At 70.1% G+C, this 57,095-nt stretch carries 47 protein-coding genes (2 of these 47 cut by a window edge); 24 read left to right on the forward strand and 23 right to left on the reverse strand.

Annotation, left to right across the window (positions count from 1 at the left end; translation table 11 throughout):
• The 4 genes from AC1PLR_RS00525 to AC1PLR_RS00540 all read right to left on the reverse strand — a co-directional run.
• Nucleotides 1-522, reverse strand: partial view of a response regulator transcription factor gene (locus tag AC1PLR_RS00525; RefSeq protein ID WP_481102310.1) — the 5' portion only. The gene continues 99 nt to the left of window position 1, outside the view; only the first 522 of its 621 coding nucleotides appear in the window; the start codon lies at nucleotides 520-522; the stop codon falls past the left edge of the window.
• The gene (locus tag AC1PLR_RS00530) at nucleotides 519-1,589 is read right to left on the reverse strand and encodes a sensor histidine kinase (protein ID WP_481102311.1); all 1,071 of its coding nucleotides are present in this window, start codon (nucleotides 1,587-1,589) and stop codon (nucleotides 519-521) included. The genes AC1PLR_RS00525 and AC1PLR_RS00530 overlap by 4 nt, the downstream gene beginning before the upstream one ends.
• Before the next feature lie 42 nt (nucleotides 1,590-1,631).
• On the reverse strand, nucleotides 1,632-2,360 hold the full coding sequence (locus tag AC1PLR_RS00535; RefSeq protein ID WP_481102312.1) for an MgtC/SapB family protein: 729 nt from the start codon (nucleotides 2,358-2,360) through the stop codon (nucleotides 1,632-1,634).
• Nucleotides 2,361-2,487: 127 nt separating this feature from the next.
• Entirely contained in the window at nucleotides 2,488-2,814 is a 327-nt protein-coding gene (locus AC1PLR_RS00540) for a hypothetical protein (protein ID WP_481102313.1), read from the reverse strand.
• 386 nt (nucleotides 2,815-3,200) lie between these two features.
• Between AC1PLR_RS00540 and AC1PLR_RS00545 the strand changes: the two genes are divergently transcribed.
• A complete protein-coding gene (locus AC1PLR_RS00545; RefSeq protein ID WP_481102314.1) occupies nucleotides 3,201-4,790 on the forward strand; it encodes a DNA recombination protein RmuC in 1,590 nt (529 codons plus the stop codon).
• 180 nt (nucleotides 4,791-4,970) lie between these two features.
• Complete coding sequence (locus AC1PLR_RS00550) at nucleotides 4,971-5,513, forward strand: glutathione peroxidase (RefSeq protein ID WP_481102315.1); 543 nt, start codon at nucleotides 4,971-4,973, stop codon at nucleotides 5,511-5,513.
• A 604-nt stretch (nucleotides 5,514-6,117) separates the two neighbouring features.
• Here AC1PLR_RS00550 and AC1PLR_RS00555 read toward each other — a convergent pair.
• From AC1PLR_RS00555 to AC1PLR_RS00585, 7 genes are all read right to left on the reverse strand, one after another.
• On the reverse strand, nucleotides 6,118-6,456 hold the full coding sequence (locus tag AC1PLR_RS00555; RefSeq protein ID WP_481102316.1) for a hypothetical protein: 339 nt from the start codon (nucleotides 6,454-6,456) through the stop codon (nucleotides 6,118-6,120).
• Nucleotides 6,457-6,617: 161 nt separating this feature from the next.
• Nucleotides 6,618-7,700 (reverse strand): MlaA family lipoprotein, encoded by a 1,083-nt coding sequence (locus AC1PLR_RS00560; protein WP_481102317.1) that lies wholly within the window; start codon nucleotides 7,698-7,700, stop codon nucleotides 6,618-6,620.
• A gap of 3 nt (nucleotides 7,701-7,703) precedes the next feature.
• Entirely contained in the window at nucleotides 7,704-8,021 is a 318-nt protein-coding gene (locus AC1PLR_RS00565) for an STAS domain-containing protein (protein WP_010341093.1), read from the reverse strand.
• On the reverse strand, nucleotides 8,011-8,679 hold the full coding sequence (locus AC1PLR_RS00570) for an MlaC/ttg2D family ABC transporter substrate-binding protein (protein WP_371180771.1): 669 nt from the start codon (nucleotides 8,677-8,679) through the stop codon (nucleotides 8,011-8,013). The genes AC1PLR_RS00565 and AC1PLR_RS00570 overlap by 11 nt, the downstream gene beginning before the upstream one ends.
• On the reverse strand, nucleotides 8,676-9,215 hold the full coding sequence (mlaD, locus tag AC1PLR_RS00575) for an outer membrane lipid asymmetry maintenance protein MlaD (protein WP_017909944.1): 540 nt from the start codon (nucleotides 9,213-9,215) through the stop codon (nucleotides 8,676-8,678). The genes AC1PLR_RS00570 and mlaD overlap by 4 nt, the downstream gene beginning before the upstream one ends.
• A 103-nt stretch (nucleotides 9,216-9,318) precedes the next feature.
• Complete coding sequence (locus AC1PLR_RS00580) at nucleotides 9,319-10,068, reverse strand: MlaE family lipid ABC transporter permease subunit (protein ID WP_010341089.1); 750 nt, start codon at nucleotides 10,066-10,068, stop codon at nucleotides 9,319-9,321.
• The gene (locus AC1PLR_RS00585; protein ID WP_481102318.1) at nucleotides 10,068-10,859 is read right to left on the reverse strand and encodes an ABC transporter ATP-binding protein; all 792 of its coding nucleotides are present in this window, start codon (nucleotides 10,857-10,859) and stop codon (nucleotides 10,068-10,070) included. The genes AC1PLR_RS00580 and AC1PLR_RS00585 overlap by 1 nt, the downstream gene beginning before the upstream one ends.
• 290 nt (nucleotides 10,860-11,149) lie before the next feature.
• On the opposite strand from AC1PLR_RS00585, the gene AC1PLR_RS00590 reads away from it, so the two are divergent.
• The gene (locus tag AC1PLR_RS00590; RefSeq protein ID WP_010341087.1) at nucleotides 11,150-11,437 is read left to right on the forward strand and encodes a DUF6916 family protein; all 288 of its coding nucleotides are present in this window, start codon (nucleotides 11,150-11,152) and stop codon (nucleotides 11,435-11,437) included.
• Here AC1PLR_RS00590 and AC1PLR_RS00595 read toward each other — a convergent pair.
• The 4 genes from AC1PLR_RS00595 to AC1PLR_RS00610 form a co-directional block, all read right to left on the reverse strand.
• Nucleotides 11,430-11,999, reverse strand: coding sequence for a GNAT family N-acetyltransferase (locus AC1PLR_RS00595; protein WP_010341086.1), 570 nt, complete (start codon nucleotides 11,997-11,999; stop codon nucleotides 11,430-11,432). The two genes, AC1PLR_RS00590 and AC1PLR_RS00595, sit on opposite strands and share 8 nt — an antisense overlap.
• A gap of 10 nt (nucleotides 12,000-12,009) precedes the next feature.
• Entirely contained in the window at nucleotides 12,010-12,546 is a 537-nt protein-coding gene (locus AC1PLR_RS00600; RefSeq protein ID WP_148829783.1) for a phage tail protein, read from the reverse strand.
• Nucleotides 12,547-12,604: 58 nt separating this feature from the next.
• Nucleotides 12,605-13,132, reverse strand: a complete 528-nt coding sequence (locus AC1PLR_RS00605) for a phage tail protein (protein ID WP_420008479.1) — start codon at nucleotides 13,130-13,132, stop codon at nucleotides 12,605-12,607.
• Nucleotides 13,133-13,198: 66 nt separating this feature from the next.
• Nucleotides 13,199-13,744, reverse strand: coding sequence for a phage tail protein (locus tag AC1PLR_RS00610; RefSeq protein WP_481102319.1), 546 nt, complete (start codon nucleotides 13,742-13,744; stop codon nucleotides 13,199-13,201).
• Between the two features lie 303 nt (nucleotides 13,745-14,047).
• On the opposite strand from AC1PLR_RS00610, the gene AC1PLR_RS00615 reads away from it, so the two are divergent.
• From AC1PLR_RS00615 to AC1PLR_RS00635, 5 genes are all read left to right on the forward strand, one after another.
• Nucleotides 14,048-18,814 (forward strand): putative Ig domain-containing protein, encoded by a 4,767-nt coding sequence (locus AC1PLR_RS00615; RefSeq protein ID WP_481103656.1) that lies wholly within the window; start codon nucleotides 14,048-14,050, stop codon nucleotides 18,812-18,814.
• 130 nt (nucleotides 18,815-18,944) lie between these two features.
• Nucleotides 18,945-22,352, forward strand: a complete 3,408-nt coding sequence (gene recC, locus AC1PLR_RS00620; RefSeq protein WP_481102320.1) for an exodeoxyribonuclease V subunit gamma — start codon at nucleotides 18,945-18,947, stop codon at nucleotides 22,350-22,352.
• Complete coding sequence (gene recB / locus AC1PLR_RS00625; protein ID WP_481102321.1) at nucleotides 22,349-26,170, forward strand: exodeoxyribonuclease V subunit beta; 3,822 nt, start codon at nucleotides 22,349-22,351, stop codon at nucleotides 26,168-26,170. Before recC ends, recB begins: the two co-directional genes overlap by 4 nt.
• A 288-nt stretch (nucleotides 26,171-26,458) precedes the next feature.
• Nucleotides 26,459-28,444 carry an exodeoxyribonuclease V subunit alpha gene (gene recD, locus AC1PLR_RS00630; RefSeq protein WP_481102322.1) on the forward strand — a complete coding sequence of 662 codons (1,986 nt, stop codon included), beginning with the start codon at nucleotides 26,459-26,461 and terminating at the stop codon, nucleotides 28,442-28,444.
• A 21-nt stretch (nucleotides 28,445-28,465) separates the two neighbouring features.
• Entirely contained in the window at nucleotides 28,466-29,524 is a 1,059-nt protein-coding gene (locus tag AC1PLR_RS00635) for a virulence RhuM family protein (protein WP_481102323.1), read from the forward strand.
• A gap of 100 nt (nucleotides 29,525-29,624) precedes the next feature.
• Here the strand turns inward: AC1PLR_RS00635 and AC1PLR_RS00640 are convergent, their stop codons facing one another.
• Nucleotides 29,625-29,957, reverse strand: coding sequence for a hypothetical protein (locus AC1PLR_RS00640; protein WP_295841951.1), 333 nt, complete (start codon nucleotides 29,955-29,957; stop codon nucleotides 29,625-29,627).
• A gap of 277 nt (nucleotides 29,958-30,234) precedes the next feature.
• On the opposite strand from AC1PLR_RS00640, the gene AC1PLR_RS00645 reads away from it, so the two are divergent.
• From AC1PLR_RS00645 to AC1PLR_RS00660, 4 genes are all read left to right on the forward strand, one after another.
• Nucleotides 30,235-30,579 (forward strand): type II toxin-antitoxin system Phd/YefM family antitoxin, encoded by a 345-nt coding sequence (locus AC1PLR_RS00645; RefSeq protein ID WP_481102324.1) that lies wholly within the window; start codon nucleotides 30,235-30,237, stop codon nucleotides 30,577-30,579.
• A gap of 3 nt (nucleotides 30,580-30,582) precedes the next feature.
• Nucleotides 30,583-30,954 carry a type II toxin-antitoxin system RelE/ParE family toxin gene (locus tag AC1PLR_RS00650; protein ID WP_481102325.1) on the forward strand — a complete coding sequence of 124 codons (372 nt, stop codon included), beginning with the start codon at nucleotides 30,583-30,585 and terminating at the stop codon, nucleotides 30,952-30,954.
• A gap of 66 nt (nucleotides 30,955-31,020) precedes the next feature.
• Complete coding sequence (locus AC1PLR_RS00655; protein ID WP_481102326.1) at nucleotides 31,021-31,536, forward strand: hypothetical protein; 516 nt, start codon at nucleotides 31,021-31,023, stop codon at nucleotides 31,534-31,536.
• 154 nt (nucleotides 31,537-31,690) lie between these two features.
• Nucleotides 31,691-31,915: a hypothetical protein gene (locus AC1PLR_RS00660; RefSeq protein WP_481102327.1), complete on the forward strand. Its 225-nt coding sequence runs from the start codon at nucleotides 31,691-31,693 to the stop codon at nucleotides 31,913-31,915.
• 28 nt (nucleotides 31,916-31,943) lie between these two features.
• Here the strand turns inward: AC1PLR_RS00660 and AC1PLR_RS00665 are convergent, their stop codons facing one another.
• Complete coding sequence (locus tag AC1PLR_RS00665) at nucleotides 31,944-32,429, reverse strand: hypothetical protein (RefSeq protein ID WP_481102328.1); 486 nt, start codon at nucleotides 32,427-32,429, stop codon at nucleotides 31,944-31,946.
• A gap of 45 nt (nucleotides 32,430-32,474) precedes the next feature.
• Between AC1PLR_RS00665 and AC1PLR_RS00670 the strand changes: the two genes are divergently transcribed.
• Nucleotides 32,475-33,176, forward strand: coding sequence for a DUF2306 domain-containing protein (locus AC1PLR_RS00670; RefSeq protein ID WP_481102329.1), 702 nt, complete (start codon nucleotides 32,475-32,477; stop codon nucleotides 33,174-33,176).
• A gap of 301 nt (nucleotides 33,177-33,477) precedes the next feature.
• Here AC1PLR_RS00670 and AC1PLR_RS00675 read toward each other — a convergent pair whose 3' ends face one another.
• The 5 genes from AC1PLR_RS00675 to AC1PLR_RS00695 form a co-directional block, all read right to left on the reverse strand.
• Nucleotides 33,478-34,740, reverse strand: a complete 1,263-nt coding sequence (locus AC1PLR_RS00675) for an alpha/beta hydrolase family protein (RefSeq protein ID WP_481102330.1) — start codon at nucleotides 34,738-34,740, stop codon at nucleotides 33,478-33,480.
• 75 nt (nucleotides 34,741-34,815) lie between these two features.
• Nucleotides 34,816-35,028: a hypothetical protein gene (locus AC1PLR_RS00680; RefSeq protein ID WP_481102331.1), complete on the reverse strand. Its 213-nt coding sequence runs from the start codon at nucleotides 35,026-35,028 to the stop codon at nucleotides 34,816-34,818.
• 311 nt (nucleotides 35,029-35,339) lie between these two features.
• Nucleotides 35,340-35,795: a hypothetical protein gene (locus tag AC1PLR_RS00685; protein ID WP_019799272.1), complete on the reverse strand. Its 456-nt coding sequence runs from the start codon at nucleotides 35,793-35,795 to the stop codon at nucleotides 35,340-35,342.
• A 648-nt stretch (nucleotides 35,796-36,443) separates the two neighbouring features.
• Entirely contained in the window at nucleotides 36,444-37,349 is a 906-nt protein-coding gene (locus AC1PLR_RS00690) for a type II toxin-antitoxin system RelE/ParE family toxin (protein WP_481102332.1), read from the reverse strand.
• Nucleotides 37,350-37,557: 208 nt separating this feature from the next.
• Entirely contained in the window at nucleotides 37,558-39,666 is a 2,109-nt protein-coding gene (locus AC1PLR_RS00695; RefSeq protein ID WP_481102333.1) for a methyl-accepting chemotaxis protein, read from the reverse strand.
• Between the two features lie 335 nt (nucleotides 39,667-40,001).
• On the opposite strand from AC1PLR_RS00695, the gene AC1PLR_RS00700 reads away from it, so the two are divergent.
• The 6 genes from AC1PLR_RS00700 (at nucleotide 40,002) to AC1PLR_RS00725 (ending at nucleotide 48,862) form a co-directional block, all read left to right on the forward strand.
• Entirely contained in the window at nucleotides 40,002-40,547 is a 546-nt protein-coding gene (locus AC1PLR_RS00700) for a YdeI/OmpD-associated family protein (protein WP_481099525.1), read from the forward strand.
• A 96-nt stretch (nucleotides 40,548-40,643) separates the two neighbouring features.
• Nucleotides 40,644-41,993 carry an MFS transporter gene (locus AC1PLR_RS00705; RefSeq protein ID WP_010340853.1) on the forward strand — a complete coding sequence of 450 codons (1,350 nt, stop codon included), beginning with the start codon at nucleotides 40,644-40,646 and terminating at the stop codon, nucleotides 41,991-41,993.
• A gap of 168 nt (nucleotides 41,994-42,161) precedes the next feature.
• Nucleotides 42,162-42,761: a GTP cyclohydrolase I FolE gene (folE, locus tag AC1PLR_RS00710; protein WP_481102334.1), complete on the forward strand. Its 600-nt coding sequence runs from the start codon at nucleotides 42,162-42,164 to the stop codon at nucleotides 42,759-42,761.
• Between the two features lie 32 nt (nucleotides 42,762-42,793).
• Nucleotides 42,794-44,263, forward strand: coding sequence for a DUF3375 domain-containing protein (locus AC1PLR_RS00715; protein ID WP_019801640.1), 1,470 nt, complete (start codon nucleotides 42,794-42,796; stop codon nucleotides 44,261-44,263).
• On the forward strand, nucleotides 44,250-44,939 hold the full coding sequence (locus tag AC1PLR_RS00720; protein WP_209248009.1) for a DUF4194 domain-containing protein: 690 nt from the start codon (nucleotides 44,250-44,252) through the stop codon (nucleotides 44,937-44,939). The genes AC1PLR_RS00715 and AC1PLR_RS00720 overlap by 14 nt, the downstream gene beginning before the upstream one ends.
• 95 nt (nucleotides 44,940-45,034) lie before the next feature.
• Complete coding sequence (locus AC1PLR_RS00725; RefSeq protein WP_481102335.1) at nucleotides 45,035-48,862, forward strand: ATP-binding protein; 3,828 nt, start codon at nucleotides 45,035-45,037, stop codon at nucleotides 48,860-48,862.
• Between the two features lie 82 nt (nucleotides 48,863-48,944).
• Here the strand turns inward: AC1PLR_RS00725 and AC1PLR_RS00730 are convergent, their stop codons facing one another.
• A complete protein-coding gene (locus AC1PLR_RS00730) occupies nucleotides 48,945-49,718 on the reverse strand; it encodes a sulfite exporter TauE/SafE family protein (RefSeq protein WP_481102336.1) in 774 nt (257 codons plus the stop codon).
• Between the two features lie 96 nt (nucleotides 49,719-49,814).
• On the opposite strand from AC1PLR_RS00730, the gene AC1PLR_RS00735 reads away from it, so the two are divergent.
• From AC1PLR_RS00735 to bphP, 5 genes are all read left to right on the forward strand, one after another.
• A complete protein-coding gene (locus AC1PLR_RS00735; RefSeq protein WP_481102337.1) occupies nucleotides 49,815-50,207 on the forward strand; it encodes a YchJ family metal-binding protein in 393 nt (130 codons plus the stop codon).
• Nucleotides 50,208-50,476: 269 nt separating this feature from the next.
• On the forward strand, nucleotides 50,477-52,747 hold the full coding sequence (locus AC1PLR_RS00740) for a lytic murein transglycosylase (RefSeq protein WP_481103657.1): 2,271 nt from the start codon (nucleotides 50,477-50,479) through the stop codon (nucleotides 52,745-52,747).
• Between the two features lie 538 nt (nucleotides 52,748-53,285).
• Nucleotides 53,286-54,536 carry a TCR/Tet family MFS transporter gene (locus AC1PLR_RS00745; protein ID WP_481102338.1) on the forward strand — a complete coding sequence of 417 codons (1,251 nt, stop codon included), beginning with the start codon at nucleotides 53,286-53,288 and terminating at the stop codon, nucleotides 54,534-54,536.
• Nucleotides 54,537-54,693: 157 nt separating this feature from the next.
• Nucleotides 54,694-55,293 carry a biliverdin-producing heme oxygenase gene (locus tag AC1PLR_RS00750; RefSeq protein WP_481102339.1) on the forward strand — a complete coding sequence of 200 codons (600 nt, stop codon included), beginning with the start codon at nucleotides 54,694-54,696 and terminating at the stop codon, nucleotides 55,291-55,293.
• Nucleotides 55,290-57,095, forward strand: partial view of a bacteriophytochrome BphP gene (gene bphP / locus AC1PLR_RS00755; RefSeq protein ID WP_481102340.1) — the 5' portion only. Its footprint extends 99 nt past the window's final position; 1,806 of the gene's 1,905 nt are visible here — the first part of the coding sequence; its start codon is at nucleotides 55,290-55,292; its stop codon lies off the right edge, out of view. The genes AC1PLR_RS00750 and bphP overlap by 4 nt, the downstream gene beginning before the upstream one ends.

A 57,095-nucleotide genomic window follows, 5' to 3' on the forward strand; every position in this document is an offset into this window, starting at 1 on the left:
GCTGAGCTGCAGTCGCGCCGCCACCTGCTTGTTCAACAGGCCCTGCACCACCAGTTCCACCACCTCGCGTTCGCCGGCGCTGAGCCTGGCCCAGCGTGCCTGCAGCTCGGCCTGCGCGGCTTCGGCCGCGCGGCGCGCGCGGTCGCGGGCGATGCCCTGGCCGATCGCATCGAGCAGGTCCTGGTCGCGGAATGGCTTGGTCAGGAACTCGATCGCGCCGTTCTTCATCGCCTCCACGCTCATCGGGATGTCGCCGTGGCCGGTGATGAAGATGGTCGGCAGCGCCAGCCCGGCCTCGTGCATGGTGCGGTGGAAGTCCATGCCGCTCTGGCCGGGCATGCGGATGTCCAGCACCAGGCAGCTCGGCGCGTCGACGCGCGGATGTGCCAGGAAGTCGCGGGTCGAGGCGAAGGCGTGCACCTGCAGGTCCACCGAGGCGAACAGGTCTTCCAGCGCGGCGCGGATCGAGGCGTCGTCGTCGATCAGGTACACCACCGGGCGTGCGCTCGCGTCGGCGGTCATGGCCGCACTCCGTTGGCGGTGGGCAGGCACACGTGGAACACCGCGCCGCACGGTCGCCCCGGTTCGGCCCAGATGCGGCCGCCGCCGGCCTCGACGATGCTGCGGCTGATGCTCAGGCCGATGCCGATGCCGCCCTGCTTGGTGGTCCAGAACGCATCGAACAGGTGCGCCTGCGCTTGCGCCGTCAGGCCTTCGCCGCTGTCGGCCACGCTCAGCCGCACCGAACGTGCGTCCTCGCGTTCGGTGACGATGCGCAGCGTGCGCTGTGCCGGCGGCGTGGCGGCCATCGCCTCGATCGCGTTGAGCAGCAGGTTGCCGATCACCTGTTGGATCTGTACCGGGTCGGCCGATACCGGCGGCAGCAGCGCCGACAGTTCGGTGTGCACGCTGACCGCGCTGCGCTCCAGTTCGCCCTGCGACAGCGCCAGTACCTCGGCTACTGCGGCGTTGAGATCGAAGGCGCGCTGCTGCGGCGCCTCGCCGCGGGTCAGGCTGCGCACCCGCGCGATCACCTCGCCGGCGCGCTCGGCATCGGCGAGGATGCGCGCCAGCGCCGCGCGCGCCTTGTCCAGGTTCGGCGGCTGCTGGTCGAGCCAGCGCTGGCAGGCGTTGCCGCTGGTGACGATGGCCGCCAGCGGCTGGTTGACCTCGTGCGCGATCGAGGCGGTCAGGCTGCCCAGGCTGCGCACCCGCGCCAGCCGCAGCAACTGCGCTTGCGCCGCGTGCGCGGCGGCCTTGGCGCGCTCCATGCGCACCGCGATGGAGGCGGTGACCGCCACCACCACGATGCTGATCGCCGAGTTGATCACGCCGACCCGGTAGGCGCCGGCGTGGGTGAGATGGAAGCTGAGCACGACCAGCACCACGCAGATGCCGGCAAGGACGCCCAGCCCGGCCGGTGCCAGCAGCCGCACCGCGCCGAGGATCGCCACCGTATAGAACAGCGCCGCCGCCACCGCATAGTCGGTGACCGTGTCGGCGACGAAGATCGCGCCCAGCGCCAGGGCGAGCGCGACCAGGCCGAGCAGGCGGCGGTGCGGCGGCAGCGGCTTGAACCAGGCGATCATCGGCGGCGTGGCATCGGAGTGGCGAGGTTGGGCATGGCTGGCTCAGGCTTCGGTGCCGGCGTTCCAGAACGCCTGTTGTACACCCGGTTCGCCCTCCAGGCGCTGCACAACTTCATCCAGCTCCTCGGCGCGCACCGCGGTGGCGTATAGCGTCGCGGCGATCTCCACGTCCCGCTGCCCGAACGGATGCTGCTCGACCTCGCGCGCCGGGTAGTGCGCCTCCTCCAGCAGTTCGATCAGTCGCTCGCGCACCTCGCCATGCACCTCGCGCGCGCAGATCGCATAGAACATGTAGGTGGCTTCCAGCGAGGATTCCTTCAGCGGATGCCGGTTGATGCGGTTCACCATCGGCCGCAGCAGGGTGTTGCTGAGCAGCACGAACATGGCCGCCAGCACCGCTTCGGCGACCAGCCCGGCGCCGGCGCAGGCGCCGACCGCGCCCGATCCCCACAGCGTGGCCGCGGTGTTGAGCCCGGTGACATTGGCGCCCTCCTTCATGATCGCGCCAGCGCCGAGGAAACCGATACCGGAGACCACGTAAGCCACCACCTGCACCGCGCCTTGGGTGCCGCCGTGGATCTCGAACAGGCGGTCGCCGAGCGAGACGAAGATCGCCGCGCCGACCGCGACCAGGGTGTTGGTGCGCAGCCCGGCGGTGCGCTGACGCACCTGGCGCTCGAAGCCGATGATCGCGCCGAGCACGAAAGCGGCGGTGAGGCTCACCAGAGTGTCGAGCAGCGAGCCGAGATTGAACAGACGCAGGGCTTCCATCAGGGCGCGTTCCGGTAGGCGAGGGGAGCGAGCATGGCTGCTCCGGGGAAGGGAGTGGGCAGGGACAGGGTGCCGATGATGCCGCGGCGAGATGGCAACTCGTGCCGTGGTGGCGGACAGATGCGACTCAGCGCACCCCGGGCCACCACGCCAGCGCGGCATGCAGCCAGTGCGCGGCCGGAGCGTTCGCCCCGGCCTCGTGCAGGCGCCGTTGTGCCGCATGCGGCAAGCGCGCACGGACGCGGATGCGGTCGGCGACGGACAGCAGCGACAGCGCATCGGCCATCACCCGCGGCGACTGCGCGGACAGCGCCAGCGCGAAGGCGCGGGCGCCATGGGCGGCGAGCAGATGGCGCAGCGCCTCGGTGCGGCGCATGGCGACCGCGGCGCGCAGCGCGCGCTGCAGGCAGCGCTGCAGGCGGAAACGACGAGAAAACAGCGAGAACACGAACATGACGACCTCCTTGCGGCGCGTGGCCGGAAAGGACGTCGCAGCGTGCGGGCAGCGGGCGTCTTCCGGCTCAGCGCCGGGCAGCGACCAGGCGAGGGGAGCGGTGGGGGAATGCGGCGCTGACGCCGCGTCGATGCGGATCGGGGTCCATGCTCGCCTCCGGTGTCAGGGGGAACGGATCGCGCGGAGCGCGACGGTCTGGCGCGGTGTCGGATGCCGCGGTACCGCCCACTGGCTGGGCCAGGAGCGGGTGGCGCAAAGCTTGGCATGCGGCTCATGCCCGTACCAGCCTGCATGAGGCCATGGCGGCGATACCAAGGTATATCCGCTCTCCTCCGCGTGCCGGCGCGTGGCGCAGCGATTGAGACGCGGCCAGCTACACTGGCCGCATGCAGAACGATGCCCATTTCCTGATCCTCGCCGGCCTGTTGTGCGCCGTCATCGCCCTGTTGCTGGCCGTGTTGCTGCGGCGGGGCAACCACACCGCGCTGGAGGCGGCCCTGCGCGAGGAGCAGCGCAGCGGCCGCGGCGAACTGCGCGAGCAGCTCGACAGCCTGGCCCGCCAGCAGGACGCGCGCAGCGAAGGTTTCGCCCGCCATCTGGCCGATCTTTCCACCCGCACCGACCAACGCCTGGACCTGCTGCGCGAAGCCCTGACCGAGGACGCGCGGCGCGGCCGGGTCGAGGCCGGCGCCGCGCAGCAGCGCATGGCCGAACTGCTGAGCCAGCGCCTGGTCGAGATCCGCGGCCAGCTCGATGCGTTCGGCCAGCAGCAGGACGCGCGCATGGCCCAGTTCGGCCAGCAGCAGGCCGAGTTGATCGCACGCATCGACGCGCAGCTGGGCGCGCTGCGCGAGGCCTTGCTCGAGGACGCGCGCAAGGGCCGCCAGGAAGGCGCGGACGCGCAGCAGCGCTTCGCCGACACGCTCGGCCAGCGCCTGGGCGACCTGGTCCAGCGCAACGAGCAGCGGATGGGCGAGATGCGTGCCACCCTGGAGGAGCGGCTGAAGGAACTGCAGGCCGACAACGCGGCCAAGCTCGAACAGATGCGCGGCACTGTCGACGAGAAGCTGCAGACCACCCTCAACACGCGCCTGGACGCCTCCTTCAAGCTGGTCTCCGAACGGCTCGAGCAGGTCCAGCGCGGCCTGGGCGAGATGCAGCAGCTGGCCACCGGCGTCGGCGACCTCAAGCGCGTGCTGAGCAACGTCAAGAACCGCGGCGGCTGGGGCGAGGTGCAGCTGGAGAACATCCTCGAGCAGACCCTGACCCAGGAGCAGTACGCGCGCGGCGTGCGGGTGCGCCCGGAGCGCAACGAGATGGTCGACTTCGCCGTGCGCCTGCCCGGCCGTGGCCACGAGGACACACCGGTGTGGCTGCCGATCGACGCCAAGTTCCCGCGCGAGGACTACGAGCGCCTGCTCGACGCGCAGGAGCAGGGCGATCCGGAACTGGTGCAGGCGACGGGCGCGCAACTGGAGCGCGCGATCCGGGTGCAGGCCAAGTCGATCGGCGACAAGTACATCGCCCCGCCGCACACCACCGACTTCGCGGTGATGTTCCTGCCCACCGAGGGCCTGTACGCCGAGACCCTGCGCCGCCCCGGCCTGGCCGACCTGCTGCAGCGCGAGCACCGCATCGTCGTCGCGGGACCGACCACCATCACCGCCCTGCTCAACAGCCTGCAGATGGGCTTCCGCACGCTCGCCATCGAGAAGCGCTCCAGCGAGGTGTGGGGCGTGCTGGCGGCGGTGAAGAGCGAGTTCGGCAAGTTCGCCGGCATCCTGGAAAAGGCCGAGAAGCAGATCAGCACCGTCGGCAAGAGCCTGGGCGAGGCCAGCCGCAAGACCCGCACCATCGAACGCCGCCTGCGCGGCGTCGAGACCCTGGCCGATGCGCAGGCCGCGTCGCTGCTGGAACTGTCGTTGCCGCTGGACGATGCCGAGGCGGACGAGGCGGCAGGCGACGAATCCCGCTGAGGGCACGCGGTTGAGAGACGTCGTCACGTGAACGTGGATGGAGTGTGTGGTGCGCCAATGTGGGACATCCGGTTAGCGGACAGTCGCCTGTCGCGGCGCTGAGTGACGGATCCCCGGCGTCCGCTGTGCCGTAGCCGCAACGACTATGCTGACGCTCCTTTTCGACCGAGGTAGTGCCCCATGTCCGAGTCGCTGACCGCCATTCCGCTGATCCGCATCGATGGCCAGCCGGCCACCCTGGCCGAGTTCGCCGGCAAGGTGCTGCTGATCGTCAACGTCGCCTCCAAGTGCGGCCTCACCGCGCAGTACGCGGGCCTGGAAGCGCTGTATCGCGAGAAGCAGGCTGCGGGGCTGGAAGTGCTGGGCTTCCCGGCCAACGACTTCAAGGGCCAGGAGCCGGGCAGCGAGGCGGAGATCCAGCAGTTCTGCCAGCTCACCTACGACGTGACCTTCCCGATGTTCTCCAAGATCGCGGTCACCGGCGAAGACACCCATCCGCTGTACCGCGCGCTGATCGCCGCGCAGCCGCAGACCGAGGGCGAGGGTCCGATGCGCGAGAAGCTGGCCGGCTACGGCATCGAGCCGAATCCGGCGCCGGGCGTGCTGTGGAACTTCGAGAAGTTCCTGGTCGGCCGCGACGGCCAGGTCCGCGCGCGCTTCGCTCCGGACGTCACCGCCGAGGACCCGCGCCTGCGCGCGGCGATCGACGCGGCGCTGGGGTAACAGTTCGCTGCGCTTGAGACCATCAGGCGGTGCCAGGCAGAGTTGAAGGTACTGTTGTGGCGTCTAGCTAGTTGGTGACCGAGCCGGAGAGGTTGCCGACGTGGTTGTTTTCCAGCGTCGCTTGTCGCGGCTGAAGCCGCTCCTACGCAAGGCGTGCAGCATCGAATTGGTTGCAGTTGTTGCAGTTGTTGCAGTTGCAGCTGCAGCTGCAGTTGCCTTTGCTATTGCTGTTGCTGTTGCTGTTGCTGTCTTGGCTATTGCTTCGTTTTGGCTGTTGCTCTGGCTTTTGATCTACCGGGTTCCCTTCCGAAGCGGCGGCCAGCGCGGGGAAACACCCGAAGGGCGGCGCACATGGATGTGCGCCGTCCGCGGCAGGGGCAGGATGCCCCTTCCGCGGATCCCCGTGATGGACGCGGACCCGGAGCGCGCAGCGCGGAGGGCGCGAAGGCAGGGCGCGCTTTCTTTTGGTTACTTTTTCTTTGCGCGAGCAAAGAAAAGTAACTCGCCCGTCAGGGCGAAAGTCTTTGCTGTTGCTTTAAGCATGAGTGTCAGACAAGACGAACCGTAGGAGCGGCTTCAGCCGCGACCGACGTAATCGGTATGCCTACGCGGCGTAGCCGCCCCACAATCCAGCCGCCGTAACAGCAAGTGCAAGAGCAGAGCTTTCGCCTGACGGCGAGTCACTTTTCTTTGCTTGTGCAAAGAAAAGTAACCAAAAGAAAGCACACCCCGCAGCGCGCCTTCCGCGCTTCGCGCTCCAGGTTCGCAGCCACGATGGGGATTCGCGGAAGGGGCATCCTGCCCCTGCCGCGAACGGCGCACGTCCCTGTGCGCCGCCCTTCGGGTTTTTCCCCGCCGCGGCTGCCGCGCCGAGGGGACCCCGGTAAATCAACAGCAAGAGCAGGAGCAACAGCAACAGCAACAGCAACAGCAACAGCAACATCGGCTGCTCGCCTACGTACGCCGCGACACTTGATCACCCACTGCAAACCGAGCGCTCATTCCCGCACATCGCGCTGCGCCCACAGGCGATACCAGCAAAAGCCTCAGACACAAAAAAACCCGGCCGAAGCCGGGCTTTTCGTCGGTGCGTCGTGCGCTGGACTAGCGACCGCCGCGCCACTCAGGGACCGGCATCGCATCCACCGGCACGGTTGGATTGGTCTCTTCCTCGCGCAGATAGGCCGGCAGATCGTCGTCCTGCCGCTTGTGCCCGCGCATGTCGCTCTCGATCTGATAGTTGCGGCGCTGCAGCCACGCATCACGGGTCAGCTGGTACTCGTCCGGCGCCTGGTCGCGCATGCTGTCCAGCGACAGCAACTGCGCCCGCGTGTCGACCAACTGCAGGCCCTGCAGGCCGATGCGCACCCGGTCCTCCTCGATCTGCTGCAGCGGCGATAGCGGCGCGTCGCCGACCAGGCCGAACGCATCGCGCACCGTGCGCGGGCCGAACAACGGCAGTTCCAGGTAGCGCGAGCGGCGCCAGCCCCACACGCCCAGGGTCTGGCCGAAGTCCTCGCTGCGGCGCGGCAAGTTGGCGTCGGTGGCCGGGTCGAAGATGCCGCCGATACCCAGCGTGCTGTTGATCAGGAACCGGCTCAGCGTCTGTCCCGCCTGTAGCGGCCGACCCTGCAGTAACTGGTTGACCATGGTCAGCGGCGAACTGAGGTTGTCGAAGAAGTTGGTCACGCCCAGCCGCACCGGCCGCGGCACCACGTTGACGTAGGCCCGCGCCAACGGCCGCGCCACACCACGGTCGACCACGTTGTTGAAGGCATGCACCTTGCGGTTGAACTTCTCCCACGGGTCGTAGCTCTGCGGTGCGGGCACGCCCGCCGGCAGGGTCGGATCGGCGACCGGGTTGTACGGGTCGCTGCCGTACAGTGCGGCGTAGTCGTCCTCGGCCGAGGTCGGCGCGCCGTTGGCCGACGCGGTGCCCGTGGCGTTCGCCGGGGGCGCCGCCGCCGGCGCGCTCGATGCTGCCGGGGCGCCGACATCCATGCCGGTCGTGCCGTCGGCGGTGGCCGCCATGGCATTCGCATCGGTGGGCGCGACGCTGTCGCTGGCGGCCGGGGCCGACTGCGCCGCGGGCGGCGGAGGCGGGGGCGGCATGCGCTTGGGCGCGCTGGCGCAGGCGCCCAGGGCGGCGGCCAGGGTGAGGGAAGTGAGGATACGCAGCACGTTCATGTGTCAGCTCGCCGCAGGGGGAGAGTGGAAATCCAGGGTCGAGGCCAGCCGGTAGGCGGCGCTCAGGTCGGTCAGGCCGGCCGGGGCGCCATGGATGGCGACCTCGGCCTGGCCCTGGGCGCGCAGGCGCGCGGCAAGTTCGGCGAGCAGCGCCAGGCCGGCGCTGTCCACCCGCGACACCGCCCGCAGGTCCAGCGCGCGTGCGCCCGGCAGCGCGCGCAACGCCGCCGGCCACAACGCGGTGGCCGCGGCACGGTCGAGCACGCCGCTCAGGGCGAGCGTGTCGCCGTCGCGGCGCAGCTGCGGCGCATCACTTGCCACTGTTGCCCGCCGGCGCCGCCTGCAGCGTGCCGTTGCGCAGCTCGGCCGCGACCTCGGCGATCGACTTGTTGCGCAGCGGGGTGTCGAACTGGTTGCGGAAGGTCTGCACGTAGGACACGCCCTCGACCATCACGTCGAAGATCTTCCAGCCCGCGCCGGTGTTGCGCAGCAGGTAGTCCACCGGCACCGGGTCGCCGCCGCTGCGCAGCAGCTCGGTGGAGACCTTGACGCCGCGGCCGCCCGGCAGCGGGGTTTCCGACTTCACCCGCACCTGCGGCTTGCCTTCGAAGGTCAGCAGCGAGGTGCCGTAGCGCTGCATCAGGTTGTCGGCCATCGCGTCGCCGAACAGCTTGACGTCGCCGTCGGAGGCGCCGCGGCCGTGCACGCCCAGCACCAGGCGGGCGGCGTAGTCGCGGTCGAAGGACTTGTTCATCTCGCTGTCGATGAACTGGCGCAGCGCGGTCGGGTTGCTCTTGAACTCGCTACGGCGCTGTTCCAGCGTGGTCAGGATGCGCGTGCTGTTCTCCAGCACCACCTTGCTGGCCGAACCGGCCTGGGTGGCGGAGGCGGCCGGCGCGGCGGCCTGGGCCAGGGCGGCGGAAGGCGCGGCCACGGCCAGCGCGGCGGCGAGAGCGGCGGAAAGCAGTTTGATCGTCATGGCTTGGGTTCCGTTGCGGGCGTGGTGGGGTCGGCAGAGGGTGCGGCAGCGGGTGTTGCGTTCTTGTCGCCGCCGGCGCTGCCGCCGCCGAACATGTACTTGCCGACCAGTTGGATCAGGTCCACCGCCGGCTGGGTGAAGGCGATTTCCTGGCCGGGCTTGAGCGTGTCGGGGTCGCCGCCGGGCTGCAGGCCGACATAGCTCTCGCCGAGCAGGCCGCTGGTCAGGATCGCCGCCGAGGTGTCGGCCGGCAGATCCTTGTACTTGTCGTCGATGGACAGGGTCACCACCGAGTCGAACTTGGTCGGGTCCAGGTCGATCTTGGCGACCTGACCGATGATGACGCCGCCGATCTTCACCGGTGCCTGCGCGCGCAGCTGGCCGATCTGCGAGAAGCGCGCGACCAGGTCGTAGCGGTGGCCGCCGAAGCCCCACTGGCGGTTGGTGGAAGCCAGCGCCAGCACCAGCAGCGAGGCCAGGCCCAGCAGCAGGAAGGCGCCGACGGCGAACTCGAGACGGGGACCACGGAGAGCCATAACGTGTCTACCTTGTTGATTCAGCGTGGCCGCGGCGCCAGTGCCGCGACCGGGATGTTGCCGCGGAGCCTGCCGTCGCCGGCCGGCCCTGCGTTGGCGCCGCTCATCGGAACAGCAGCGCCGACATGACGAAATTGAACATCAGCACCAGCAGCGAGGCGTTGACCACGGCGCGGGTGGTGGCCACCGAGGTGCCCTCGATGGTCGGCTCGGCATGGAAGCCGACATAGGCCGCCACCAGCGCCGCCGTGCCGCCGAACACCGCCGACTTCAGCATCGCCACGCCGAAGTCGTCCCAGAAATCCACGCTGCTCGACAGCGCCGACCAGAACGTGCCGCGGTCCAGGCCGAGTGCGCCGACGGCCTCGAAGTAGCTGGCACTGATCGCCAGCGAGCAGAAGATGCCGGTCAGCAGCGGCACGGTCAGCACCGCCGCCCAGAAGCGCGGCGCCACGGCCTTGGCCACCGGATCGATCGCCATCAGTTCCAGCGCCTTGATCTGGTCGGTGGCGCGCATCAGCCCGAGCTCGGCGGCGATGGAGCTGCCGGCGCGGCCGATGAACAGCAGCGCGGTCAGCACCGGCGCCAGCTCGCGGTACAGCGACAGCCCGAGCAGGGTCGACAGCGCATCGGAGGCGCCGTAGGTCTGCAGCGTGCGATAGCCCTGCAGGGTCAGCACCAGGCCGACGAAGGCGCCGCCCACGGCGATGATCGGCAGCGAGCGCGCGCCGACCTTGTAGATCTCGCGGATCAGTTCGGCCAGCAGGTCGCGGGTCGGCAGCGAGCCGCGCAGCACGGTCAGGAAGAACAGCCCGGCGCGGCCCAGGGAACGGATCGGGGCAACGATGGCCATCAGGCGGCGCTCCGCGCGCGCTGCGGCGCATCGAACGGGATCGGGCCGTCAGGGCGGCCGTGCAGGAACTGCTGCAGCAGCGGATCGCTGCTGGCCTGCAGGTCCTGCGGGGTGCCGGCGAAGACCACGCCGCCGTTGGCGATGGCCACGGCCTGGTCGCAGATCGGCAGGGTCTCGTGGACGTGGTGGCTGACGATGATGCTGGTCAGGCCCAGGGTGTGGTTGAGGCGCTGGATCAGGCTCATGATCACGCCGGAGGCGATCGGGTCCAGGCCGGTCAGCGGTTCGTCGTAGATCATCAGCGGCGGATCCAAGGCCAGCGCCCGCGCCAGCGCCACGCGCCGCGCCATGCCGCCGGACAGCTCGCGCGGCCAGGCATCGGCGGCGGCCAGCAGGCCCACCGCGTGCAGCTTCAGCGCCACCAGCCGCTGCAGCACCGGCTCGGGCAGGCGAGTGTGGGCGCGCAACGGCAGCGCCACGTTCTCGGCCACGCTCAGGTCGGTGAGCAGGCCGTTGCCCTGCAGCAGCACGCCGATGCTCTTGCGGGTCTCGCGCAGCGCGCGGCTGCCGCGCGGCAGCGGCTTGCCGAACACTTCCAGTGTGCCTGCGGCGGGCACCAGTTCGCCGGTCAGGGCCGCCAGCAGCGTGGACTTGCCGCTGCCGGAGGGCCCGAGCACGGCGGTGATGCTGCCGCGCGGCACGCTCAGCGACACGTCGCGCAGGATCGCGCGGCCGCCGCGCTCGATGCGTACGCCCGACAACTGCACCAGATTGGATTCGGAAGACGCCATTGCGGCCTTTAACGAAAATACAACATAGGATCGATCCGTTCGGCTGAACTTAACCGAACTGGCCCGTGCAGTATTGTGGCACCGCGCGGGCCGGTGTGCGCGCCCGCTTCGCCCTGTTCATGCAACAGCGTGTCATGCCGCCGCGTCGGCGTCCGGCCCGGTGGCGCGCCCGGTGCGCCGCCGCCGCACGCCCGGTTGTGGACAAATGTCGGAACAGCGCTTGTGCGGTTCGTCACGGCACGCGACGATGCCGGCAGGGCGACCGTGCCGAACCACACCTGGAGTCAAGGATGGAGTTGTTGAGCTTGGAACACTTCGCCGGAAGCGTGAACGAGACGTTCTCGGCGCAGTTGAACGAAGGTGAGGTCGCGTTCGTGCTGGTCGAGGCGCGGCCGCTGCCGACGCCGCCTGCGGCACGGCGTGCGCCGTTCTCGCTGCTGTTCCGCAACGGCTCGTCGTTCCTGTTTCCGCAGCAGACCTACCAGATGCGCCATCCGCGTCTGGGCGAGATCGGGATCTTCCTGGTGCCGGTGGCGCGCGAACGCGACGGCTTCCTGTATCAGGCGGTGTTCAACTGACGCGCGCGTTCGGTCGTGCGCCGGGGCCATCCCAGCGCATGGCCAGATGGGTCTGGCCGGCCTCGCCGGCGACGAAGCCCAGCCGGGCGTAAAGCCGCTGCGCTGCGGGATTGGCATGCAGCACGTGCAATGTCAGTGCGCGCCCATCCGCATGCGCGAGCGCCTGTGCCTGTGCGATCAGCGCGCCGCCGATGCCTTGGCCGCGACAGTCCGGCAGCAGGCTGATATCGACCAGGACGTGCGGATCCGCGCTGCGGTCCAGATACAGCCGCCCAAGGCGTGCGTGCGCGTCTTCCACGATCAGGAAGTCCGCGCCGGGAAAGTGCTGCAGATAGTGCGCATGCTGCAAGGCGAACTGCTGGTCGAGAAAGGCGCGCTTGGTTTGTTCCGGCCACGGCACCGCGGCCAGTTCGGCGCGGCGCGTGCTGGCGTACAGATCGCGCAGCCAGTCCAGGTCTGCCGACCGCGCCGGCCGCAGGCCGATGCCGCGTGCCTGCAGCGCAGCGGGCGCCGCCCACCCGGCGTCCCGTTGCGGAAAGCCGGGCGAGGCGACGATCGACATCACGCCTGCCTCAGTTGAAGACCGGGTAGTTGCCCTGCAACGCGATGCAGAAGTTCACCGCCAGATACGGCTGCCGGTTCTCGTGCGCCTGGCCGATGCCGGTGGGCATCAACATGGTCGGGGAGAACTGCGTGTTCGGCGCGACCGCGTTGTATGGACGCGCGTTGCTGCTACCGGGGGAAGACAGCGCGGCGCCACTGACGGGCGTGCCACTCTTCTTTGTTTGGTCCGACAACGAAAATGAGTTGACGCCATGCTGGTGCATGGGAATCTGCGTGCTCTGCAGGCTGACCGATGCCGAGCCGAAGTTGCTGCCCAGCGTGTGCGGCGTCAGGCCCGGCCCCGCGCCCTGCTGGCAACCGGCGCGCGTGACGAAATTCGGCAGTTGGAACGTGGTGGTGCCATTGCCGCCGTAGGCCACGCCGAGCAGGGAATACAGCACGGTGTTCTGCGTGATCGGCAGGGTGGCGCCGTTGCACAACGCCCAGCCGTACGGGTTGTAGTCGAAGCCGAACAGCTGGATTTCGCCGATATAGGGTTCGGTCATGAGCGGATTCCTCCGATGAGCGGATGCGTGCCGCAGCCTTGTCGGCGCGGCGCAGAGGTCAGGCCTGTTGCGGGAAGATGCCGGTGGTGGCGATGCAGTACTGCACCGTCAGCGTCGGCATGACGTTGTCGTGCGGTTGGTTGCCGCCGGCGAACGAAGTGCTTTGCCCGGACATCGCTTGCGCAGTTGCGCCAGTGGTACTTGTGAGATAGAAAACGTCGCCGGTCACCGCGCCTGGCAACAGGCCTGAGGGCGCCGTCGCCGTCGCCGCTGCGGTGGTGGCCTGGGCGACGTGCGTATGTGCAGGCATTTGCAGGTCTGTCAACGTCACCGTCTCGGTGCCGGCCTGCTGAGCGAGCACGTAGTTGCTCAGGCCCGGCCCCTGGCCCTGGTGGATCGGCAGCCGACCGCGCAGATCCGGCACCGCGAAGGTGCTGCTGCCGTTGCCACCGTAGGCAGTGCCGAGCAGGACGTACAACGGTTCGTATTCGGAGATTTGCAACAACGAGCCGTCGCACGCCTGCCAGCCCTGGGGCGTGCGGCCGAAGCCGAACATGCGGATTTCGCCGATGAAGGGAGTACCCATGAGATGCTTCCTGGTTTGAGGCGCCACGCGCACGACTGTGCGCGGCGTGCCCGGATGCGGATGCGCCTAGCTGCGCGAAGGGAAGATGCCGGACAGCGCGATGCAGAAATTGAGCGTGGTGTACGGCTGCACGTTCGGATGCGCCTGGCCGCCACCCTGCGTGCTTACCGTGGCTTGCGATAGCGGAACCATGCTTCCAGGCGCAGCGTACAGCGATGTCGCCGCTCCAGTAGTTGCGCCATTGTTCGCGAATAGGCGTCCGGTCGGGTTGCGGCTGTTGCCTGCGGCGCTGGCGCATTCCATCAAATGGACATGGGCCGGCAACTGGTCGGTCAACAGCGTCACCGTCTCAGCGCCGGCGGCCTGGCCCATCGGCATCGCAGGCGGCTGCCACGCCGGATCGGCCGATGGCCCATAGCCCATCGGCGTGCGCCCGCGCATGTCCGGCAAGCCGAACGTGGTCTTGCCGTCGCCGCCGAAGCGGGTGCTGAGCAGACTGAACAGGGCCTGGTTCTGATTGATCGGCAGCAATTGCCCGTTGCACTGCGCAAAATATTTTGGCGCAAACGCGAAACCGGTCAGCATGATCTGACCGATGAAGAACTCGCTCATGCGATCTCCCCCCGGAGTGGATGGCGCCAGACCTCGTGTCTGGCGCCAGACTACTTAATCACGACTTCGGCGACTTGCAAGCGACGATTTCGCTGAACCAGACAGACGTGACGCATTTGTTGCTTTACGTGGCGTCGGATTTGCTGTTCCAATAGCCGCGCGACGCGCATGGCCGAAGCTTGCAGGGCCGATGTTCCGCGAAGTCCGAGGCACCAGGATGGCTGCCAGCGCCCCTGGGGTGGCGCGATTTAGGGGAATCGAAATATGTCTACGAATTGCACCGGTTCGCGCCGTGGCGCGCGCATCGCATTACGCTGGTCGACGTTGCTGGCCGTGTTGTTGATGACGACGTTGCACTCCGGGTTGGCCGCGGCAGCGCCTTCCCAGTATTGTCCGACGTTGAACGCCACCGTCGCCCAGGGTGGCTCGGTGCAGATCGACGTCACCACCTGCGACGGCACCGGTGTTGACGACATCGGCGTCGGCTGGAACGGGGTGCAGCCTCCCCACGGCACGTTGGTCGTTCCCAGTCCGAGCGGGGCGCAGGGAACGCAGATCATCACCTACACGCACAATGGCGACAGCGCCACGAGCGACACATTTCCGCTAGAAGACGGCGCTGGCGACACCATTACCGTCAATATCACCATCACGCCCTCGCGCACCGCCAGCATCACGGTTTCCCCGTCCAGCGCCAACGAGGACAGCGGCACGCCCTTCGTCTACACGGTGACGTTGAGTTCGACCAACAGTTCGGCGACCACGGTGAACCTGACCCGCAGCGGCACGGCGACCAGCGGGACCGACTACACCGGCGCGGTCACCAGCGTCGTGGTGCCGGCCAACGCGACGTCCGCCAGTTTCAGCGTCACCCCAGTCGCCGACACCACGGTGGAGCCGGACGAGACGGTGATCTTCCAGGTGGCCAACGGTACCGGTTACTCGATCGGCAACCCCTCCAGCGCCACCGCCACCATCGTCAACGACGACTATCCCTCGGCAAGCATCGCGGTGTCGCCGGCCAGCGTCGCCGAAGATGGCAGCGCCAACCTCGTCTACACCGTCACCCTGAGCCAGGCGTCGCCGTCGGCGCTCTCGATCGGCTTCAGCGTGGGCGGCACCGCGACGTCCGGTACCGACTACGCCGCGGTCAACTCGCCGCTGGTGATTGCGGCCGGGCAGACCAGCGGCACCATCACCGTCGATCCCACCCCCGACACCACGGTGGAACCGGACGAGACCGTGGTGATCAGCCTCAATGCGGGCAGCGGTTACACCGTCGGCTCGCCGTCCAGCGCCACCGGCACCATCCTCAACGACGATCTGCCGACCCTGTCGATCAATAACGTGTCGCAGAACGAAGGCAATTCCGGCACCACCGCGTTCACCTTCACCGTCTCGCTCAGCCAGCCGGCCGGCAGCGGCGGGGTCAGCTTCAACATCGCCACCGCCGACGGTACTGCCACTGCGGGTTCGGACTACATCGCTTCCAGCGTGAACGGGCTGACCATTCCGGCCGGCAGCAGCAGCGCCACCTTCACCGTGCAGGTAATCGGCGATACGCTCAACGAACCCAACGAAACCTTCTACGTCAACGTCACCAATCCAAATGGCGCCACGATCACCGGTGGGCAGGGAGTGGGCACGATCAACAACGACGACGCGCAGCCGTCACTCTCGATCGGCGACGTCAGCGTCACCGAAGGCAACAGCGGCGTCACCACGGCCACATTCCCGGTCAGTCTCAGCGCCGCCAGCGGCCAGACCGTCACGGTCAACTACGCGACCGCCGACGGCAGCGCCAACGCCGGCAGCGACTATGTCGCCAGCTCGGGCCCGCTCACCTTCTTGCCCGGCATCACCACGCAGAACGTGACGGTGACCATCAACGGCGATACCACCGTCGAGCCGGACGAAACCTTCACCGTGAACCTGTCCGGCGCCAGCAACGCCACCATCGCCCGCGCCACCGCGACCGGCACGATCCTCAACGACGATGCTGTGGTGACGATCTCGCCGACCTCGCTGCCGGCGGCCACCGCCGGCACCAGCTACAGCCAGACCCTGAGCGCCAGTGGCGGGACCGCGCCGTATGGCTTCGCGATCACCACCGGTACGTTGCCGGTGGGGATGCTGCTGAGTTCCGCCGGCGTGCTGTCCGGCACGCCCAGCGGCACCGGCAATTTCAATTTCACCGTGTCCGCGACCGACAGCGGCGCGTCGCCCATCAGCGGTAGCCGTTCCTACACGTTGACGGTGGCGTCGCCGACCCTGACGCTGCCGGCGACGACCCTGCCCAACGGCACCGCCAGCCAGGCCTACAGCGCATCGATCAACCAGGCCAGTGGCGGCATCGCGCCGTACACCTACGCGGTCACTGCCGGTGCCTTGCCGGCGGGCGTGACCGTCAACAGCGCGAGCGGCGCGCTCAGCGGCACGCCCACCGTGACCGGCAATTTCAGCTTCACCCTGACCGCGACCGACAGCACCTCCGGAACGCCTGGCCAGGCGGCGCGCAGCTATACGCTGGCGATCGTGGCGCCGACGCTGGCCATCACCCCGTCGACCTTGCCGGCGGCGACGATCGGCGCCAGCTACAGCCAGGCGTTGAGCACCAGCGGCGGCACTGCGCCTTACAGCTATGCGCTCAATACCGGCACCTTGCCGAGCGGGATCAGCCTGAGCGCCGCCGGCGTGCTGTCCGGCACGCCGACCACGGCCGGCAGCTTCGCGTTCACCGTGCACGTCAGCGACGCCAACGCCTTCACCGCGACGCAGGCGTTCACCCTGACGGTGGCCTCGCCCACGCTGACCCTGACGCCATCGACCCTGCCAGCCGGGACGGTGGGCACGGCCTATGGGCAGACGCTCAGCGCCAGCGGCGGCACCGCGCCGTATAGCTATGCCCTGAGCAGCGGCGCCCTGCCGGCAGGACTGAGCCTGAGCGCGGCCGGTGCGCTGTCCGGTACGCCGACGCAGGCAGGCAGCTTCACGTTCACCGCGACGGTCACCGACAGCACCGCCGGTGTGGCCGGCCAGGCCAGCCGCAGCTATACGCTGAGCATCGCCGCGCCGACCCTGACCCCCGGGCAGCCGACCTTGCCGGCCGGCACCGCGGGCACGGCCTACAACCAGACCCTGAGTACCAGCGGCGGCACTGCGCCGTACAGCTACAGCGTGGTCAGCGGCGCGTTGCCGACCGGGTTGAGCCTGACCACGGCGGGTGTGCTGTCCGGCACGCCGAGCGCGGCCGGCAGTTTCGCCTTCAGCATCAGGGTGAGCGACGCCAATGGCTTCTCGGCGACGCAGGCCTACACCCTGGCCATCGCCTCGGCGGTGCCGGCACCGGTGGCGGCGAACGACACCGGCGCCACCCTCGTGGACACCGCGCTGACCCTGGCGGTCACCGGCAACGACACCGGCAGCATTGACAGCATCGCCATCGCCACGGCACCCAGCCACGGTACCGCCACGGTCGATGGCGTGCGCCTGGTGTACACGCCGGCGCCGGGCTACGTGGGCGTGGACAGCGTGCACTACACCGCCGTCGGCGCGGGCGGCAGTTCGGCCCCGGCCGTGGTCACCATCACCGTCAACGCCCGCCCCATCGCGGTGTCGGTGACGGTGCCGGCGGTGACCGGGCAGGCGCAGACCCTGGACGTCACTCGCGACGCTACAGGCGGGCCGTTCGTGGCCGCTGCCGTGGTTGCGGTGCTGCCGGCCAACGCCGGTACCGCGACGATCACCCGCGCAGCGGCCAAGGCCGCAGGCGTGCCGACCGCGGCCGCGGACGACGGCCCGGGCTTCATGCTGACCTTCGTGCCGAACCCGGCCTTCTCCGGCAACGCCACGGTGCGCTTCACCCTGTCCAACGCGTATGCGACCTCGGTCGCGGCGGACATCGTGTTCGTGATCGCGCCGCGCCCGGATCCGACCCAGGATGCGCAGGTGCGTGGCCTGATCGATGCGCAGGCCGAGTCGACCCGGCGCTTCGCCAAGGCGCAGATCGACAACTTCCAGCGCCGCCTGGAAGCGACCCACCGTGGTGCGCGCGGCTTCGACAACGGCGTGAGCTTCCAGGCCACCTCGCAGTGCCGCCAGCGCGACCGCACGCTGCAGAGCGACCGCAACCTCGACGCGCAAGCGTGCGACCCGGCCAACCGCGACCTGCGCGACGGCGCCGTGGACGGCGGTGCCGACACTGCGTCGGCGGCACCACGCGATGCCACCGCGGCAGGCGACCTCGGCCTGTGGGTGGGCGGTGCGATCCGCTCCGGCAGCCTGGACAAGCAGTCGCAGCGCGCCGGCGTGGATTTCCAGACCGATGGCCTGAGCCTGGGCGCCGATTACCGCGTCTCCTCGGCCTTTGCGCTGGGTGCGGGCGTGGGCTTCGGCCGCGACGACAGCGACGTCGGCCGCGACGGCAGCCACAGCAAGTCCACCGCGTACACGCTGGCGCTGTATGCCAGCTATCACCCGGGCCAGACCCTGTTCTTCGACACCCTGGTCGGCTATCAGCTGCTGTCCTACGACCTGCGCCGCTACGTCACCGACAACGGCGCGCTGGCCGAAGGCGACCGCAGCGGCCACCAGTGGATCGCGTCGCTGTCGGCCGGTGCCGACCTGCAGCGCGGCGATTGGCAGATCACCCCGTATGCACGGGTGGATGCCGCGCGCGCCACGCTCGATGCCTACAGCGAAGCGGCGATGGCGCCGTACGCGCTGCGCTACGAGGACATGGACGTGGCCACCACCACCGGCAACCTCGGCCTGCGCCTGGAATGGCGCCGGCAGATGACCTGGGGCCGGCTGACCCCGCAGTTCCGGCTCGAGTACCAGCACGACTTCCAGGGCCGTGGCGATGCCGCGCTGGGGTATGCCGACATCATCGGCGGCACCCTGTACCGCACCGGGCAGAGCGTGTACGACCGCAACCGGCTGATGCTGGGCGTGGGCGTGGTGTTGAGCACCGACCAGGGCTTGTCCACACGTGTGGAGTATCGCGGCGTGACCGACGGCGACAGCGGCAGCGACCAGACCTGGATGTTCAACGTCGAGAAGAAGTACTGATGCTTGAGCCCCTCTCCCCCCGGGAGAGGGGTTGGGGTGAGGGTACGGCACGAAGCGACGCGCGATGTTTGGGCACACGAAGCTGTGCCCGAAAGCACCACCTGCCCGCATCCGGCACAATGCCCGGCACATGCCTGCCCCGTCCGCGCCCGATTTCCGGCTGTATCCGTCCAACGCGCTGGATACCCTGGCCGCCCTGCTCGCCGAAGAACTGCGCCGGCCGCCGCCGGGGCAGCCCTTGCTGGCGCCGGAGGTGGTGCTGATCCCGCAGGTGGCGATGCGGCGCTGGCTGCAGTCGACCCTGGCCGCGGTGCACGGGGTGGCGGCGAACCTGGAATTCCTCACCCCCGGCGAATTCGTCGCGCGCGCGCTTGAGCGCAATCTCGGTGCCGCGGCCGACGACCTGGACATGGCGACCATGCACTGGCGCCTGTACGCGGCGCTCCAGGGTGACCTGGGCAGCGATGCGGCGCTGGCGCCGCTGGCCGGCTATCTGGCCGACGGCGATGCGCTCAAGCCGTGGAGCCTGGCCGGCGAGCTGAGCAACGTGTTCGAGAAGTACCAGGCCTGGCGCCGCGACTGGCTGCTGCGCTGGGAAAGTGGCGCCGACCCGGACGATCCACAGGCGCGGCTGTGGCGGCGCATCGCCAGCGGCCGCGCCTACCGCGCGCGGCGCATCGGCCAGTACCTGGACCGCTACGCGCGCCCGGATGGGCCGCTGCCGCAGGGCCTGCCGCGGCGCCTGTTCGCCTTCGCCGTGCTCAACATCTCCCCGGACGTGCTGCGCGTGCTGGCCACGCAGGCGCGCGCCGGCACGCTGCACTTCTACCTGCCGACGCCGGCGCAGGGATACTGGGGCGATCTGCAGACGCTGTGGCAGCGCCGCCGCGAGGGTGGGGCGGTGGACCTGTTCGCCGAGCAGGTGCAGGAGAACCCGCTGCTGCAGGCCTGGGGCGCGGCCGGGCGCGATTTCATGGCGCTGATCGGCGACTACGAGGTGGTGCATCCGCTGGCCGAGATCGCGGTCTATGCCGATCCGCTGGAGTCGGGCCGGCGCGCGCTGGCCGATGGCGGCCTCGGCGACAGCCTGCTGCGGCGCATGCAGAGCGATCTGTTCCATCGCCGCGCGCCGGCGCGGCCGGCACCGCTGGCCGCGGTGGACCCGCACGATCCCAGCCTGCAGGTGCACGCCTGCCACACCCGCCTGCGCGAACTGCAGGTACTGCACGACCAACTGCGTGCGCTGCTGGACGACCCGCGCTTCGAGCCGCCGTTGCAGCCGCGCGAGATCGCGGTGCTGTCGCCGGACATCGACCCCTACGTGCCGTACCTGGACGCGGTGTTCGGCGGCCACGCCGGCGACGACGCCTTGCCCTATGCGCTGGCCGACGCCAGCCCGCTGGCCAGCGAGCCGCTGGCCGAGGTGTTCCTGGCGCTGCTCGGCCTGCCGATCGCACGCTTCGGCCTGCACGAGATCCTGGACCTGCTCGCCAGCGCGCCGATCGCCGAGGCCGCGGGCCTCGACGAGGCCGGGCTGGAACGTCTGCGCGCCTGGCTGCACGCCGCCGGCGCGCGCTGGGGCCTGGACGCGGCACACCGGCAGCGCCACCAGGCGCCGGCCGACGACGCCTACACCTGGCGCTTCGCCCTGGACCGGCTGCTGCTCGGCCACGCCAGCGGCGCCGAGGACGACATCGACGGCGTGGCGCCGTGGCCGCAACTGGAAGGCAGCGCGCTGGCCGCGCTGGACACGCTGCTGCGCCTACTGCGCGTGCTCGACCGCCACCAGGCCGCGCTGGCCGAGCCGATGCCGCCGGCGCAGTGGCGCGAAGTGCTGCTGGGCCTGTTTGAGGCGCTGCTGCCGCAGAGCCCGTCGGCGCCGCGCCAGCAGCGCGCGCTGGAGCGGCTGCGTGCGCTGATCGACCAATTCGCCCGTGACGCCGCCCGCGCCGACTACGCCGACGCGGTGCCGGCCGAGGTGGTGCGCGCGCACTTCGCCGCGGTGCTGGGCGAATCGGACACGCGCGCGCCGCTGCTCACCGGCGGCATCAGCTTCGGCCGCATGGTGCCGATGCGGCTGCTGCCGTTCCGGGTGATCTGCCTGCTGGGCATGAACGACGGCGATTTCCCGCGCCGCGATCCCGCCGCCGGTCTCAACCGCCTCACCGCCGAGCTGGGCACCACGCGCCGCCGCCACGGCGACCGTTCGACGCGCGAGGACGATCGCTTCCTGTTCCTGCAGCTGTTCGCCTCGGCGCAGGAGGTGTTCTACCTGAGCTACCTGGGCGCCGACGCGCGCGACGGCAGCGTGCGCGAACCCTCGCCGCTGGTCGGCGAGCTGCTGGCCTGTGCCGCGCAATACCACGCCGACCCGGCCGCGGCTGCGGCACTGGTGGTGCGGCATCCGTTGCAGCCGTTCGCTGCCGCCGCGTTCGGCGCCACCGGTGCCGAGGATGCCGACCCGCGCCGTTTCAGCTACCGCCGGCAGTGGCGGCCGGCAGTGGACAGCCTGGTCGGCCAGCGCCAGCCGCTGGCGCCGTGGATTGACGATCTGCCGGCCGCGGCCGACGACGCGCCGCCGGCGCAGCTGTCCATCGATGACCTGCGGCGGCTGCTGGTCGATCCGGCCGGACAGTTCCTGCGCCAGCGCCTGGGCCTGCGCCTGCCCGATCCGGCGCAGGCCGACAGCGACCTGGAACCGCTGCTGGCGCCCAGCCGCGGGCTCGACCAGTACGGCCTGCAACAGCAGGTGTTCGAGGCGGTGCTGCGCGAGGACACCGAGGCCCTGTACGAACGCCTGCGCGCCCGCGCGCTGCTGCCGTCCGGGCCGCTGGGCCGGCGCCAGCTCGACGAGCGCGTGCGCCAGCTGCGCCCGTACGCCGAGGCGTTCCGGCAGTGGCGTGGCGGCGACGACGCGCCGCTGGCGCCGCGGCTGCAGGTGGACCTCGACGGCACCGCGCTGCATGGCCGCCTGCCGGGCTGGTACGCGCCCGGCGTGGCGCGCGTGCAGGTGGGCGCCTTGAGCGGGCGCAGCGCGATCCGCCACGGGCTGGAATGGCTGCTGCTGCGCGCCGCCGGCGAACGCACGCCCTACGTGCGTTTCTTCGACCACGACGACAGCCTCGGCCCGCATCCAATGGACCGCGAGCCGCTGCCGGCCGCCCAGGCGCAGCAGGCACTGGGCGAGTTGCTGCAGCTGTATCGCCACGGCCGCCAGGCGCCGCTGTCGTTCGCGCCGTACAGCAGTTGGAAGTACTACCAGGCCGCGCGCGCCGGCGATCTCGACAAGGCGATCAAGGACGCCGCCGCGCAATGGCAGGCCAGCTTCGGCTGGAGCGAGGCGGACAGCCCGGAACTGCGCCTGGTCGGCCGCGGCCGCGACCCGTTCGCCGATGCGCAGCGCTTCGCCGACTTCGCCGCCACCAGCCAGCGCGTGTTCGGCCTGCTCGAACAGGGCGACGCCGGCCCTGCACTCGATCCCGAACGGCTGAGCGAGAGCTGGCAGCGCTGGCGCGGCACCCAGGAAGACGCCGAATGAGCGCCGCACCCGACCGCGATCCCTACCTGCAATTGCCGCTGCACGGCGTGCGCCTGATCGAGGCCAGCGCCGGCACCGGCAAGACCTTCACCCTGGCCACGCTGTTCACCCGCCTGGTGGTCGAACGCGGCCTGCGCCTGGGCCAGATCCTCGCCGTCACCTTTACCGAGGCCGCCACCCAGGAACTGCGCCGGCGCATCCGCGAGCGCCTGGCGCTGGCGGCGACGCTGGTGCCGGACGCCGATGGAAGCCTCGTAGGAGCGGCTTCAGCCGCGACCAACCCATCGCAGCCAATCCCGCAACACGACCCGCCCGACGTCGCCCTCACCCGCGCCATCCTCGCCGAGCACCTGGCCACCAACACCGAAACCCCGACCGCCCTGCGCAGGCGCCTGCAGCAGGCCGCCGAGGACATCGACCTCGCCGCCATCTTCACCATCCACGGCTTCTGCGCGCGCGTGCTGCGCGAGCATGCGCTGGAAAGTGGCCAGGCCTTCGCCGCACCGCAATTGCTCACCGACGACCGCGAACTGCTGCGCGACGTCGCCGCCGACCTGTGGCGGCAACGCGCCGCCGATCCGGCGATGGCCGAGGATCTGGTGGCGCTGTGGCCGGGCGGACCGGACGGCATGGCCACCGATCTGCGCGAACTGGTGCGGCATCCGACCTTGCTGCCGCCCGCGCCGGTTTTTTCCGCCGAGGACGGCGCCGTGTTGCAGCAGGCCGCGCAGCGTGCCGGCGTGGCGCTGGCCGAGGCGTTCCGCACCCACGGCACCGCCTGTTTCGAAGCGATCGCCACGGCGATGGACGCCGGCGTACTGAGCAAGGTCAGCTACAAGCCCGACTGGCTGACCGCGCTGTGGCACTGGCTGGACGCTTTCGCCGCGGCGCCGTCGGCGGACGCGCCGCCGCACCCGAAGCTGGTCAAGCTCACCGCCGCCGAACTGGCCGCCGGCACCAACAAGAAGCACGCCGAGCGCACCCCGGCCTCGCCGCTGAGCCGCGCCATCGATGGCTACCTGGCCGCATTGGCGCAACTGGCGCAGTGGCGCACGCAACGCCGCATCCGCCTGCTGCACGCATTGCGCGCCGACGCGGCGGAGCGCCTGGCCTATCTCAAGCGCCAGCGCCGCGTGCAGACCTACGACGACTTGGTCGAGGGCGTGGCGCGCGCGCTGGAAGGCCCGCACGGCGCCGCCCTGGCGCAGCGGCTGCGCGCGCAGTACGCGGTGGCCCTGGTCGACGAGTTCCAGGACACCGACGACCGCCAGTGGACGATCTTCCGCAAGGTGTTCGCCCCGGCGACGGCCGATGCCAACCTGGCGCAGGACGATGCGGCGCTCGCGCCATCGCCGTCGGCGCCGGACGACACGCCGCCATTGCTCGCCCTGATCGGCGACCCCAAGCAGGCCATCTACGGCTTCCGCGGCGGCGACGTGCGTACCTACCTGGCCGCTGCCGCGGACGCCGAACGCGCGCCGCCGCTGGCGCACAACTTCCGCTCGCGCCCGGCGCTGCTGGCGGCGATCGATGCGCTGTACGCGCAGGCCGGCTACGCCGATGCGTTCCTCACCGACGGCATCGCCTTCCACCCGGTGCAGCCGGGCAGCAAGCGCGTCGATGCCGACCTGCAACGCGGCGGCGTGCCTGCCCCGGCGCTGACCGTGTGGCGCGCACCGGAACCACCGCCGCCACCGGCCACCGCCAAGGGGCCGGGCAAGCCCAAGCCGTGGAGCGCCGGCCGCGCCCGCGAGCTGTGCACCGCCGCCTGCGTCGCGGCGATCCGCGGCTGGCTCGCCGATGCGCGCGACGGCAGCGCGAGCTTGCTCGGCCGCCCCGTGCAGGCCGGCGATATCGCGGTGCTGGTGCGCAGCCACGGCGAGGCCACGCGCATCCAGCAGGCGCTGGCCGCCGCCGGCATCCCCGCGGTCGCTGCCGGCCGTCGCAGTCTGTTCGCCACCGACGAGGCGCTGGAACTGCTGGCGCTGTTGCAGGCGCTGCTCGACCCCGGCGACGACGGCCGCCTGCGCGCCGCACTGGCCACCGTGCTGATCGGCGAGGACGCCGCCGCCATCGCCGCACTCGACCACGACGGCGAGCGTCATCGCCGTTGGCAGCAGCAGGCGCTGGACTGGCGCGAACGCTGGCAGCGCGGCGGCCCGCTCGCCCTGATCGGCGACCTCGGTGCCGCGCACGGGCAACGCCTGCTGGCGCTGGTCGACGGCGAGCGCCGCCTCACCAACTACCTGCAGCTGGCCGAACTGCTGCAGGAAGCCGACACCCGCGCGCTCGGCCCGCACGGCCTGGTCGACTGGCTGGCGCGGCGCATCGCCAATGCCGACGACAGCGACGAAGCGCAGCAACTGCGGCTGGAGTCGGATGCGCGCCGCGTGCAGATCGTCACCCTGCACAAGAGCAAGGGCCTGGAGTATCCGCTGGTGTTCCTGCCGTACGCCGGCATCGGCCGCAGCGAGCGCAGCCCCGGTCGCCACTGCGTGGTGCCGGCGCCGCAGGGCGGGCGCCAGTTGCAGTGGAACACCGGCCGCAGCGGCGGCGCGTCGGACCCGGCCTGGGAGACGGCCGAAGCCGCGTGGAAACAGGAACAGCGCGCCGAGGACGCGCGCCTGCTCTACGTCGGCCTGACCCGCGCCGAACACGCGCTGTGGATCGCCACCGGGGCGTTCTTCAAGCACGACGCGACCGCACTGGACCCCATGCTGCGCGACCTCGACGCCTTGCAGGCGGCCGCCGCTCCCGGCGCCATCGCCATCGACAGCACCCCGCCGCCGGCGCAGTTGCCGCGGCTGCCGCCCGAGCCGGCGCCGCCGGTGCCGCCGGCGCGCGTGCCGCAGCGGCGCGTGCTGCCGGAGTGGTGGGTGTACAGCTTCACCCAGCTCGCCAATGCCGACGCCGGCAGCGACCCGATGGCCAGCGCCACCGTGCCCAGCAGCGGCGGCAGCGACGAGCCCGCCGCCAGCGAGCCGGTCAGCGCCGCGGTGGAGGTGGACATGGTCGACCGCCGCTTCGTCGGCAACCGCTTCGGCGTGGCCATGCACGACGTGTTCGAGCGCTGCGACTTCGCCGCCTGGCGTAGCTGGCAGCCAGGCCAGCCGGCGCCGGCCGGGCAGGCCACCGCCATCGTCGAAGCGCTGCAGCGCGGCGGCTATGCCGAGGACGAACTGGAAGACGGCACCGCCATGCTCACCGCCCTGGTCGGCCACACCCTCACCGTGGCGCTGCCGGAGGGCACCTGCCTGGCCGCGGTGCCGGAGGAGCAGCGGCGCAACGAAATGGAATTCCACTTCGCCATGCGCCCGACGCGCGTGGACGCGTTGCTGGCGCTGCTGCACCGCTTCGGCGTGGCCGGCGAGCGCCAGGCGTTCGGCACCCGGCAGCGCCTGGAGGGGCTGATGACCGGCCTGATCGACCTCACCTACCAGCACGACGGCCGCTGGTACGTGCTCGACTACAAGTCCAACCGCCTGCCGGCCTACGACCCCGACGCCCTGGCGCGGGCGATGGCGCACAGCGAATACACCCTGCAGGCGCTGATCTACACCGTGGCCCTGCACCGCTGGCTGCGCTTCCGCCTGGGCGGCGCCTACGACTACGCCCGCGACTTCGGCGGCGTGCGCTACCTGTTCTGCCGCGGCCTCGACGCCGCCCGCGACCCATCGCCAGGCGTGCATGCCTGGCGCTTCGACCCGGACCTGATCGAAGGCGTCGACGCCCTCTTCGCCGGCGCCCCGCCTGAGCCCCTCTCCCCCCGGGAGAGGGGTTGGGGTGAGGGTCCGTCCGCCCACGGAGTCACCCCGTGAGCCAACCCACCTACCTCATGCCCGCCCGCCACCGCACCGTCGCCCCGCGCACGCTCAAGCCCCTCTCCCCCCGGCGACCGCAGGAAGTCCCCGTGGGAGAGAGGGGTTGGGGTGAGGGTCCGTCCGCCCACGGAGCCACCCCGTGAGCCAACCCACCTACCTCATGCCCGCCCGCCACCGCACCGTCGCCCCGCGCACGCTCAAGCCCCTCTCCCCCCGGCGACCGCAGGAAGTCCCCGTGGGAGAGAGGGGTTGGGGTGAGGGTCCGTCCGCCCACGGAGCCACCCCGTGAGCCAACCCACCAACCTCCTCGCCACCCTCTACCGCACCGGCACCCTGCGCACGCTGGACCATGCCTTCGCGCACAGCCTGGCCCGCCTCGACCCGGACACGCCCGACCTGGTCCTGGCCGGCGCCGCCCTGGCCTCGCTGGCGGTGGCCAGCGGCCACGCCGGCCTCGACCCGGCGCGCGCCAGCCTCCTGCTCGACAGCCGCGATGCCGCCCCGCCGGCGCTGCCCACCGCGGACGACTGGACCCGCGCCCTGGCCGCCTCGCGCTGGGTCGCACAACCCGCTGCCGAAGACCCGGCCAGCCCCGACTGCCCACTCGTACTCGAACACGGCCTGCTCTACCTGCGCCGCTACCGCGAGTACGAGCGGCGCCTGGCCCTGGGCCTGCGCCGCCTCGCCGCGCAGCCTTTGCCGCACAGCGACCTCGCCGCCCTCGCACCCCTGTTCGCCCAGCTCTTCCCTCTCCCCCCGGGAGAGGGTGCCCGCAGGGCGGGTGAGGGTACGACCGCTCACGATCCATCCGACCGCCAAGCCCAAGCCGCCGCCCTCGCCCTGCGCCGCGCCCTGCTGCTGGTCACCGGCGGCCCCGGCACCGGCAAGACCACCACCATCGCCCGCCTTTTGCTGCTGCGCATCGCCCAGGCCCGCGCCGCCGGCCTGTCGCCGCCGCGCATCGCCCTGGCCGCTCCGACCGGCCGCGCCGCCGAGCGCATGGCCGAGAGCCTGCGCGCTGCGGTGGCGCGCGCACTCGCCGACGGCGTCGACCCGACCCTGGCCGAGGCCCTGCCGGCCGGCGCCAGCACCCTGCATCGCCTGCTCGGCGTCATCCCCGACCTGCCGCGCTTCCGCCACGACGCCGACAACCCGCTGCCGTTCGACCTGATCGTGATCGACGAAGCCTCCATGGTCGACCTGCCGCTGATGTGCAAGCTGGTCGACGCCGTGGCCGACGGCGCGCAACTGATCCTGCTCGGCGACGCCGACCAGTTGCCCTCGGTGGAGGCCGGCGACGTGCTCGCCGCGATCCTGCAGGCCGCCGGCCCCGGCGACGCGCTCCAGCCCGACGACGCCCAGGCGCTGCAGCCGCTGCTCGGCCACAGCGCGGTCACGCACGACCACGGCGGCCTGGCCGGGCACCGCGTGCACCTGCTGCGCGGCTACCGCCAGGCCCAGGACTTCGCCCTGGCGCCGCTGGCCGACGCGGTGCGCAGCGGTGATGCCGACGGCGCGCTGCGACTGCTGCGCGACGGCCAGCTCGCCGGCGTGTACTTCCACGACGGCGTCGACGACGCGCTCGCTGCTGGCGGCGACGCCCTGCTCGCGCACTGGCGCGCCCTCGGCGACACCGACGATCCGGCGCAGGCCCTGCGCGCCGCCGCGCGCCTGCGCCTGCTCACCGCCGTGCGCGCCGGCCCGCAGGGCGCGCGCGGGCTCAACGCGCGCATCGAGCAATTGCTGGCCGAGACCGCCAGCGGCGCACGCCGCCTCGGCGCCGCCGCGCCCTGGTTCCACGGCCGCCTGCTGCTGATCACCGAGAACAGCTACCGCCACGGCCTGTTCAACGGCGACGTCGGCATTTGCCTGAAGGACGCGCAGGGCACCCTGGTCGCCTGGTTCGACGGCGCCGGCGACGGCCAGGTCCGCGGCTTCCACCCGGCCGCGCTGCCCGCGCACGAGAGCGCCTTCGCCATGACCGTGCACAAGGCCCAGGGCAGCGAGTTCGACGAAGTCTGGCTGCAGTTGCCGGCCCGCGACGCCCGCGTGCTCAGCCGCGAACTGGTCTACACCGGCATCACCCGCGCCCGCCGCGCGCTGCACATCGCCGCCAGCGAAGCGGTGCTGCGCGCCGCGCTGGCCCGGCACGCGGCGCGGATCTCGGGGTTGGCGTGGCGGTTGGGTGGGGCGGAGCGGCCGCCGAGATCGCCTGCAGCCGATATCCTTCCCGCACCCTCCGGCACGCCGATCCAGGGCGCGCTGTTTTGACAAACCGCATCAGGAGCCGGCATGCGTAGCGACGACAAGGAAGCCCCCACCTCGGAATTGATCCTGTATCGCAGTGAGGATGCGCAGACGCGGATCCAGGTGCGGCTGGAAGGCGAGTCGGTGTGGTTGACGCAGGCGCAGATCGCGGAGCTGTATCAGACGACCCCGCAGAACGTCACCCAGCACCTCCGGACGATCTACGAGGAGGGCGAACTGCGTGAAGAGGCAACATGTAAGGATTACTTACAAGTTCGCCAGGAGGGGGCGCGCGAGGTGCGCCGAAACCTCAAGCACTACAACCTCGACGCCATCCTCGCCGTCGGCTACCGGGTCCGCTCCGCGCGCGGCACCCAGTTCCGCCAGTGGGCGACGGCGCGGCTGTCCGAGTACCTGGTCAAGGGCTTCGCGCTGGACGACGAACGACTCAAGCGCGGGCCTGACGATGGCTATTTCGAGGAATTGCTGGGCCGCATCCGCGACATCCGCTCGTCGGAGAAGCTGTTCTGGCGCAAGGTGCTGGACATCTACGCCACCAGCGTGGATTACGACCCGTCGGCCGAGGCCAGCCAGCGTTTCTTCGCCACTGTGCAGAACAAGATGCACTGGGCGGCCCATGGCCACACCGCCGCCGAGTTGCTCATGGAGCGCGCCGACGCCAGCAAGCCGCACAGCGGCATGACCAACTGGGTGGGCGCCGCGCCGCGCGCGTCCGATGCGGTCGTCGCCAAGAGCTACTTGAACGCGGAGGAGCTGGAGGCACTGAACCGCATCGTCACCGCCTACCTGGAGTTCGCCGAGTTGCAGGCCATGAACCGCAGGCCGATGACCATGGCCGCATGGATCGCCAAGCTGGACGACTTCCTGCGCCTGAGCGACCGCGAGGTGTTGACCCATGCCGGCCGCATCGGCCGCGAACAGGCATTGGAATTTTCCAAAGCCGAGTTCGCCCGCTACAGACAGCGCACGTTGGAAGAACCGTCGCAGGTGGAGCGGGATTTCGAAGAGGCAACGCGCAAGCTGAAAGCGCTTGAGAGCGAGAAGCGCCGGTCCACGCGGACCAAGCGGCCCACTGGCGAATAAGCGAAGCGGCGTCCCGGAAACCGCGAACTGCCGGGCCTGAGGCAACCTTCCGATGCGGGCAGGCCAGGCGAGCCCGGGGTCCGGGCTCGACGTCGCGCGATTACTTGGCCGGAACGCGCTGGTACTCGTCGCTGCCGGTGTTGAGGTGCCCATCGGCCTCGTCGATGGCGAAGTTCACCGTCTCGCCGTCGTTGGTCACTTGCAGCACGCCGTCCTTGTAGATGGCGGGGTAGCTCTCGGTCTTGGGCTTGCGGGTGAAGAAGCGCGGGGTGGTGTTGCGCACCATGAACGACTCCCCGTTGCGCTCGATGTCGATCGTGTCGTCCTTCGACTCCACGTTGACCCAGTGGCCAACGAACTTCTCGCCCTCCACCCGGGCGCAGCCGCTCACCAGCATCGCCGCGGCCAGCGCGGCTCCCATCCACTTCGTCATGTCCCCGCCTCCGGTGTTGGAATCGGGGCGAGGATGCGATGGGTTGGATGTATGGGAGGTCAAGAGCGTGGGCAAGGAGGGAGACGCAGAAATCCGGTCGGCGGCTGGAGCACCCGCAGCGATTAGGAGGAGGATGCGGCCTGCGTTGGTACGGCCTTGTCCATCGCCATGCCATGCATTGGGCCTTGTCCGAATGAGCTTCCGTGTGCGCTGGCAGCAACACCATGCAAGTGATAGCCTGTACAGAATCCTGTAATCAATAGTGAAAGGAGCTGTCATGGGCTTTTCCGTCAACGACGTGGTGCCTTTCACCCTGGCGCGCGCCAGTCTTTCCGAACTGGCCGACCAGGCGAAGGCAGGCGCCGAGAAGATCATCACCAAGAACGGCGAGAGCTACGTCGCGCTGATCGACGCCGACCGGCTGGACTATTACCACCGGCTCGAGCGCGAGCGCATCCATCTGCTGTTGCTCGACGATGCGAAGCGCGGCTTGGCTGACATCGCCGCCGGCCGCACGGTCGATGCCGATGCCGCCATCGGCCAACTGCAACAGCGGCGCGCGGCCGCCAAGGCGCCTCATCCCGCAGACCCCGGCAAACGGGCTACCAAGAAGCGGGGTTGACCGTTGCATCGCGTCGAACTGACGGAGAGCTTCCTCGCGTGCCTCGACGCGATCGAAACGTTCCTGCTGGACGCCGATGCCGCCGCGGCCTTCGACGACCTGCTCGCCGAATTGCGGGCGGCCGTGCTCCCGAACCTGCGGCGTTTCCCCCGCATCGGCCGGCCCTACCTGGACACGCCGCCTCAATCGGCCGAGGCGCTGGCGCAACTGGCCGCATTGCCGGCGGGAGCGCCGGATGCGTTGCGCATCTACCTGCACGGTGATTACGTGATGCTGTACACGGTGGCGGAAGAATCCTCCACCGTATATCTGCTCTCCATCCGCCACTACCGCCAGCTTTCGTTCGATTTCGCTGGGCTTTGGGGCCGTGAGTGAGGTACAGATGGTGATCTTCGACCCCGGTTTCCTGATGCGTGTGGTTGGGTAGAGGAGGTGGATGGTATGAAAAGCCGTTTGCGGAAAGTTCTGGGTGGAATGATGATTTCAGCGATCTTGGCTGCGTGCCAGAACTCTGAGGTTGAAAAAGCATTGCCATCAAGGTGTTCGAAAAAAGATAATGGCCATATAATTTGTGTTCCTACGATTCGCGATTTGGCCATGAGTCCAAATGAGTATGACGGAAAAGAAATAATTGTGAGCGGGTTTTTGGTGATAGATAGAGACCAACTCTCCCTTTACTCCAACGACCTGGATTACAAGCATTCGCTATCACAGGATAACGTTATTATACTGCGTGGCTCTGAGGCTAGGCAGGAAAAGGCCTTTGACGATTTTGCTTATAAATACATCCGAGTAAGCGGTACCTTTCATGGATCAAAATATCCTCCGTCCAAACGATATGAAATAGGAGATCTTGAAATTGAAGATGACGCCTATGAACTTCCAGATAGGTCTGACCCAAGTAGCCGTCAGGGTTGGAAAGACGCAAGGATTGATGTAAGAGACATCGCAAGATGAAGTCCGTAATTTTCTGTAATTAGTCGCCCCCGAAGAACCCGGAAAACCGGGGTCGGAAAACCGCGGTCAGAGTGCACTTCTTCTACGGTCAGCTTCAGGCATCGCCCGATGGGTCGGCCCCTTTGGACAAGGCCAGGCTGGTAAAAAGTGCACTATGACCCAGGTTTCGTTGCTGATCGTCGCGTGCGTCCGCGGCTTCCAGCGGCACTATCTGAATCCATTCCACCAGCCCGTGTGGCGCGTGGCGCCGGTATTGCTGCTGGTGTGCTTCGTCGCGCTCACCTCGCGGGTGATCGAGATTCCCCTGGCGGCAGCCATCGGGTACTGGCTGCTGGATGCGGCGCGGCAGATGGTTCGGCAGCGCGGGCGAACCCGGTGAGTGCTGGATTCACAAGGCATATGGACAGTCATCGCTTGCCTTCTATCCGCTGTATATCAAGTCTGAGAGACTTTTGAAGTGCTTCGCTGCCGATCAAACTGTCTAAATCTCTTGCGACGCCAGCCTCGGCTTCTGCAGCTCGCAAACTCGGCAATGCTACCGTTGCCCGCTTTCCCATCGCGCCAAGAATCCGTGCCGCTCTGAACAGCTTTGGGTAGTCGCTCTTCAGCAGTCCCGCGATGTCTAATATCGCGCGCTCATCGATCTTGGTCGACAAATCGGTTTCGTCCATCTCATAAATTACTCCGAAGTAATAGTCCAGCCTATCGATGCACGACCTGTCTAAACTGCCAGTTTTCTCGCAAAAACCCGAAGAATCGGACAATAGGCGCGAGAAATCGGGACGGTCGCCTCTTTCGGAGGCGCCAGCGATCCCCGAAACGAGCAAGGCAAGCAGGGCGATATGGACTTTCGTTGCCTTCATAGCTAGCTCAAGAAAAAGTGTAGTCGGCATGCTAGCGTTTTCATCCCCAGAGCGGGCTGGCCGAGGGAGCCGGGCATGCGGGTCGATCCAATACGCGAGGGTGTCGAACTGTGCCGACGCAGGCCTGTGACGCGCGTGGCGTGGGCATTGTTGTGGCTCGCGCTGGCCGTGGTTTCGGCCGAGTTCGTCCGCCACGTTTACTTGAAGTATGCGGCGCTAGATTCACCTGCATACGCCATGTTCATGACCCGCCGCGGGTGGCTGTGGTGCCATCTCGGTGGCGGGGCGGTCGGCCTGTTGCTGGGGGCGCTGCAGTTCGCGACGCAGCGGTGGCGGCGCTGGCCGCGGCTGCATCGTTGGTTGGGGCGGGCGTATTTCGCGGGGATGGTGGTGGCGATGGTCGGGGCGGTCGGGCTGATCGCGACCTCGCCGGCGCCGCCTGCGATCCGGGTGGCATTCGCGGCGACGGCGCTGGCGTGGCTGGTGACCGGGTCGGTCGGACTGGTGGCGATCTGGCGTGGACAGGTGCTGCGGCATCAGCGCTGGATGGTCCGCGCTTATCTGGCGACGCTGGCGCCGGTGGTGTTCCGTTTGTCGTTGCCGTTTGCGGTCAGCCTGGGCATTACTCCGTCGCCGGGCTTGATCGCGCTGTTGTTGTGGGCGAGCTGGGTGGTGCCGTTGTCGGTGTATGGCGTGGGCCGGGCGATCGCCGATGTGCGGGATCGTCGAAAGCAGGTGCCGATGTTGCCGCGTGGCGCCGGTCTCGGCGCGGGGTGATGGCCGGGCGTGCGTGACGATGCGCGGGCCTGCCTCAGGTGCCGGCATTGCCTCGCCGATCTGCGGTCATGCGGATGTCTGAGTCAGTTGTGGCCACAGCGTCGGCGTCTCCGCCGCGGCGTCGCGACGCACAACGCGCCTTCATCCGCATCGCCAACCTCGCCGCGGGACGCCGGCACGTGCGCCGCTCGCACCGCACACAAAAACGCTGCCACGCCTGCGCCCAGGCGTGGCAGCCAGCGGGACGGACGATCGCAGGCGCCGGGGGAGGAGTGCGCCTGCGTCGTCGCCCGCCGCGACCTCAGCGAAGCGTGTCGAACAGTTGCTGGCGCACGGCGATGGTGCAGGCGTCTTCGGTGAACAGGTGCTCGAGCGCGCTGTTGTCGCTGGGCTTGCCGGTGCCCAGGTCGAGCACGGTCGCCTGGTTGCTGCCGCGCGCCTTGAACGCGGCGATGGCGGTGGTGGCGTTCTTCAGCGGCACGGTGGCGTCGTTGTCCGAGCCGCACAGCAGGGTCGGGGTGCGCGGCGCCCAGTCGAGCAGGTCGTTGCGCTCCAGGTCGCGCAGGAACGGGTCGTTGGCGTTGCTGGCGAAGTCGTTGTAGAAGCCGGGCTGGAAGTACTGGCGGATCTTGTCCACGCCGGGCAGGGTGTCGCCGAGCACCAGGTCGGTCAGGCTCTGGTTGCCGGGGAACAGCTTCTCCACCTGCTTGGCCCACGGATCCTGGAACACCTGCGACGGGTCGAGGTAGATGTTCTTGTAGGTGTGCTGCATGCCGACGATGGCGTAGCTGGCCAGCACGATGCCGAAGGTGTTCTCGCCCACCGCGTTGCGGCCGCTCCAGCTGTCGCGGAAGGTCTGGCTGAGCGCATACGGGCCGGAAATCGGCGCGCTGGCGACCAGGTTGAACTCGTTGGACAGGTGCGCTTCGATCTCGCGCTGGGTGGCCATGGCGGCATGCCCGCCCTGCGAGAAGCCGGTCAGCATCACCTTGCCCGACAGCGGGGTGTTGAGCCGTTGCAGCACCTGGCGCGCGGCACGCATCGCATCGATGGTGGAACTGGCCTCGGACGCGGCGTGCAGGTAGGGGTGGAACGCGTAGGTGGACTGGCCGATGCCGAGGTAGTCGCTGCTCACCACCACGTAGCCCTGGGTGGCGAGGTGGGTGACCATGGTGTCGTCGCCCTTGGCGTCGCGGATCTCCTTGGCCTGCTCGGCGCGGCGTTGCGACTCGGTGCCCTGGCTGTAGCTCACCAGCGGGAACGGACCGGGGCATTGGCTGCCGCCCGGCACCAGCAGCGCCGCCGACGCCGTGGTGGGTTCGCCATCGACGCCGATGGTGGCGTAGGTGAACTCGGCCACGCGCACGTCGCACTTGGCCTGGTCGGGGGATTGGTCGTTGGCCAGCAGCGTGCCGATCGCCTGGCGGGTATAGCTGGTCAGGACATTGCTCTTGAGCAGGGTGCCGCGCGCCGGCGCCGCCGTGGCGGCGATGGGCAGCAACGCGCCCGCGATGCCGATGAGGGAAAGTGCGTGCAGCGCCAGCCGATTCCGCTGTGTGGCCATGGAAACATCCTCGTGTCGAATCCCGGTCGCCCGGGGGGGGTGGGGGAGGGCGCAAACGCTACTATGTCGTTCGCATTATTTTTGCGACACGTCGAGATAATATTTAGCTGCGGTATTGATTCGCATCGCACCTGATGGAATTTCACGACACATCGCGTCGGAAAATGCCGCGATCCATCGATGCTGCGGCGTGCGCTGCGCCACAGTGGCGACGAGGAAAGGATGAAAGATCCGCATGGTTTCGCGCGAATCCAGCCGAATTCCGCTGTTTCGGCCGGCTGCGGGCACGTTGCGGGAATTTGTCTACGCTTCTGAAGCGGACTTTTCAGAAGTTAATAATCTTGATTTTAAGATAATCGGAGGGTGGCGATGGATAATCGCGTCTGATGATCCGAGTATTGTCCGCTGCCAGGAAACGCATGAGCAGCGAAGGACAGAAATAGGACATTGTCGACGTCGTGCGCGTCACGGCGTGTCTTGTCTGTCGCCGTGCACGGTCGCGGTGGAACTCGCGCCGCGGCACAAAAAAGCCGGCGGACCTTGCGGGCCGCCGGCTGCGATCGACGTTGCTGGACCGCACGCGGGCCAGCGGAACGGGGTCAGCGCACCTGGTACAGCACGGTGGCGCCGGGCTTGGGTTCGAACGCGGGCACGGTTTGCTGTTTCAGCGCGGTGCCCTTGGCGTCCCACACCAGGGTTTCGGATGGGTATTCGTCCTTGCGGGTCATTGCGTCGATCTGCTTGACGATCACGCTGGAGCCGGCGGCGACTTCGGGGTTCCAGGCGAACACGCCGAGCCTGCCGTAGAACACGGCCGGGGCGGTGGCGTCCAGGCGCCGATCGGGGCACATCACCAGGCCGCGATCGAGCATCACCCGCAGCGCGCCCACCGGCACGGCCTTTACCGTGGGGGACGTGCGCTCGGTGCTGTGGCCGGGGCAGACGTTGGCCGAGCGGGTCAGCATGTCCTCGACCACCTGCCGATCGGACTGGGCCAGCGCGGGCAGGGCGACGGCGGCGAGGGCGAGCGTTGCGAGGGGAAGTTTCCAAGGCATGTCGAGACTCCTTCAATGGAGGAAAGACGCCGAACCGGGCGGTCCCGAGCAAGGCAGGGACAGGCGGCCGCGGCGGCGCGGGCAGACTCTAGCAACGGCGCCGGCGGCGAATGCAAAGCGGGCGTGAGGGCGCCGGGTGGTGCTGCTTCGGGCGCGGACGCTGTGCAGGCTTTCCCTCGCAGCGCCTAGGTCGCGGTTGACACCGCTCCTGCAGCCGGCGTATCGCGTGGTGTGTGGTTCAAGTGCTGGCGCTGGCGGCAGTGCGGAAGACTGGTCGCTCGTTGTGCGAGGGACTTCAGGGCACCTCTGACAACAACGAAGCGCATTCGTAGGAGCGGCTTCAGCCGCGACGGGCGTTACCGGGAATGCCTGTCGCGGCTGAAGCCGCTCCCACAATCGAGACAAGACATCATGCCGCGCCGCGGCAATAACGCCTTATTAGAGGTGTCCTTGAGTCCCGACGGCAGTGATGTCGGCTATGCCCGAGGCTTCAGGCGTCGCGGCTGAAGCCGCTCCTACGGGGGGGCGGGGCGCTTGTCCGCGATGTCAGTGCTGCCGGGAGTGCTGACAGAGGGTCGTTCCTTGTGGGAGGGACTTCAGTCCCGACTGCACTGAAGTCGGACGCATCGATCCCTCGCTCACAGCAACTCAGCGATACGGCCCAGGCCCGCGCCAGACCAGCTCGCCCTGGTGGTAGACCTGCAGCATGCTGATGACCTGGCGGGCATCGCCGATGTCCTTCAACTCCGGCGAATCCGGCGGCAGGGCGCGGCACTTGCCGGAGCCGCGGGTCAGCGCGATCTCCAGCGGGCAGACCATGCGGTACTGAGTGCCGGGCAGCAGGATGAACATCTCTTTCATGCCCTGCTGCTGCCAGGTGCGCAGCTGGCTCTCGCTGCCCAGGTCGTAATAGACCAGGTAGCCACCCACTTCCAGGCTGGGTTGGGCCGCGTCCATGTCGTGGCGGTTGCCGCGGCTGCCGGGGCCGGCGGCCAGGCCGCTGTTGTCCGGCGCGGTGTCGGTGTCGAGCGCGCCGGGTGGGCGCCCGGTCCAGGTCTGCGGGCGGCGCTCGGTCGGCGGCGGCGGATTGCTGTCGGCGGTCTGCGCCGAGCTCGGCGCCGGGGCGTCCGTGGGTGGGGTGGGAGCCGGCGGTGCCGGGCGCGGCTGCGGCGCCGGGGCGGGCGCGGGCGTGTCCGCCGCTTTCGGCGTGTCGACGCGATCGGGCGGCGGCACCGGGTCGTCGGACTGGGCGACCAGGGTGGATTGCACGGTGGTGGTGGCCCGCGTGCGCTTGGGCGCAGCGGACGCCGGCGGCGGGCTGGGCTTGGGCGGCAGCGGTGTCACCGGCTTGTCGCTGTCGCCCAGGAAGTCCACGCGGATCCGGCTGCCGCCGGCCGCGCCCTGCGGCGTGGACATGGTGGGCTTGGCCGCGTACAGCAGGGCGAGCGCCATCAGCACGTGCAGCAGCGCGCTGAGCAGCCAGGCGATCCAGCGCTGCCAGCGTTCGCTGCGGGTCTCCGCAGCGACGGGCGCGCGGTGCGACGCGCGGCTCATGCCGTCGCGGCGGCGTCGGGGAGGCCAGCCTTCATGCGGTTCCGGGGAGGGGGCGAACGTGGGAGGCCGCCATCGTACCGCCTGCGCCGACCCCGGCCATGACAACCGATGCGATGGCCGGCATCGCCCGACACCTGGCGTTCACGCGCTGGGGGGCGGCCAGCCCGCGTCGCCCGCCTGGGCGCACCGCGCGGCCGCCCGCGCGTGGTCAGACGTAGGCGCCGACCTTGAACACTTCCACCGCCTGGGTGAGTTGCGCGGACTGCTCTTCCAGCGAGCGCGCCGCGGTGCTGGCTTCTTCCACCAGCGCCACGTTCTGCTGGGTGGTCTCGTCCATGCGCGCGATGGTCTGGTTGACCTGGGCGATGCCGTTGGCCTGCTCGTGCGAGGCGGCGGAGATCTGGCCCATCAGGTCGGTGACGTGCTGCACGCTGGCCACCACCTGGTCCATGGTGGCGCCGGCCTGGTGCACCAGCGTGGCGCCGTGGGCCACGCGCTGCACCGAGTCGTCGATCAGGGTCTTGATCTCCTTGGCCGCGCCGGCCGAACGGTGCGCGAGCGTGCCGACCTCCGCGGCCACCACCGCGAAGCCCTTGCCCTGCTCGCCAGCGCGGGCGGCTTCCACCGCGGCGTTGAGGGCGAGGATGTTGGTCTGGAAGGCGATGCCGTCGATCACCGCGATGATGTCGGCGATGCGCCGGGAGGCGGCCTGGATGCCGTCCATGGTCGCCACCACCTGGCCGACCACGTCGCGCCCTTCGCTGGCCACGCCAGCCGCGCCCAGCGCCAGCTGGTTGGCGCGCTGGGCATGCTCGGCGTTCTGCTTCACGGTGGAGGTCAACTCCTCCATCGAAGCGGCGGTCTCTTCCAGGCTGGCCGCCTGCTGCTCGCTGCGCTTGGCCAGCTCCTGGTTGCCGCTGGCGATGTCCTCGGCGGCGAAGCCGATGCTGTTGGTGGTGCGCTGGATGTGCGCGACGATGTCGGTGAGGCGGTGCACGGTGCTGTTGGCATCGTCGCGCATGGCGGCGAACACGCCATGGAAGTTGCCGCGCATGCGCACGGTGAGGTCGCCGTCGGCGATGCAGCGCAGCAGCTCAGAGAACTTGGCCAAGTTGGCGTCGGCGGTGGCCATCATGGTGTCGAGGTTCTCGACCATGGTGCGGAAGGCGTGCTCGAACCGCTCCGGCTGGCCGCGGTGGGCGAAGTTGCCGGCGCAGGCGGCTTCGGCCAGGGTCTGGATCTGCACGTTGATCGCGTGCAGGTTCTGCTTGACCTGGTGCATCGCCGCGGTGATCGCGGCCTTCTCGCCGGGGTACTGGGCGATGTCCTGGCTGAGGTCGCCGATGGCGTAGCGGCCCATCACCTCGGTCATGCGCAACTGGGTCTGCACGTGCGCGTCGACCAGCGCATTGGTGTCGGCGACCATGCGCCCGTATTCGCCGGGGAAGCGCTGCGCGTCCATGCGGTAGCTGATGGCGCCGGCGTCGTGGCGCGCGGCCATCTCGCGCTGCGCGGAAATCACCTCGTGCAGGCGCCGCTGCATCTGCTGCATGGCGCGCAGCAACTGCCCGGCTTCGTCGTGGGTGGTGGCGGTGTCCGGGCTGCTCAGGTCGCCGGCGCCGATGCGCTCGGCCAGGCCCAGCGCCTGCCGCAGCGGGCGGACCACGCGGCGGGTGAGCAGCAGGGCGATCAGCGTGCCCAGCAGCAGCGCCAGCACGGTGCAGCCGACCATCAGCAGGGCGAAGCCGCGCGCGGTGGCCATCGCCTCCTTGGCGGCCTGGCGGTTCTTGGCTTCCTGCAGGTCGATGAAGGCGTTGATGCTGGCCAGCCAGTCGACGAACGCCGGGCGCGCCTGCTGCAGCAGCAGCGCCTGCGCCTGCACGGTGTCGCCGGCATCGCGCAGCTGCCGCACCTGCGCGATCAGCGGCATGGTGCGCGCCTCGATGCCCTGAATGCGCTGCAGGATCGCTTTTTCCTGGGCGTCGGTGGAGGCGGCGAGCAGGGCGTCGAGCGGCTGTGCGGCGCGCGCGTAGTCGCCGGCCAGCTTGTCGATGGTCTGCTCGGTCGCCTGGCGGCTGGCCGCATCGTCCAGCAGCACCACGTCGCGCAGGGCGATGGCGCGGTCGTGCACGCTGCCGCGGAAGTTGATCGCGTAGCGCTGCTTGACGCTGTTGACTTCGTTGATCGCGGTGAGCCGCCGGTCGATGCTGTGCACGCGTTGGATGCCGACCACGGTGAGCAGGACCATCAGCACGATGATCGTGAGGAAGCCGAGCGCGAGGCGCTGGCCGATGCGCAGATGCGAAAGGACGTGCATGGGATCGGGGGAGTGGGGGAAGGAAGAGGGATCGACGGTGGGTGACGGCGGACGGGCAGGCAGGTTGCCTGCGCCCGTGTGACGCGCGCATCGCGCTGGTCCCGGGGCCGGCGCATGAATAGCGGCGATGCCGGGTCGAACTGAAGGGAGGGTGCCTGGGTGTCCGCGGCGCGGTGCGGAGAACGTGACGCTGTGCCTGTCTGCGGCGCCGATGGCGGCGGCCCGCGTCGGGCAGCGCGCTGCGTTCGCTGCCCGGCAGGACCGGGGTCGCGCCGCGCCACCGCCGCGCGCAGGTGCAGCATGGCCAGGCCCATGCCCGGTGCTATGGTCCGCGCATGACCGGCACTCCCGACCCGATCCGCTTCCAGGCGACCTTGCTGCGTCCGGCCGCACCGCCCGACGCGACCTGGTATTTCCTGCGGTTGCCCGCGGCGGCCAGCGCGGCCCTGCCGACGCGCGGCCTGGCCAGCGTGGAGGGCCTGTTCGCCGGGCATCCGTTCCAGGCCACGTTGCAGCCGGATGGGCACGGTGGTCACTGGTTGCGGGTGGAGGCGCCATTGCGCGCGGCCGTGGCAGCCGAGGTCGGCACCACGGTGGCCCTGGAGATCGCGCCGGTGGCGGTGGAGCCGGAACCGGCGGTGCCCGACGATCTGGCGCTCGCGCTGGCCGCGCATCCGTCCGCGCGCGCGGCATGGGACACGCTGACCACGGTGGCGCGCCGCGACTGGATCTTCTGGATCGGCGCGGGCAAGCAGGCGCAGACGCGGGTCAAGCGCATCGCCAGCACCTGCGACATGCTCGTTGCGGGCAAGCGGCGGGTCTGCTGCTTCGATCGCTCGGGCATGTACAGCAAGGCCTTCGCCGCGCCGCAGGCGCAATGAGGGCATGGCGCGCACGCCTGGCGTGGCCGCCGTCGCGACAGGATCCTCGCACGCGCCTGTCTACACTTCCGCACGTCCATCCATGAGGCCCACCGCATGAGTGCACCCACTTCTTCGTCCGCCGCCGCCGCACCGGGCAGCCTGCGCCGCTCGGTGTCCAACACGCTCAAGGGCTCGGCCGGCAACCTGGTGGAGTGGTACGACGTCTACGTCTACTCGGTGTTCGCCACCTACTTCGAGTCGCAGTTCTTCTCCAAGGAGGACAAGAACGCCACGCTGTACGTGTGGGCGATCTTCGCGGTGACCTTTCTGATGCGCCCGATCGGCGCGTGGTACTTCGGCCGCTTCGCCGACCGTTACGGCCGGCGCCTGGCGCTGACGGTGTCGGTGTCGGTGATGGCCGCCTGTTCGTTCCTGATCGCGGTGACGCCCACCGTGGCCAGCATCGGCGGCGCCGCGGCGGTGGTGCTGCTGCTGGCGCGCCTGCTGCAGGGCTTCGCCACCGGCGGCGAGTACGGCACCAGCGCCACCTACATGTCCGAGGCGGCGATCCCGGGGCGGCGTGGTTTCCTGTCCTCCTTCCACTACGTCACCCTGGTCGGCGGCCATGTGCTGGCGCAGGCGGTGCTGTTCGGGATGCTGCACTTCTTCGACAAGGGCCAGATTTCCGAATGGGGCTGGCGCGTGGCCTTCGGCCTGGGCGGCATCGGTGCGCTGGTGGTGTTCTGGCTGCGGCGCACGATGGACGAGTCGCTGACCTCCGAGTCCATCGCCGCGGCCAAGCAGGGCAAGGACAGGTCCTCCGGCTCGCTGCGCGAGCTGTTCGTGCACCAGTGGCGCCCGCTGCTGCTGTGCTTCCTGATCACCGCCGGCGGCACCGTGGCGTTCTACACCTACTCGGTGACCGGGCCGAAGATGATCCAGACCGCCTTCGCTGGCGACGACGTGATGGCCGGCACCATCATCAACCTGGCCGCGCTGATCGTGCTGATGCTGATGCAGCCGGTGGGCGGCTGGCTGTCGGACCTGATCGGGCGCAAGACCCTGCTGGTGTTCTTCGGCATCGGCGGCGTGCTCTACACCTGGTTCCTGGTGCTGGAGCTGCCGAAGCAGAGCGACTGGCTGAGCGCGTTCGCCATCCTCACCGCCGGCTTCGTCATCCTCACCGGCTACACCTCGATCAACGCGGTGGTGAAGGCCGAACTGTTCCCCACCCACATCCGCGCGCTGGGCGTGGGCCTGGGCTATGCGCTGGCCAATTCGGCCTTCGGCGGCACCGCGCCGCTGCTGTACCAGGCCTCGCTGAAGACCGGCCACGTCACCACCTTCGTCTGGTACGCCACGGCGGTGATCGCGGTGTCGCTGCTGGTGTACGTATTCTTCCTGACCAACAAGGGCAGCAACTGGCTGGACCACGAAGGCGAGATGCACGCGCGTCGGCGCTGACCGGCGCGGGGGTGGCCCGGGCGGTGCAGGCGCCACCCGGGCGTGGCGCGGCCGCACGCTGAACGGTGAACCCCGCGTCGGCCGGGCCGCCCCGCGCGCGGGCGCCGCGCATGCGGCGGCTGCGAGGCGACTCGGGTACCATGCAGCCCCCTCACGGGCGTTCCCCCCATGGCCGATCCAGACAACAACTCCACTTCCCCGGTGACCCAGGCGCAGGCCGAAGACGCGGTGCGCACCCTGCTGCGCTGGGCCGGCGAGGACCCCAGCCGCGAGGGCCTGCTGGATACCCCGCGACGCGTGGCCGAGGCCTATGGCGACTGGTTCAGCGGCTACCGCGCCGACCCGCGCGAGTACCTGCTGCGCACCTTCGAGGAGGTGGCCGGCTACGACGAGCTGATCGTGCTGCGCGACATCGAGTACGAAAGCCACTGCGAACACCACATGGCGCCGATCATCGGCAAGGTCCACGTCGGCTACCTGCCGCGCGGCAAGGTGGTGGGCATCAGCAAGCTGGCGCGGGTGGTCGAGGCCTATGCGCGGCGCTTCCAGGTGCAGGAGAAGATGACCGCGCAGATCGCCCAGTGCATCCAGGACGTGCTGCAGCCGCTGGGCGTGGGCGTGGTGGTGGAAGGCGCGCACGAGTGCATGACCACCCGCGGCATCCACAAGCGCGGCGTCAGCATGGTGACTTCGAAGATGCTGGGCACCTTCCGCGAGGACGCGCGCACCCGCGCCGAATTCCTGCGCTTCATCGAGCGGGCGCGCTGAGTCTTGCCGATACGATGGCGGTCGGTTCCTGCATGAAGCCGCATGTCCGGATCGCCGGCTATCGCCAGTTGCGCGAACAGCCGTTGTGGAAGCTGCTCGCCGCCGACCATGCCCCTGAGCTGATCGGCCTGCTGCAGACCCTGCTCGGCGACGCCCAGCGGCGGCTGCCGGCGGATGTGCTGCACGAACGCCTGCAGCGCCAGCTCGATGCGCTGAAGGACGACGAGCTGTCGCGCGAACTGCCGCGCACCGCCCAGGCCTACGTGGCGCACTGGTTGGCGCAGGGCTGGCTGGAGCGGCGCCTGCCCGAAGGCGACGCGCAGGAAGAATACGAACTGTCGCGGCAGGCGGCGCAGGCCATCCGCTTCATCGCCGGCGTGCGCGACAGCGCCAGCGTGGCCACCGAAAGCCGGCTGTCGCTGGTGATCCAGCAGCTGGTGCAACTGGCCGGGCAGACCGAGACCGATCCGGACGCACGCCTGGCCGCGCTGCGCGCCGAGCGCGAGCGCCTGGACGCGGAGATCGAGCGCGTGGCCGCCGGCAAGCTGGCTGCGCTGGACGGCAAGCGCGCGCTGGAACGCACCCGCGACATCATCCGCCTGTCCGACGACCTGACCGAGGATTTCCGCCGCGTCCGCGACGATTTCGAGCGGCTCAACCGCGAGTTCCGCGAGCGCATCATCGATGACGAGGGCGCGCGCGGCGACGTGCTGGAGAAGCTGTTCGCCGGCATCGACGTGATCGGCGAGAGCGAGGCCGGGCGCAGTTTCCAGGCATTTTGGAGCCTGCTCAACGATGCCGAGCAGAGCGTGCAGCTGGATGCGGCGCTGGAAGCGCTGCTGGCGCGCGGCTTTGCCCGCCGCCTGGACCGCCACGAGCGCGCCTTCCTGCGCGGGCTCACCGGCACCCTGCTCGAACGCGGCGGCCAGGTACACGAGGTGATGCAGCATTTCGCGCGCAGCCTGCGCGGCTTCGTGCAGAGCCGCGGCTACCTGGAGCAGCGCCGGCTCAACCAGTTGCTGAAGCAGGCGCAAGGCGAGGCGCTGCAGTTGCGCGACCACCTGCATGCCACCGCCGCCACCGGCTACGTGCTGCCGCTGAGCAGCGCGCGGCTGCGCTCGCTGTCGCAGTGGCGCCTGCACGATCCGCGCAGCCAGCAGGTGGACGGGCGGGTGCAGGCGGCCGAGGCGGCGACGATCTCGCTGGACAGCGTCGGCGATCTGGTGGCGCAATCGGAGATCGACCTGCGCGGCCTGCGCAACGACCTGCACGACCTGCTCGGCCGGCAGCCGCAACTGAGCATCGGCGAGGCGCTGCGGCAGCGCCCGGCGGCGCAGGGCCTGGGCAGCGTGATCGGCTACCTGGCGCTGGGCACCCGCCACGGCGTAGTCGTCGACGGCGAATGGGAAGCGGTGCAATGGGAAGGCGGCGACGGCCAGGTCCGGCGCGCACGCATCCCGCTGGTGTGGTTCACCAAGGAAAAACGCAATGAGCTGGTCTGACGAATTCCACGGCCACGACGCCGATGCCGGCGATGTCGCCGCGGCCGCCGCCACGTCCGCTGCGGCCGATGGCGGCACCGCGCTGTTCGCCGGCGACAGCGGCAGCCTGCCGCTGGAGGCGCGGCGCGCGTTGTGCCAGTTGCTCTCAGGCCCCAGCGTCGACGCCTACCGCCACGGCCCGCTGTGGCCGGCGCTGCTGCGCCACGAGGCGGCGATCCGCCGCGTGCTGAGCGAACTGTTCCTGGAACTGGTGCTGGACCGCGACGGCGGCGTGGCGTTCGCGCGCCAGGCCGACACCGGCGAACTGGAGACCCCGGCGCTGCTGCGCACCGCGCCGCTGACCTTCATCGAGTCGGTGCTGCTGCTGTTCCTGCGCCAGCAACTGGCCGAGGCCGATACCCGCGGCGAGCGCGCGGTGGTCGACGAGGCGCAGTTGCTGGAAGTGCTGTCGGTGTACGAGAAGAACGTCTCCACTGACCGCGCCGGTTTCGCGCGGCGGGTGCTGGCGGCGATCGCCAAGATGCGCGACAACCACCTGCTGTCCAAGCTGCGCGGCAGCGAGGACCGCTACGAAGTCTCGCCGGCGCTGAAGCTGCTGTTCTCGGCGGAGGACGTGCAGGCGCTGGCGACGGCCTACCGCGGCCTGCGCGAGGGCGCGGCCGAGGCGGCGCCATGACTGGCCTGCGCCCGCGCGCCGCCCGCGTCTAGCGCCGGCCAGGCCCTGAGCGCTGGCCGCCGTGGCGGCCGTCCCCGTTTTCCGATGAGTTCCCGATGACGTCCCTGTCCGAATCGTCCACCGTCCCCGTCGCCCCGTCCCTGTTCGCCGAGACCCTGGCCGAGCAACGCGCGCAGCAATACCGCATGCGCCGCCTGCAGGTGCACAACTGGGGCACCTTCAACGGCCTGACCGACGTGCCGATCGCCGAGAAGGGCTTCCTGTTCGTCGGCCGCTCCGGTTCGGGCAAGTCGACCCTGCTCGACGCGATGTCGGCGCTGCTGACGCCGCCGAGCATCGTCGACTTCAACGCCGCCGCGCGCGAGGCCGAGCGCAGCGGCCGCGACCGCAGCCTGGTGTCCTACGTGCGCGGCGCCTGGGCCGACCAGCAGGACAGCGCCTCCGGCGAGATCGCCACCCAGTACCTGCGCAAGGGCGCGACCTGGTCGGCGCTGGCGCTGGAGTACCGCAATGCCCACGGCCAGGCGGTCAGCCTGGTGCGGCTGTTCTGGATCGCCGGCAGCGGCACCGCCGCGGCCGACGTGCGCAAGCACTACATGGTGGTGCCGCGCGGCTTCGACGTGGCCGCCGAGCTGGACGGCTTCGACCTGGACCTGCGCCGGCTCAAGCTGCGCCTGGGCGAGGACGTGCACCACTTCGACAGCTTCGCCGGCTACGCCGAGCGCTTCCGCCACCTGCTCGGCATCGGCAACGAGATGGCGCTGCGGCTGCTGCACAAGACCCAGTCGGCGAAGAACCTGGGCGACCTCAACGCCTTCCTGCGCAGCTTCATGCTCGACGAGCCGCGCACCTTCGAGGCGGCCGACCGCCTGGTCGAGGACTTCGCCGAACTCGACGGCGCGCACCACGCGGTGGTGACCGCGCGGCGCCAGGTGGAAACCCTGACCCCGGCGCGCGACTACCACGCCGAACTGCTGGCGTTGCGCCACAGCGTCGGCGAGTTGCGCGAACTGCAGCTGGGCATCGACGGCTACCGCGAGCAGCGCCGCCTGGGCCTGCTGGACGCGCGCCTGCAGGAACTGGACACCCAGGACCGCGGCCTGGCCGGCGAGGAAGGGCAGCGCCGCGAAGCGCTGGATAACCACGAGCAGACCCTGGCCGAGCTGGAAACCCAGCAGCGCGCGCAGGGCGGCGAACAGGTCGAGGCGCTGGAGCGCGAACGCGGCCGCGTCGAGCGCGAGCGCGACGAGCGCATGCGCCGCCGCAGTCAGGTCGAACAGGCCTGCCGCCAACTCGGCATGGGCCTGGCCGGCAGCGCCACCGGCTTTGCCGAGCAGGTGGCGCAAGCGCGCGCGCTGCGCGACGGCGTCGCCGGCGAGGCCAGCAGCCTGGACGAAGCGATCGCCGAGCGCATGGCCGAGCGCCGCGAGGACGAGCGCCGCTTCGCGGTCATCCGCGCCGAGATCGAGGCGCTGCTGAAGGCGCCCTCGAGCATTCCTGCGCCGATGCAGGCGCTGCGCGCGCGGCTGTGCGCCGAGACCGGTCTGTCCGAAGCCGCCCTGCCGTTCGTCGGCGAGCTGGTGCAGGTGGACGCCGAGCAGGCTGCCTGGCGCGGCGCGATCGAGCGCGTGCTGCACGGTTTCGCGCAGTCGCTGCTGGTCGACGAACGCCACTACGCCAGCGTCGCCGACTGGGTCAACAAGACCCAGCTCGGCACCCGCCTGGTGTACTTCCGCGTGCGCCACAACGCGCCGCTGCAACAGCGCGAGCCCGATGCCAAGTCGCTGCTGCGCAAGCTGGAGCTGCGCGACCACGCCTATGCCCCGTGGCTGCGCCAGGAACTGGCGCGGCGCTTCGACTACACCTGCGTGGACACCGTGGCGCAGTTGCGCGACGCCGAGCGTGCGATCACCCGCGAGGGCCAGGTCAAGCATCCGGGCGACCGCTACGAGAAGGACGACCGCCACGCGGTCGGCGACCGCAAGCGCTGGCTGCTCGGCTACGACAACCGCGACAAGCTCAAGGTCTACGAGCGCGAGGGCCAGACCCTGGCGCAGCGCATCGCCGCCTGCGACGCCGACGTCGCCGCCCTGCGCAAGCAGCGCGAACAGGACCAGGGCCGGCAACTGGCCGCGCATACCCTGGCCGAGCGCGAGTGGGACGAGATCGACGTGGCGCCCAAGCTGCAGCGCCTGAGCGACATCGCCGAGCAACTGCTGCAGTTGCGCGAAGGCGACACCGCGCTGCGTGCGCTGGGCGAGCAGATCGCCACCGTCCGCGCGCGCCGCGACCAGGCGCGCCGCACCTACGAGGACGTGCGCCTGGAGCGCGCGCAGGTGAGCCGCGAGCGCGCGCGTCTGGAAGCGCAGCGCGAGACCTGCGCCGCACGCGTGGCCACCGCGGTGATCGGCCCGGCGCAGGTGGCGGGGCTTGACGCGCGGCTGGCGGCGCTGCCGCCGCTGAGCCTGGACAACCTGGAGGCGCATCTGCGCAGCGTCGAGCGCGGGCTCGGCGAACAGCTGGCGCAGAGCCAGGCGCAGGATGCGCGGCTGAGTCAGCAGGTGCTGGACTGCTTCCGCCGCTACTGCCAGCAGTGGCCGGAGGACAGCGGCGACTTCACCGTCAGCCTGGCCAGCGCCGACGACTTCCTGGCGCGCCTGCAGCGCCTGGAGAGCGACGGCCTGCCGCGCCACGAAGGCCGCTTCTTCGATCTGCTGCAGACCCAGAGCAAGAACAATCTGCTGGCCCTGCAGCGCTACACCGCCGAAGCGCACAAGGCGATCAAGCAGCGCATGGACGAAGTCAACGCCAGCCTGGAGCAGGTGCCGTTCAACCGCGGCACCCTGCTGACCATCGAAGTCAGCGACCGGCGCCTGCTCGAGGTGCAGGAGTTCCAGCAGCAGTTGCGCGCCGTGCTCGGCCATCAGCAGACCGAGGACCGCGCCCTTGCCGAGGCGCAGTTCGCCATGCTGCGCGGGCTGGTGCAGCGGCTCGGCGCGCAGGAGCCGGAACTGCGGCGCTGGCGCGAGCAGGTGCTGGACGTGCGCCAGCACGTGGAGTTCGTCGGCGTGGAACTGGACGCGGACAGCCGCGCGCAGGTGGAGATCTACCGCAGCGGCGCCGGCAAGTCCGGTGGCCAGCGCCAGAAGCTGGCCACCACCTGTCTGGCCGCGGCGCTGCGCTACCAGCTCGGCGGCGAGGACGGCGAACTGCCGCGCTACGCCGCGGTGGTGCTGGACGAGGCGTTCGACAAGGCCGACAACGAGTTCACCGCGCTGGCGATGAACATCTTCGAGAACTTCGGTTTTCAGATGGTGGTGGCCACGCCGCTGAAATCGGTGATGACGCTGGAGCCGTTCATCGGCGGCGCCTGCTTCGTCGAGATCAGCGGCCGCCACAACTCCGGCGTGCTGCTGATCGAATACGACGAGCAGGCGCACCGGTTGAAGCTGCCCGAGCGCAGCCGCAACGAGGCGACGACGCCTGCGGTGGAGTCGGCCACCGTGGTGGACCCGGCCGGCGCCGAGCTGCCGCTGCCGCCGACCGCTGCCGCAGCGGACGCAACCGCGGAGGCCACCGCAGACGCCGTTGCCACGCCGGCGCGCGCATCCGGCAAGGCGGACGATGGCCGCGGCAACGGCGGCAAACCACCGACCGCGCGCAAGACCTCGCCAGCGACGCCCGGCAAACCTGCCAGCACGGCTGCCACGACGCCTGCTGCCAAGGCCGCGTCGGCGAAGGCGCCACGCAAGTCCGCCGCAGCGGCGGCACGTCCGTCCACGGCAACTCAGCCCGCCACGCGGTCGGCGTCAGCGAAGACCGCGAAAGCTGCCGCAGCCAGCAAGCCTGCGAAGCCGGCCAAGGCTGCCAAGCCTGCGGCGCGCAAGACGCCTCCCGCGACCGCCAAGCGCCGCGACGGCTGAGCCGGTGCTGGCCCGCGTGTGCCCACGGGCACGCGCGCAGCCGCCGCGTTGGGAGGACAGGCACGCGGCAACCGCGCTGCACTCAGTGCAGCAGATCCCATCCCATCTTGCCGATCAGCACCACCACCAGCACCAGGAACAACCGCCGGATCAGCGGCGTGCCGCCGCGCAGCGCCAGCCGCGTGCCGGTCACCGCACCGGCCACGTTGGCCACGGCCATCGGCACCGCCGCGGCCAGCAGGATCTTGCCGCTGGGCACGAAGAAGCACAGCGCCGCCAGGTTGGTGGCCAGGTTCACCACCTTCGACGCGGCCGAGGCGCGCAGGAAATCCAGGCCGAAGAAGCGGATGAACAGGAAGATCAGGAAGCTGCCGGTGCCCGGGCCGAAGAAGCCGTCGTAGAACCCGATCGCCGCGCCGATCGCCAGCGCGATGGCCAGTTCGCGGCGCCCGATGTGGCGCGGCCGGTGCAGCGCACCGAAGTCCTTCTTGACCAGCGTGTAGCCCAGCATCGCGATCAGCAGCAACAGGATCAGCGGGCGCACCGCCTGTTTCGGCAGCAGGCTCACCGCGGTGGCGCCGAGGAAGGCGAACACGAACGCCGTCGCAGTCGCGTACAGCACCGGCCGCCACGGCAGGCGCACATGGCGCGCGTAGCGCCAGGCGGCGGTGCCGGTGCCGGCCATGGCGCTGAACTTGTTGGTGCCCAGCACCACCGCCGGCGCCTGTTGCGGCAGGGTCGCGAACAGCCCGGGCAACTGGATCAGGCCGCCGCCGCCCACCGCCGCGTCCACCAGCCCGGCGACGAAGGCGATGCACAGCAGCCAGGGCAATTCAGTGGGGATCGACTCGAGCACGCCGGCGCTCCGCGCAAGGGGCCGCAAGCATAGCCGCCACCGTCCGCAACGCGTGCGCGGCGTGCGCGATGCCGCGCCAGCCGTCACAATCGGCACATGCCACCGTCCGCCCCGCGCCTTGCCGATCCCTGCCCCTGCGGCCGTCCGCGCGACTACGCGCAGTGCTGCGGGCCGTACCATGCCGGTACCGCGGCGCCGGATGCCGAATCCTTGATGCGCTCGCGCTACAGCGCCTACGTGCGCCAGGACGCCGACTACCTGCGTGCGAGCTGGCATCCGTCCACCTGCCCGCCGCAGGTGGAAATCGACCCGCGCACGGTCTGGCTCGGCCTCACCGTGCAGCGCGTGCTGCAGACCGGTGCCGACAGCGCCGAGGTCGCCTTCCTGGCACGCTATCGCATCGGCGGCGGCAGTGCCGTGCGCATGACCGAGCACAGCCGCTTCGTGCGCAAGGACGGGCGCTGGTACTACCTCGACGCGCTGGACTGAACCGGCACGCGTCGCGTTGGCGGTGCGGACGACCGCGCTCCGCCCGTTCGTTCGCAGGGCTGTCGTCGGTCCTCTTGCGCTTGGAACGAGCGCTGTGGATAGCGAACGCCATGCCTGCCGAGGCTCCGCGTCGCGCGATCTGCCAACCAAGCCACACGCAGAATGCAGTGCCGGTCGCGCGCCGTCTTCCGCCCACACCGCGTGAGCGGAGTGCACACGCGGCGGTTGTTTATGATGTCGGCCCTGCCGTCGGCGAGGATGTTGCGATGATGCGTTTGGCCTGGATCCTGCTGCTGGCGGCCCCGTGCGCGCTGGCGCAGACCCCACCCGCGGCGGCGCCGTCCACGCCCGATCCGGCCTTCGCCAGCTGCGTGGCCGGCCTGCGCACGGCCGCGGCGAAGGCGGGCGTCGCCGAGGCGTCGTTCGATCGCTTCACCGCCGGCCTGCAGCCTGATCCGAGCGTGCTGCCGCTGCTCGATGCCCAGCCCGAATTCACCACGCCGATCTGGGACTATCTGGCCGGGCTGGTCGACAGCCAGCGCATCGACGACGGCCGCGCCATGCTCGCCGCGCACCGCGACCTGCTTGCGCAGGTCGCCCAACAGTACGGCGTGGACCCGGAGACGGTGGTCGCGGTGTGGGGCGTGGAGAGCGACTACGGTCGTATCTCCGGCAAGCGCCCGCTGCTGGTGTCGCTGCTGACCCTGTCCTGCGAAGGCCGCCGCCAGCCGTTCTTCCGCAGCGAACTGTTCGCGCTGCTGAAGCTGCTGCAGGCCGGCGACCTGCGCCCCGAGGGCCTGACCGGCTCTTGGGCCGGCGCCTTCGGCCACACCCAGTTCATGCCCAGCACCTACGCCCGCGTCGCCGTGGACGGCGATGGCGACGGCCGCCGCGACCTGGTCGCCAGCATTCCCGATGCGCTGGCGTCCACCGCCAACTACCTGAAGCTGGCCGGCTGGCAGAGCGGCCAGCCGTGGGGGCTGGAAGTGAAGTTGCCGGACGGTTTCGACCCGGCGCTGGCCGGGCGCACCCAGCGCCGGCCGTTGTCGGACTGGCGCGCGCGCGGCCTCACCGCCGCCGATGGCAGTGCGCTGCCGGCGCTGGCAGCGCAGACCCCGGCGGCGGTGCTGATCCCGGCCGGCGTGCACGGCCCGGCGTTCCTAGTGTTCCGCAACTATGACGCGATCTACGCCTACAACGCCGCCGAAAGCTATGCGCTGGCGATCGCGCTGCTGTCCGACCGGCTGCGCGGCAAGCCCGGGCTGGTCGCCGCCTGGCCGACCGACGACCCCGGCCTGGGCCGCCCCGAGCGGCGCGAACTGCAGACCCTGCTGCTGGCGCGCGGCCACGCCATCGGCCAGGCCGACGGCGCCATCGGCACCGCCACCCGCCGCGCGATCCAGGCCGAGCAGCAGCGCCTGGGCCTGCAGCCGGCCGACGGCCGCGCCGGGCAACGCATCCTCGACGCGCTGCGCCGCGAGGCCGGCGGCGCGCCTGCGGCCCCCGCACCGACACCGGCCACGCCGCCGCAATCGCCTGCACCGGCATCGTCGCCTGCACCCGCACCGACACCGACAAAGACGCCATTCGGCGGCATGCCGCCCACCGCGTTCCGGCTGCCGGCCGCCTACCCGGCCTTCGCCCAATCCCCCGCGCCACGGAGCATCCATCCCATGTCCGACGTCCCCGGCCTGAGCACAGGCGACTTCCACGGCTATCCCTCGCTGCTGGTGGAGACCCCGCAGTCCACCGCCGCGATCAGCCTGTTCGGCGGCCAGGTGCTGTCGTTCGTGCCGAAGGGTGGCACCGACGCGCTGTGGCTGTCGCCGAGCGCGCAGCCCACGCCGACCCCGATCCGCGGCGGCACCCCGGTGTGCTGGCCGTACTTCGGCCGCCAGGGCCAGAGCGACGCCGTGCCCGCGCACGGCTTCGTGCGCACCGTGCTGTGGCAACTGCAGGACGCGCGGCGCGAGGCCGATGGCACGCTGGTCCTGACCCTGGCGCCGCCGGACTTCGACGACTTGCCGCTGCGCCTGCGCATGCAGCTGCGCATCGGCGCCACCCTGGAGCAGCGCCTGGTCACCGACAACGTCGGCACCGCGCCGGCCCGCTTCACCCAGGCGCTGCACAACTACTTCCGCGTCGCCGACGCCACCCAGGTGCGGGTGCAGGGCCTGGACGGCCTGGAGTACCTGGACAAGTTCGAGAACTACGCCACCGCCCATCGCCAGCATGGCGACTGGAGCCTGCAGGATCCGCGCGACCCCGGCCGCAGCGACCGCATCTACACCGGCTCCGGCGGCCGCTACATCCTGCTGGACCCGGGCCTGCAGCGCCGCATCGAGATCGCCACCACCGGCAGCCGCACCCTGGTGGCCTGGAACCCGGGCGAGGCCGGCGCGCAGAAGATGGCCGACGTCGGCCCGCACTGGCGCCAGTTCGTGTGCCTGGAGGCCGCCAACGCCGGGCCCGAGGTGATCGAACTGGCCCCGGGCGCCCAGCATGTGCTGCAGCAGACGATTTCCGTCGTGGCGTTGTGACCCCGGCCGAGTGACCCCGGCCGGACGGTGGCGCCGCCCGCTGCGGAACGGTAGTTGGCATTAGTGACGGCCCAGCCGTAACTGCTGCGCCGCCGCGCCTTGGTGGCATGAGTGGCGCCGCTGCCTTCGCCGGACCCTCACCCCCGACCCCTCTCCCGGCGGGAGAGGGGAGTCGCTCGGGGTAGAGGGCCTCAGTTCCGGGCCAATTCGCCCAGTCGCGACGCTGTTGTGGGAGGGACTTCAGTCCCGACAGGGTGATCCCGGCCGGTCGCAGTCGACACCGCGCCTGCACCGAGCGATGCAATTGGACCGGCGATGCAAGAAGGGGGCGGCCTCCACCTGCAACCGGCCAAGCCGCACCCCCATTGTGGGAGGGACTTCAGTCCCGACGCGATGACCTCCGCCGCTCGCGATCAGATTGCGCCAACCGCACCCAGCCCAGCCACCGCGAGGCGGCAGGCACGCGGCCCTGTCCACTCCGACCTCCCGCACCCGCAGCGGCGCCGATTACACTGCCGCGTCCGCCAGGAGGCCCGCCGTGCACGCTCCGACTCCCGCTGTCCGCTCACGCCGCGCTGCGGTCGCCTTCATCTTCGTCACCCTACTGATCGACGTGCTGTCCTTCGGCGTCATCATTCCGGTGCTGCCCACGCTGGTGCGCGGCTTTACCGGCGGGGACTTCGCTGCCGCGGCGCGCTGGGTCGGCTGGTTCGGCTTCCTGTTCGCCGCGCTGCAGTTCGTGAGTTCGCCGCTGCAGGGCGCGCTGTCCGACCGCTACGGCCGGCGCCCGGTGATCCTGGCCTCGTGCCTGGGGCTGAGCGTGGACTTCATGGTGATGGCGCTGGCGCAGAGCCTGCCGGTGCTGCTGCTGGCGCGCATGGTCTCCGGCGTGTTCTCGGCCAGCTTCACCTCGGCCAACGCCTACATCGCCGACATCACCCCGGCCGACAAGCGCGCCCAGGCCTACGGCATCATCGGCGCCGCGTTCGGGGTGGGCTTCGTGGTCGGCCCGCTGCTCGGCGGCTGGCTCGGCAGCCTGCACCTGCGCGCGCCGTTTTGGTTCGCCGCCGGGCTGGCCCTGCTCAACTTCCTCTACGGCCTGTGGGTGCTGCCCGAATCGCTGGCGCCGGAGCGCCGCACCGCGCGGGTGGACTGGGCGCACGCCAACCCGTTCGGCGCGCTGCGCCTGCTGCAGCGCTACCCGCAGGTGTTCGCGCTGGCCGCGGTGATCTTCCTGGCCAATCTGGCGCACTACGTCTACCCGAGCATCTTCGTGCTGTTCGCCGACTACCGCTTCGGCTGGGGACCGAAACAGGTCAGCTGGGTGCTGGCCCTGGTCGGCGTGTGCAGCATCGTGGTCAACGCCGTGCTGGTGGCGCGGGTGGTGCGCCGCTTCGGCGAGCGCGGCGCGCTGCTGTTCGGCCTGGGCTGCGGCGTGATCGGTTTCGCCATCTACAGCGTGGCCGGCAGCGGCGCGCTGTTCCTGCTCGGCGTGCCGATCAGCGCGCTGTGGGCGGTGGCCGGGCCGGCGGCGCAGGCGATCGTCACCCGCCATGTCGGCGCCGATGCGCAGGGGCGCATCCAGGGCGCGCTGATGAGCCTGGTCAGTCTGGCCGGGGTGATCGGGCCGCTGCTGTACGCATGGGTGTTCGCCGCCTTCATCGGCCCGCACGCGCTGCTGCATTTCCCCGGCGTGCCGTGGCTGCTGGCGGCGCTGCTGCTGGGCGGCGGCTGGATCGTGGCCTGGCGCCGTGCGCGGGTGCCGGCTGCCGGGGTGGCTGCCGGCTGAGGCGCTGCGCAGGCAGCGCGGCCGGCATGAACGGCTCAGCTTGCTGGGATGGGCGTCGCGGCTCCCGCGCGGTCTCGCCTGGCACCGCGCGGTCGCGATTGTTACGCTGTGTCCTCTCTTTCGTCGCGGCCGGCCGGCTGCTGTACCAGTCGCCTGCATGATGTCCCCTCCCGACGGAACCGCCCTGCCGTTGACCGCTGCGCGCCTGCTGCGCGAGGCCACTGCGCAGCAGCACCAGGCCGTGGAAGACCTGCCGGCGATGCGCGCGCTGATGGACCCGACGCTGTCGCTGTCCGCCTACGTGCAGGTGCTGCGCCGCCATCACGCGGTGCTGGCCGGCTGGGAGCAGCGCGAAGCGGCCTGGCTGCGCCATTGCGGCGATGCGCAGTGGCGGTACCAGCCGCGCACCCCGCTGCTGGCGCAGGATCTGCATGCCCTGCAGGCAACCCCGCCAGCGCCGCAGCCGCTGCCGCCGGCCGCCGACGCCGGCGCGCGTTGGGGCATGCTCTACGTGGTCGAAGGTTCCCGCCTGGGCGGCCGAGTGATCGCCCGGCACCTGCGGCAGACCCTGCCCGCCGTCGCCCCGGCGCTGTCCTATTTCGAACTCGGCCATGCCGACCCGGCCGCCTGGCGGCATTTCCAGCAGCGCCTGGAGCTAGCCTTGCCGAGCGCGCCGCTGCGACAGGCCGCGGTCGACGGCGCCCGCGCCATGTTCGCGCACTTCCATACCCACTTCGCCCTGGAGATCGCCGCATGAGCGACATCGTCGTGCCCCTGGACATGGACGCCTGCGCACGCGAGCCCATCCATATTCCTGGATCGGTGCAGCCGCACGGCGTGCTGCTGGTGATCGAGCCGCAGGACGGGCGCATCGTCCAGGCCAGCGCCAGCGCCGCCGACCTGTTCGGCCGGCCCCTGGACGCATTGCTCGGACAGCGCTACGACGCCTTGCTCGTGCTGGAGGATCCGCGCACGCGGCTGCTGCCCGACGCGGCCGAGCGCAGCGACCTGGCCTATGTCGAAGTGGGGTTCAAGGACGCGGCCGCGACGCAGCGCTGGGTCGGCGCCTGGCATCTGTATCCGGAACAGTGGCTGCTGGAACTGGAGCCGCGCGATGCGCCGCTGGCCGACGCCACCCTGCGCGAAGCGCTGCCGGTGCTGCGCCGGCTGGAGACCGACCAGAGCATCGAGGACGCCTGCCAGCGCGCCGCCAAGAGCCTGCGCAGCCTGATCGGCTACGACCGGGTGATGATCTATCGCTTCGACGACGACTGGAACGGCGACGTGGTCGCCGAAGCGCGCGCGGCGGAGCTGGAGCCGTATCTCGGCCTGCACTATCCGGCCAGCGACATTCCGGCGCAGGCCCGCGCGCTGTACCTGCGCAACCGCGTGCGCCAGATCGCCAACGTCGGCTATGTGCCGTCGCCGATCCAGCCCACCCTGCATCCGCGCCTGCGCGCGCCGGTTGACCTGAGCGACGTCAGCCTGCGCAGCGTCTCGCCTGTGCACCTGGAGTACCTGGCCAACATGGGCGTCACCGCTACCCTGGTGGCCTCGATCGTGGTCAACGACGCGCTGTGGGGGCTGATCGCCTGCCACCACTACCGCCCGTATTTCTGCAACCACGAGATGCGCGATGTCGCCGATGCGCTGAGCCGCGCCCTGGCCGGGCGCATCGGTGCGATCACCGCGGTGGCGCGCGCGCGTACCGAGTCGGTGCTGCTGACCGTGCGCGAGAAGCTGATCACCAACTTCAACGACGCCGAGATGCTGACCGCGCCCATGCTCGACGAGATGGCCTCGGACCTGCTCGACGTGGTCGATGCCGACGGCGTGGCGGTGTTCCATGGCGACCACGTCACCCGCCACGGCATGCTGCCGTCGACCGAGGACCTGGCGCGGATCCGCGAACAGATCGAATCCACCCATCACGAAGCGCTGCGCCACGACGCGGTCGGCGCGCTGCACTCGGACCAGATCGGCGAGACCTTCCCGGCGCTGGCCGATCTGGCGCCGCTGGCGGCCGGCTTCATCTTCGTGCCGCTGATGCCGCAGGCGCGCAGCGCCCTGCTGTGGACCCGTCGCGAGCAGGTACGCACGGTCAACTGGGCCGGCAATCCGCAGCTGGCCAAGCTGCAGGACATCGCCGGTTCGCGGTTGTCGCCGCGCAAGAGCTTCGACCTGTGGCAGGAGACCGTGCGCGGCCGCGCGCTGCCGTGGTCGCCGATCAGCCTGGAGTCGGCGCGCAGCCTGCGGGTGCTGATCGAGCTGATGGAGCGCAAGCGCTTCCAGCAGGATTTCGCCCTGCTGGAGGCCTCACTGTCGCGGTTGCGCGAACCGGTGGCGATCGTCGAGCGCGGCGACGGCCCGCGGCCCAGCCGCCTGGCCTTCGTCAACGAGGCCTTCGCCGCACTGTACGAGCGCGAGGTCGCCGACCTGATCGGCTGCGACCTGGAGCGGCTGTACGCCAGCGATGCCGTGTCGGCCGAGACCCAGCGCATCGACACCCTGCTGCGGCAGGGGCGCGCGGCCTACGTCACCCTGCCGCTGCGCGTGGAC

The sequence above is a fragment of the Xanthomonas sp. NCPPB 3570 genome, from assembly GCF_056725115.1.

Coding starts and splice junctions, on each gene's coding strand:
- AC1PLR_RS00695 (WP_481102333.1), bottom strand. CDS start 39,666: ATGCACGTCCTTTCGCATCTGCGCATCGGCCAGCGCCTCGCGCTCGGC.
- AC1PLR_RS00705 (WP_010340853.1), top strand. CDS start 40,644: ATGAGTGCACCCACTTCTTCGTCCGCCGCCGCCGCACCGGGCAGCCTG.
- AC1PLR_RS00640 (WP_295841951.1), bottom strand. CDS start 29,957: ATGACGAAGTGGATGGGAGCCGCGCTGGCCGCGGCGATGCTGGTGAGC.
- AC1PLR_RS00570 (WP_371180771.1), bottom strand. CDS start 8,679: ATGACGATCAAACTGCTTTCCGCCGCTCTCGCCGCCGCGCTGGCCGTG.
- AC1PLR_RS00675 (WP_481102330.1), bottom strand. CDS start 34,740: ATGGCCACACAGCGGAATCGGCTGGCGCTGCACGCACTTTCCCTCATC.
- AC1PLR_RS00715 (WP_019801640.1), top strand. CDS start 42,794: ATGAAGCCGCATGTCCGGATCGCCGGCTATCGCCAGTTGCGCGAACAG.
- AC1PLR_RS00685 (WP_019799272.1), bottom strand. CDS start 35,795: ATGCCTTGGAAACTTCCCCTCGCAACGCTCGCCCTCGCCGCCGTCGCC.
- recB (WP_481102321.1), top strand. CDS start 22,349: ATGAGCGCCGCACCCGACCGCGATCCCTACCTGCAATTGCCGCTGCAC.
- AC1PLR_RS00735 (WP_481102337.1), top strand. CDS start 49,815: ATGCCACCGTCCGCCCCGCGCCTTGCCGATCCCTGCCCCTGCGGCCGT.
- AC1PLR_RS00725 (WP_481102335.1), top strand. CDS start 45,035: ATGACGTCCCTGTCCGAATCGTCCACCGTCCCCGTCGCCCCGTCCCTG.
- AC1PLR_RS00600 (WP_148829783.1), bottom strand. CDS start 12,546: ATGACCGAACCCTATATCGGCGAAATCCAGCTGTTCGGCTTCGACTAC.
- AC1PLR_RS00700 (WP_481099525.1), top strand. CDS start 40,002: ATGACCGGCACTCCCGACCCGATCCGCTTCCAGGCGACCTTGCTGCGT.
- AC1PLR_RS00540 (WP_481102313.1), bottom strand. CDS start 2,814: ATGTTCGTGTTCTCGCTGTTTTCTCGTCGTTTCCGCCTGCAGCGCTGC.
- AC1PLR_RS00720 (WP_209248009.1), top strand. CDS start 44,250: ATGAGCTGGTCTGACGAATTCCACGGCCACGACGCCGATGCCGGCGAT.
- AC1PLR_RS00635 (WP_481102323.1), top strand. CDS start 28,466: ATGCGTAGCGACGACAAGGAAGCCCCCACCTCGGAATTGATCCTGTAT.
- AC1PLR_RS00610 (WP_481102319.1), bottom strand. CDS start 13,744: ATGAGCGAGTTCTTCATCGGTCAGATCATGCTGACCGGTTTCGCGTTT.
- AC1PLR_RS00645 (WP_481102324.1), top strand. CDS start 30,235: ATGGGCTTTTCCGTCAACGACGTGGTGCCTTTCACCCTGGCGCGCGCC.
- AC1PLR_RS00665 (WP_481102328.1), bottom strand. CDS start 32,429: ATGCCGACTACACTTTTTCTTGAGCTAGCTATGAAGGCAACGAAAGTC.
- AC1PLR_RS00585 (WP_481102318.1), bottom strand. CDS start 10,859: ATGGCGTCTTCCGAATCCAATCTGGTGCAGTTGTCGGGCGTACGCATC.
- AC1PLR_RS00530 (WP_481102311.1), bottom strand. CDS start 1,589: ATGATCGCCTGGTTCAAGCCGCTGCCGCCGCACCGCCGCCTGCTCGGC.
- AC1PLR_RS00655 (WP_481102326.1), top strand. CDS start 31,021: ATGAAAAGCCGTTTGCGGAAAGTTCTGGGTGGAATGATGATTTCAGCG.
- mlaD (WP_017909944.1), bottom strand. CDS start 9,215: ATGGCTCTCCGTGGTCCCCGTCTCGAGTTCGCCGTCGGCGCCTTCCTG.
- AC1PLR_RS00750 (WP_481102339.1), top strand. CDS start 54,694: ATGATGTCCCCTCCCGACGGAACCGCCCTGCCGTTGACCGCTGCGCGC.
- AC1PLR_RS00555 (WP_481102316.1), bottom strand. CDS start 6,456: ATGTTGCTGTTGCTGTTGCTGTTGCTGTTGCTGTTGCTCCTGCTCTTG.
- AC1PLR_RS00690 (WP_481102332.1), bottom strand. CDS start 37,349: ATGAGCCGCGCGTCGCACCGCGCGCCCGTCGCTGCGGAGACCCGCAGC.
- AC1PLR_RS00560 (WP_481102317.1), bottom strand. CDS start 7,700: ATGAACGTGCTGCGTATCCTCACTTCCCTCACCCTGGCCGCCGCCCTG.
- AC1PLR_RS00660 (WP_481102327.1), top strand. CDS start 31,691: ATGACCCAGGTTTCGTTGCTGATCGTCGCGTGCGTCCGCGGCTTCCAG.
- folE (WP_481102334.1), top strand. CDS start 42,162: ATGGCCGATCCAGACAACAACTCCACTTCCCCGGTGACCCAGGCGCAG.
- AC1PLR_RS00740 (WP_481103657.1), top strand. CDS start 50,477: ATGCGTTTGGCCTGGATCCTGCTGCTGGCGGCCCCGTGCGCGCTGGCG.
- AC1PLR_RS00580 (WP_010341089.1), bottom strand. CDS start 10,068: ATGGCCATCGTTGCCCCGATCCGTTCCCTGGGCCGCGCCGGGCTGTTC.
- AC1PLR_RS00535 (WP_481102312.1), bottom strand. CDS start 2,360: ATGGAAGCCCTGCGTCTGTTCAATCTCGGCTCGCTGCTCGACACTCTG.
- AC1PLR_RS00545 (WP_481102314.1), top strand. CDS start 3,201: ATGCAGAACGATGCCCATTTCCTGATCCTCGCCGGCCTGTTGTGCGCC.
- recC (WP_481102320.1), top strand. CDS start 18,945: ATGCCTGCCCCGTCCGCGCCCGATTTCCGGCTGTATCCGTCCAACGCG.
- AC1PLR_RS00590 (WP_010341087.1), top strand. CDS start 11,150: ATGGAGTTGTTGAGCTTGGAACACTTCGCCGGAAGCGTGAACGAGACG.
- AC1PLR_RS00550 (WP_481102315.1), top strand. CDS start 4,971: ATGTCCGAGTCGCTGACCGCCATTCCGCTGATCCGCATCGATGGCCAG.
- AC1PLR_RS00670 (WP_481102329.1), top strand. CDS start 32,475: ATGCGGGTCGATCCAATACGCGAGGGTGTCGAACTGTGCCGACGCAGG.
- AC1PLR_RS00595 (WP_010341086.1), bottom strand. CDS start 11,999: ATGTCGATCGTCGCCTCGCCCGGCTTTCCGCAACGGGACGCCGGGTGG.
- AC1PLR_RS00605 (WP_420008479.1), bottom strand. CDS start 13,132: ATGGGTACTCCCTTCATCGGCGAAATCCGCATGTTCGGCTTCGGCCGC.